Source organism: Actinomadura sp. KC216 (genome assembly GCF_004348535.1).
In the GTDB taxonomy this organism is placed as follows: Bacteria; Actinomycetota; Actinomycetes; order Streptosporangiales; family Streptosporangiaceae; genus Spirillospora.
Map to the genome: position 1 here is coordinate 1 of NZ_SMJX01000026.1, position 46,764 is coordinate 46,764.

The window sequence follows — 46,764 nt, forward strand, 5'->3', positions numbered from 1 at the left end:
CCCCCGGCCTCGGCCACTACGAGGCCACCAAGGCGGCCGTGGACGCCCTCACCCGCACCGCCGCTCTGGAGCTCGCGGGGCACGGCATCCGCGTCAACGGCGTCGCTCCTGGACCGGTCCACACGCCGATGACGGCCGGGCTCATGGAGAACGCCGAGGCCCGCGCGGCCTGGGAGTCCCGCATCCCGCTGAACAGGATCGCCACCACGGACGACATCGCCCCCCTGGTCCTGTTCCTGGCCTCGGACCAGGCGAACCACATCACGGGCACCGTCATCCAGGTCGACGGCGGCCAACTCCTCACGTAGTTGGCCCAGGGGGCGACCCCCTGGAACCCCCGTCACGGCGCAGGCGATCCTCACGCCGCTGTTGCGGTCCGTCGTGCCCGTACAACGTGCGGCGCGCGTCGCTCCGGTCGCCTGCGCCGCCGGGTCGTGCGACCTCCGGCGCTGGGCGCCTACGGCCGCACGACCCGTGGCCCCGGCTGAGCTTGAAACGCCGAAGGCGCCTTCCTCCAACCCGGGGGAAGGCGCCTTCGATGTTCTCGTTACTTATGCGGGACGGCGCTGTGGAGGGCGTCGGCCGTGGCGTTCTTGTGGGCGCAGGCGACGCGTTCGATCTCGCCCGGGTCGGCGCCCTTGGAGATGAGTTCCAGGATGCGCTCGTGCTCGACGACGGAGCGGCGGGCGCGGCCGGGGACGTAGGTGAAGGTGGAGCGGCGCATGTGGTCAAGGCGCGTCCACTCGGCCTCCAGCAGGGCCTTCAGGTGCGCGTCGGGGCAGTGCTCGTAGATGGAGAAGTGGAACTCCCGGTTGAGCGCGGTGAACGCGGTGGGGTCGAACTCCTCCAGCGCCTCGACCATGCGGTCGTTGATCTTGCGCGAGCGGCCGATCTCGCCGGCCTTCATGTACGGCGCGGAGATGGCGGTGGCGTAGCCCTCCAGGCGGGCCAGGATCTGCAGCGTGTGCTCCACCTGCTCGGCCTCGAAGACCGCGACGCGGGCGCCGACGTTGCGCACCACCTCGACGAGCCCGTCGGACTGGAGGCGGCGCAGCGCCTCGCGCAGCGGGATGGTGCTAACCCCGGTCTCCTGGGCGAGCTGGTTGATGACCAACCGGTAGCCGGGCACGTAGGTGCCCTCCAGAATGCGCGACCGCAGCAGTTCGTAGCAGAACTCGGCCTTGCTCTCCTTGGTCTGGTCCTGCTTCTTCGCGGCAGTCACCCGGTTCTCCTCATCTTCGGCCCCACACCCCCCGGAACGACCCTGTCACCGCGACAGCGCGTCCAGCACGGCGGCGCGGAAGGCCGAGCCGCCCAGCACCTCGTGGTGGGCGCCCGGCACCGTGACCAGTCGCGCCTCGCCGAGCTCTTCGGCGAGGTCTCCGATTCCTCGTGTCAGCTCATCATTGTCGCCGACGACGAACACCGGAAGGACTTTGGCGTTCCAGGCACCGCCCGCGAACGGCGTCGAGCGCAGGCCCTCGACGCACAGCGCGAGCCCGGCCGCGCGGTCGCCGTGGGAGGTGATCATGCCGGCGATCATTCCGGTGAACGGGTCGGCGGGCTCGGCGCCCTCGCGGACGGCGCGGTGCAGCGCCTCGACGTCCACGGCGGTGAACGGCTCGGCGGGGCTGAGCCCGCCCAGCACGGTGCGTTCCACGCGGTCGGGGGCCGTCGCGGCGAGCTCCCATGCGATCCTGGCACCGAGCGAGTAACCGGCCGCGTCGACGGTGGAGTACCCGGCGCGGTCCAGGACGGCGACGAGGTCGGCGGCGATGGCCGGAGCGGTGGCCTCCGCGGAGGCGGAAGGCGGGGCGCTCTCCCCGTGGCCGGGCAGGTCCGGGACGACGACCGTCCGCCCGGCGGCGGTGAGCGCCTCGGCGATGCCGGTGTCGACCCAGTCGGCCTTCCCGTCCGAGCAGAGGCCGTGCACGAGGAGCACGGGCGGCGCGTCCACCGGATCGGCGGACGTGAACGTGCGAACGGCGAGGTCGCCCATCCGTCAAGCACCTCCTAGAGGATTTCGCATACGATTTGCGATCATACTGCACGGGAACATCGGGTTCCGCTCCCGGTCGTCTCGCATCTTGGAACGGTTGAAGCGAGATGTATTGCACTCTCGTCATCGTGCATGACTTCATATACGATTTGCTCAGACCTGATGCCAGGTTCGTTCCCGTCCCGTCACAGGAGAGCTCGCAGTGCCGCACCCGCTGGGCGACCGGCCCTCGAAGATCATTGCCGTCCACCTCAACTTCCCGTCCCGCGCGAGGGAGCGCGGGCGCATCCCCTCCGAGCCCTCGTACTTCCTCAAGCCGCCCTCCTCCCTCGCCGGGACCGGCGACCCCCTGGCCCGCCCGGCCGGCTGCGAGCTCATGACGTTCGAGGGCGAGATCGCCCTGGTCATCGGGCGGCGCGCGCACCGGGTGGCGCCCGGCGAGGCGTGGGAGCACGTCGGGTGGGTGACGGCCGCCAACGACGCGGGCGTGCACGACATGAAGTGGGCCGACCGCGGCTCCAACCTGCGCTCCAAGGGCGCGGACGGGTTCACCCCGATCGGGCCGCGGCTGCTCGACGCCCGCGCCCTCGACCCGGCGGCGCTGCGGATCCGCACCTGGGTGAACGGCGAGATCGTCCAGGACGACACCAGCGACACGCTCCTGTTCCCGTTCGCGGCGCTCGTCGCCGACCTGTCCCGGCTGGTCACCCTTGAGGCGGGCGACGTGATCCTCACCGGGACCCCGGCGGGCGCGTCGGTGGCCGGGCCGGGCGACACCGTCGAGGTCGAGGTCACCGCCGGCCCGCAATCTACCGGACGGCTGTCCAACACGGTGGTGCAGGCGGGCCCGCTCGACGGCTGGGGCGCGATGCCGCGCGCCGACGACGCCGCCCGCGCCGACGCCTGGGGCTCGGCCTATGTGGCGAAGGCCACGCTCGACGAGGCCGTCGCGGAGGCGCTGCGCGGCCTGTCGACCGCCACGCTCAGCTCCCAGATGCGCAAGCGGGGCCTGCAGCACATGTCGATCGACGGCGTCCACCCGGCGGGCGGCGACGGCGTGAAGATGGTCGGGACGGCCCACACGCTCCGCTACCTGCCGCTCCGCGAGGACCTGTTCGAGCGCCACGGCGGCGGCATGAACGCGCAGAAGCGCGCCATCGAGGAGCTGCGCCCCGGCCAGGTCCTCGTGATGGACGCGCGCCGCGACGCCTCGTCCGGGACGATCGGCGACATCCTCGCGCTGCGGGCCGCGAAGCGCGGCGCCGCGGGCGTCGTCACCGACGGCGGACTCCGCGACAGCGCGACCGTCGCCGCCATGGACCTGCCCGTCTTCCACGCGGGCGCGCACCCGGCCGTGCTCGGCCGCCGCCACGTCCCCTGGGACACCGGGCTGCCGATCTCCTGCGGCGGCGCGCTCGTCCAGCCCGGGGACGTCCTGGTCGGCGACGCCGACGGCGTCGTCGTCATCCCCCCGGACATCGTCGAGGGCCTCGCCGCCGACGCCGCCGAGCAGGAGGCGCAGGAGCGCTTCATCACCGAGCGCGTCGCCGAGGGCGAGCCCGTCGACGGCCTCTACCCGCTCGGGCCGCGCTGGCGCGAGCATTACGAGACCTGGCGCCGCGACCACAGCTGAGACCGCAGCTCAGAGCCTTCGAGGAGCAACGTTGAAGTTCCGCACCGACCCGGCCACGATCCGCGGGTCCATCGCGCCCGTCGTCACGCCGTTCACCGCCGAGGGCGCCGTCGACCACGACGCGCTGCGCGGCCTGATCCGCTGGCAGCTGGAGTCCGGCTCGCACGGGGTGTCCCTCGGCGGCTCGACCGGCGAGCCGAGCGCGCAGACCGCGGCCGAGCGCATCGCCGCGATCCGCACGGCCGCCGACGAGGTCGCCGACCGCGTCCCGTTCCTGCCCGGCACCGGATCGGCGAAGCTGGACGAGACCCTGGAGATCACCGCGGCGGCCCGCGAGGCCGGAGCCGACGCGGCCCTGATCATCACCCCCTACTACGCGCGGCCCACCCAGAACGCCCTGTACGACTGGTACGCGACCGTCGCGCGCGAGTTCCCCGACCTGCCGCTCGTGATCTACAACGTCCCGTCCCGGACGGCCGTGGACATCGCGCCGGAGACCGTCCGGCGGCTGTTCGCCGACTTCGACAACGTCGTCGGGATCAAGGAGACGACCAAGGACTTCGAGCACTTCTCCCGCGTGCTGCACGCCTGCGGGCCCGAGCTGCTCGTCTGGTCCGGGATCGAGCTGCTGTGCCTGCCGCTGCTCGCCCTCGGCGGCGCCGGGTTCATCAGCGCCGTGACCAACCTCGCGCCCGCCGCCGTCGCGCGGATGTACGAGCTGTGGACGGCCGGCGACCACGCCGCCGCCCGCGACCTGCACTACCGCCTGCACCCCCTGGTGGACCTGCTGTTCGTCGAGACCAACCCGGCGCCCGCCAAGTGGGTGCTTGAGCGGCAGGGCCGGATCCCGTCCGGGCACGTCCGGCCGCCGCTCGCGGCGCCGTCCGGCGACGCCCAGGCGCGCATCCGCGCCCTGCTCGACCAGGGCGGCGACCTCACCGCGGGGATCTGACGCACGATCCCCGCGCAGCGCCGTCCCACAACGAACCGGAAGAGAGCACGATGTCCCTCCCCTCCTCCCCCGACCGTCCCGACGGACTCCCGGAGCGCATCCGGCACTGGATCGGCGGCGAGCCCGCCGACAGCGCCGACGGCGCGGTCTTCGACGTCGTGGACCCCGTCTCCAACGCCCCCTACGCCACCTGCGCCGCGGGCGGGCCCGCCGACATCGGCCGCGCCGTCGCGGCGGCCCGCGCGGCGTTCCCCGCCTGGTCCGCCGTCGGCAACCGCGAGCGCGCCACGATCCTGAACCGGATCGCCGACGCCGTCGAGGCGCGCGAGGACCGGCTCTCCGCGTTCGAGTCGTTCGACTCCGGGCTTCCGATCACGCAGGCGCGCGGCCAGGCCCGCCGCGCCGCCGAGAACTTCCGCTACTTCGCCGACGTGATCGTCGCGCTCGGCGAGGAGGCGTACCGGGTCGGCGACCAGCAGCTCAACTACGTGGTCCGGACGCCCGCCGGCGTCGCCGGGCTGATCACCCCGTGGAACACGCCGTTCATGCTGGAGAGCTGGAAGCTCGCCCCGGCGCTCGCGGCCGGCTGCACGCTGGTGCTGAAGCCCGCCGAGTGGACGCCGCTGTCGGCGACCCTGTGGGCCGAGATCTTCACCGAGGCGGGGGTGCCCGCCGGGGTGGTCAACATCGTGCACGGCATCGGCGAGGTCGCGGGCCAGGCCCTGGTCGACCACCCGGACGTGCCGCTGCTGTCGTTCACCGGCTCCACCGATACCGGCCGGCACATCATGCGCTGCTCCGCGGACGGCCTGAAGGCGCTGTCGATGGAGCTCGGCGGCAAGTCCCCGGTCGTGGTGTTCGCCGACGCCGACCTCGACGCGGCCCTCGACTCGGTCGTCTTCGGGGTGTTCTCGCTGAACGGCGAGCGCTGCACGGCCGGGTCCCGGGTGCTGGTGGAGCGGCCGATCTACGAGGAGTTCTCCCGGCGGATCGCCGAGCGGGCCGAGCGGGTCAGGGTCGGGCTGCCGTCCGACCCCGCCACCGAGGTCGGCGCCCTCGTGCACACCGAGCACTACGCGCGCGTCCTGGAGTACGTGGAGATCGGGCAGCGGGAGGCCAAGCTGATCGCGGGCGGCACGCGCCCCGCGCACCTGCCCGAGGGCAACTACCTGCAGCCCGCCGTGTTCACCGACGTCCCCCGCGACGCCCGGATCTTCCAGGAGGAGATCTTCGGCCCGGTGGTGGCGCTCGCGCCGTTCGACGACGAGGACGAGGCGGTCGAGCTCGCCAACGCCACCCGCTACGGCCTCGCCGCCTACGTCTGGACGAGCGACCTGCGCCGCGGCCACCGCATCGCCCACGGCGTCGCCTCGGGTATGGTCTGGATCAACTCGCACAACGTCCGTGACCTGCGCACTCCCTTCGGCGGCGTGAAGGACTCGGGGGTCGGCAGGGAGGGCGGCGCGCACAGCATCGACTTCTTCTCCGAGTCCAAGATCGTCCACGTGATGCTCGGCGAGGTGCACACGCCTCGCTTCGGCGTTCAGGAGAAATGATGAGCACTCCTCCCCCCGACGTCGTCCGCTCCGCCTACGCGCAGCTGGCCGTCACCGACCTGGCCGCGGCCCGGTGGTTCTGGGTCGACATGCTCGGCCTGCACGTCCAGCACGAGGAGACCGATGCCCTCTACCTGCGCGGCACCGACGAGCTGACCCACCATTCGCTGGTGCTGCGCAAGGGCCCGGTCGCGGCCCTCGACCACCTCGCCTACCGGGTCCGGACGCCCGAGGACGTCGACCGCGCCGAGAAGTTCTTCACCGAGCTCGGCCGCCCCGTCCGGCGGATCCGCCCGGACGAGGGCACCCACGGTGTCGGCGACGCGGTCCGCGCCGTCGACCCGCTCGGCTTCACCGTCGAGTTCTTCCACGACATCGCCCGCGGCGAGCGCCTCATCCAGCGCTACGACCTGCACCGCGGCGCGCAGATCGCGCGGCTCGACCACTTCAACATCTGCACGCCCGACATCCCCGCCGCCTACGACCACTACAAGTCGCTCGGGTTCGGCTGCTCGGAGACGATCGAGGGCGACGAGCACGAGCTGTACGCGGCGTGGATGTACCGGAAGCAGACCGTCCACGACGTCGCGTTCACCGGCGGCGCCGGGCCGCGCCTGCACCACCTCGGGGTGGCGACGCACGAGTCCCACCAGGTCCTGCACACCGCCGACATCTTCGGGTCGCTGCGCAAGGAGCACCACATCGAGCGGGGCCCCGGGCGGCACGGCGTGTCCAACGCCTTCTACGTCTACCTCCGCGACCCCGACGGGCACCGGGTGGAGGTCTACACCTCCGACTACTACACCGGCGACCCCGACCACGAGACGTACCGGTGGAACGTCCACGACGACCGCCGCCGCGACTTCTGGGGCAACGCGGTGATCGAGTCCTGGTACAAGGAGGCCAGCCCCGTCCTCGACCTCGACGGGAACATCCAGCCGGTCTCGGAGTCGGCGCTGGACGAGTCGGCGGTGAAGGTCGGCGCCGACGGCCTCGGGATCATCGAGCCGTCCTGACGTTCAGTCCGGCAGCATCGGGACGGACATCCCCTGGTCGCGGCCCAGCAGGACCGCGCGGGTGATCGCGGACGACCCGAACCGCTCCCGGACGCCGTCGACGGCGCCGTCCACGGCCATGGCCTGGTCGAACGGCAGCGCGAGCTGGACGGCGCGGTTGTCGTGGAGGTTGCCGAGCGAGACGCCGATCAGGGTCAGCCCGCGGGTCTCGATCATCGGCGCGGCGGCGGCGAGGAGGTCCCTGGCGGTCTCCAGGATGCGCGGGGTGTCGGCGGTGGCCTGCGGCAGCGTGCGCGAGCGGGTGGCGCGGGCGAAGTCCTCGAAGCGGAGGCGGAGCGTGACCGTCCGGCACACCCGCCGGGCTTTGCGGAGCCGCCCGCCGAGCCGGTCGACGATCCCGACGAGCAGGGCGTCCAGCTCCTCGGGCGAGCGGCGTCGGCGGCCCAGCGCGCGCTGCGAGCCGATCGACCGGCGCCGCACCCCGGTCCGCACCGGGCGCGGGTCGCGGTTGCGGGCCAGCGCGTGCAGGTGCCGTCCGGCGCCGGGGCCGAGCAGCGTCACCAGCGTCGACTCCGGCATGTCGGCGACGTCCCCGACGGTCGTGACGCCGAAGCGCGCGAGCTTCTCGGCGGTGGCCCGCCCGACGCCCCACAGCCGCCGCACCGGCAGCGGCCGCAGGAACTCCAGCTCGCCGTCCGGCGGCACGACGAGGAGCCCGTCGGGCTTGGCGACGCCGCTGGCGACCTTGGCGAGGAACTTGGTGCGCGCCACCCCGACGGTGATCGGCAGCCCGATCTCCTCGGCGACCTCCCGCCGGAGCCGGACGGCGATGTCCACTGGGGAGCGGCGCAGCCCGTAGACGTCGAGGAACGCCTCGTCGATCGACAGGCCCTCCACCAGCGGCGTCGTGGCCCGGAACAGCGCGAACACGGCCTTGCTCGCCGCGCTGTAGGCGCTCATGCGCGGCGGGACGACGACCGCGCGCGGGCAGAGCCGCCGCGCCTGCCCGCCGCCCATCGCCGTCCGCACCCCGTACGCCTTGGCCTCGTAGCTGGCCGCCAGCACCACCCCGCCGCCGACGATCACCGGCCGCCCCCGCAGCCCGGGATCGTCGCGCTGCTCGACCGACGCGTAGAACGCGTCCAGGTCGGCATGCAGGATCGTGGCACCTCCGGACACGAACATATGTTCGCATACAGGGGCCGTCCGTGGCGATGGCGCCCGGCCGCCGACGACGGCGATGAATTAGTCTCGGGTTTCGACGGAAGGTGAAGGCGGATGGCCGAATCCCCCCTGGTCGCGGGCGTCGACTCCTCGACGCAGTCGACGAAGGCGGTCCTGTGCCGGGCCGCGGACGGCGCCGTGGTGGCCGAGGCGTCCGCGCCGCATCCGGACGGCACCGAATGCCACCCCGACCACTGGTGGAGCGCGCTGGCGGAGGTCCGGGACCTGCTCGAACAGGCCGACGCGGTCGCCGTCGCCGCCCAGCAGCACGGGATGGTCGCGCTCGACGGCGCCGGACGCGTCGTCCGGCCCGCCCTGCTGTGGAACGACACGCGCTCGGCGCCGCAGGCCCGCACGCTCGTCGAGGAGTTCGGCGGTCCGAGGCGGTGCGCGGAACTCGCCGGAAGCGTGCCGCTGGCGTCGTTCACCGTGACCAAGCTGCGCTGGATGGCCGAGCAGGAGCCGGAGAACGCGCGGCGCACCGAGCGCGTGATGCTGCCGCACGACTGGCTGACGCTGCGGCTCGGCGCCCGGGAGCCGGTCACCGACCGGGGCGACGCGTCCGGGACGGGCTACTGGTCCCCCGCGACCGGCGCCTACCTCCCCGAACTGCTCCGGGCCGCGCTCGGCCGCGACGCCGAGCCGCCCCGGGTCGCCGCGCCCGGCGAACGCGCCGGCGAGACCGCCTGGGGCGCGGCGCTCGGGTCCGGCACCGGCGACAACATGGGCGCGGCGCTCGGGCTCGGGCTGGAGCCCGGCGACGTCGCGGTGTCGATCGGCACGTCCGGGACGGTGTTCGCGGTGGCGGACGGGCCCGCCGCCGACCCGTCCGGCCAGGTCGCCGGGTTCGCCGACGCCACCGGCCGTTTCCTCCCGCTGGTCTGCACGCTGAACGCGGCGCGCGTCCTGTCCTCCGCCGCCGCGATGACCGGGGCGGCGCTGGACGAGCTGTCCGCCCTCGCGCTCGCCGCCGAGCCGGGGGCGGGCGGCGTGACGCTGCTCCCCTACCTGGACGGGGAACGCACGCCCGACCGTCCGGACGCGACCGGGGTCCTCGCCGGGCTGACCACGTCCAACGCGACGCGGGAGAACGTGGCGCGGGCGGCGGTGGAGGCGCTGCTGTGCTCGCTCGCCGACGCCGTCGACCACCTGGCGGCGCGGAGCGGGGTCAGGCCGCGCCGGACGCTGCTGATCGGCGGCGGCGCCCGCTCGGCCGCCGTCCGGGCGCTGGCCCCGGCGATCCTCGGGACGCCGGTGACCGTCCCCGAACCCGCCGAGTACGTCGCGCTCGGCGCCGCCCGCCAGGCCGCGTGGGCGCTCGCCGGGACGCCCGGGCCGCCCGCCTGGGCCGCCCCGCCCGCCACCGAGCACACCGCCGACGCCGCCGACGCGGCGGACGCCACGGAGATCCGTGAACGGTACGCCGCGCTGCGCGACTCCGCCCCGCGGCTCCGAGGGAGGACCCCATGACCGACTACACGCCCGTACCCGAGGACCGGTTCTCGTTCGGCGTCTGGACGGTCGGCTGGCAGGGCGCCGACGTGTTCGGCCCCGGCACCCGCCCGCCGATGCCCGCCGACCGCGCCGTCCGCAAACTCGCCGAGATCGGCGCCTACGGCGTGAACTTCCACGACAACGACGTGTTCGCGTTCGACGCCGCCCCCGCCGAGCGGCGGGCGAAGATCGGCGCGTTCTGCAAGGCGCTGGAGGAGACCGGCCTCGTCGTCACCACCGCGACCACGAACCTGTTCTCCCACCCGGTCTTCAAGGACGGCGCGTTCACCGCCAACGACCGCGACGTCCGCCGGTTCGCGCTGCGCAAGGTCATGGACAACCTGGACCTGGCCGCCGAGCTCGGCGCCCGCACGTACGTGTGCTGGGGCGGGCGCGAGGGCGCCGAGTCCGGCGCCGCCAAGGACGTCCGCGCCGCGCTCGACCGCTACAAGGAGGCGTTCGACGTCCTCGGCGCCTACGTCGCCGACCAGGGCTACGACCTGCGGTTCGCGATCGAGCCGAAGCCGAACGAGCCGCGCGGCGACATCCTGCTGCCCACCATCGGGCACGCCCTCGCCTTCATCCAGACCCTGGAGCGTCCCGGCGACGTCGGGCTGAACCCCGAGGTCGGGCACGAGGAGATGGCCGGGCTGAACTACGCGCACGGGCTGGCGCAGGCGCTGTGGCAGGGCAAGCTGTTCCACATCGACCTGAACGGGCAGCACGGCCCCCGCTACGACCAGGACCTCCGGTTCGGCGCCGGGAACGCGCGCGGCGCGTTCTGGGTCGTCGACCTGATCGAGCACAGCGACTACGACGGCCCGATCCACTTCGACTTCAAGCCGCCGCGCACCGAGGACGACGAGGGCGTGTGGGAGTCGGCGGCGGCGTGCATGCGCAACTGGCTGATCCTGCGCGAGAAGGTCCGCGCGTTCCGCGCCGACCCCGCCGTCCGGGACGCGCTGGCCGAGGCCAAGCTGGACGAGCTGGCCCGCCCCACCCTCGCCGAGGGCGAGGACTGGCGCGACGTCCGCGACGCCTCCCCCGACATCGAGGCGCTCTCCGCCCGCCGCACCGCCTTCGAGCACCTCGACCAGCTCGCCCTCGAACACCTCTACGGCGTCAGGTAGCCGCGAGGGCCTCGGTCGGCGGGAGCCGGGCGGCCCTGATCGCCGGGTAGAGGCCCGCGACGCCGCCGATGAGCAGGGTCGCGAGGATCCCGCCCGCCATCGCCCAGGCGGGGACGACGGTCGGCCAGTCCTGCGTCACGGCGAAGACCGCGGTGACGGCGATGCCGAGCGCGACGCCGCCCACCCCGCCGAGCGCGGCGAGGACCTGCGACTCGGTGAGGAACTGCAGCCTGATCTGGCCGCGGGTCGCGCCGAGCGAGCGGCGCAGCCCGATCTCGGCGCGCCGCTCCAGGACCGAGATCACCATGGTGTTCGCGACGCCGACGCCGCCGACCAGCAGCGCGACGCCGCCGAGGCCGAGGAGCAGGCCGGTGAACGCCCGGTCGGTGGCCTCCTGCGCGGCGAGCGCGTCCGACGGGCGGCTGACCTCCACCTCGTTCGGGGCCTGCGGGTTGGCGGTCGCGGCGAGCAGGCCCTGCACCTTCTCGACCGCGTCCTCGCGGGCCCGGGTGTAGAGGGTGGTCGGGTGGCCGTCGAAGCCGAGGCGGGCCACGGCGGCGTCCCAGCCGACGAGGGCGGCGGAGTCCAGCTCCGGCGCGAGCCGGTTCGGGTTCATGATCCCGACGACGGTGAACCACTGCGAGCCGAGCCATACCTGGACGTTCGGCGCCGCGACGCCGAGCCGCTCCGCCGTCTCCGACCCGAGGACCACGGCCGGGTACCTGGCCGTGGCGGCGTTGAGCCAGGTGCCGGAGGCCATGGTGAGGCCTGCGGTCCGGGGCAGGTCGAGGCGGGCCGCGCGGACGCCGATGCCGCCGCTCTCCCCCTCCGGGATGTGGTCGTTGCGGTAGGCGTGGACGTCGTCGAGCTCGGCCGTGGCGGACGCGGACTCGACGTCCGCCATCCGCCCCACCATGCCGACCGACTCCTCCGGCAGCTTGGCGGCCTCGCCGAAGAAGTCCTTGCCGGGCTTGACGGTGAGCAGGTTGGTGCCGAGCCGGTCGAGGGTGGCCTGGAGCTCGGCGCGGCTGGACGTGGAGATCCCGACCACGCCGATCATCGCGGCGATGCCGATCGCGATGCCCAGCGCGGACAGGAACACCCGGAGGGGGCGGGTGCGCAGCCCGGCGGCGCCGACGCGCAGCACGTCCGCCGGGCCGAGCCGCGCGGGGGTGTCGGCGTGGTTCATCGGGCGGCCTCCGCCATCGCGTCGTCGTGGACGATCCGGCCGTCGCGCATCCGCACCTGGCGGGGCAGCAGCGCGGCGATGTCCCGGTCGTGGGTGATCAGGACGACGGTCGTCCCGCCGCCCGACAGCTCCCGCAGCAGGTCAAGCACGCCCGCGCCCGAGGCGGAGTCGAGCGCGCCGGTCGGCTCGTCGGCCAGCAGCAGCGCGGGCTCCCCCACGACCGCGCGGGCGATCGCGACCCGCTGCCGCTCCCCGCCGGACAGCTGGTGCGGGCGGTGCCCGAGCCGGTGCCCGAGCCCGACGCGCTCCAGCGCGCGGCGGGCCCGGCGGCGCCGCTCCCCCGCGGGCGCGCCGCCGTACAGGAGCCCGTCCGCGACGTTGTCCAGCGCGCTGACCCCGGCGGCGAGATGGAACTGCTGGAACACGAACCCGATCCGGCGGGCGCGCAGCGCCGACAGCCGCCGGTCGGTCAGCCGGGACGCCTCCGTGCCCTGGACCAGGACGGTGCCCGCGCTCGGCCGGTCCAGGGTGCCGAGCAGGTGCAGCATCGTCGACTTGCCCGACCCGGACGGCCCGACGATCGCGACGAGCTCGCCCGCCCCGACCGCCAGCGACACGCCGTCCAGCGCGGTCACCCCGCCCGGGTAGGTCTTGGTGACGTGCCGCAGCTCCACCACCGCGCTCATTTGGGTATCCCCACCTTCATGCCCTCGGCCAGGCCGGCCCCCGAGATCTCGACCCGGCCCTCGGTGAACACGCCCGTCTCCACCGGCACGGTGCGGACGCGCCCGTCCTGGACGACCTGGACGGCGTACCCGCCGTCCCCCTGCGCGAGCAGCGCGCCGACGGGCACGGCGAGGACGCCGTCGTGCCGGTTCGCGGTGAGCCGCACCTCGACGGGCGCCTTGTCGTAGGAGCCGAGCTCCTTCTGCCCGCCGACCGCGATCGTGACCTCGATCGTCGTCGGCTGATCGTCCCCGCCCTCCGTGGCCACCTTCCCGACCGAGGTGATCCTCCCCTTCGTGGTGTCGCCGGACGGCAGCTCGATCTCGACGCCGGCGCCCTTCCTGGCGAGGCGCTGGTACCGCACGTCCAGGTCGACGCTCACGACGCGGGTGGTCCCGGTGTAGGTGAGGACGGCCCCGCCGATCCGGTCGCCCACATCGGCCTTGCGCTCCGCGACCCGGATCCGGCCGGGCGCGATGACGGCCGCCCCCGGCTCCACCCGCCCGGTCTCCGCGACACCGAGGTCGTCCTGCCAGCGCCGCACGGCGGCGGCGGTGGCGGCGCCGTAGGTCTCGTCGACGGTGAAGCCGGTGTACCCGAGGGCCCGCAGGTTCGTCTCCAGCTGCCGGACGTCGTCGCCCACGGTCCCGGTGGAGAGCGTCCGGTACAGCGGGAGCCTGCCGTACAGCAGCGGCACGGGCCTGTCGTCCACCCGGTACACCGGGCGTCCGCGCGGGATCACCGTCCCGGCGGCGGCCACCCAGGTGAGCGTGCCGCCTCCCGCGCCGGCCGCCGTGCGGGTGCCGCCGTAGCCGAGCGTGCCGTCCACGTCCTGCGTCTCGACCAGCGTCGTCCGCTCGATCGGCGCGGTCGCGGGCGGCAGCGAGCCGTGCGCGGCGGCGGGCTCGCCGGAACCGCCGCCCAGGCCGGCGGTCGCGAGGCCCGCGCCGCCGGCCACCACGACCCCCGCCGCGCCGAGGGCGACGGCGCGCCTGCGCGCCATCAGTCCTTGCCCTCGATGGGAGGCGGGGCCTTCCGGCCGCGTTCCGGCTGGAACTTGGCACACGCCTTCTGCGCGTCCTTGAACTCCGGGCTCTGCGGGTCGATCCCGGTGCCCTTGCCCGCCTTCAGCAGCATGCTGCCGTCGGGCTTGGGGTCGGGGAACTTGCTGACGCCGTTGTCGCGCATGCATTTCGCGTACGCGCGCAGCTTGGCGATCTCCTCCGGCTTGGGCTTCTCCGGCTTGCCGCCGTTCGGCATCAGGTGCCGGCACTTCTTCTGCGCCGCGTCGACCTCGTTGTCCACCTTCGGGCCGGCGCCCTTGGCCTTCCCCGGCGGCTCGCTGTGCCGGATCGTGATCTCGCCGTCCCCACCCGGGTCGTCCATGTCGACCCCGTTGTCGCGCATGCACTTGGCGAAGTCGCGCATCTTCTGCTGGTCGCTCACGGCCTTGGCGGTGCCGCCGGATCCCGCGCCCGTGCCCTCGCTGCCGCAGCCCAGCGGGCCGAGGGCGAGCACCGGGAGGAGGGCCAGCGCCGCGTACGCGCGTCGTCGTCGCATCGGTCGGTCTCCTCATCGTCCCCGCCGGGCGGAGCGCCCGGCGGCGACCGCAAGTCCAGCCGGACGCCGGTAACCCCGGCGTAACCGGTTCGCGTTATGCCGGCGTTACGCCCGCTGCCCGATGCTGGGGCGGCGGCGCGCGCGGGGCGCGGCGCCCAGGACGCGAGGGGGCGGCAGGGTGCGGGTTCTGATCGCCGAGGACGAGCGGATGCTCGCGGATTCGATCGCCGACGGGCTCAGGTCCGAGGCCCTGGCCGTGGACGTCGTCTACGACGGCGACGCCGCGCTGGAACGGCTCGGCGTGAACGACTACGACGTGCTGGTCCTCGACCGCGACCTGCCCGTCGTGCACGGCGACGACGTGTGCCGCGCGGTGGTCGAGTCGGGGGCGCTGGTGCGGGTGCTGATGCTCACCGCCGCCGTCACCGTCCCGGCGCGGGTCGACGGGCTGCGGCTCGGCGCCGACGACTACCTGACCAAGCCGTTCGCGTTCGAGGAGCTGGTGGCGCGGGTGCAGGCGCTCGGCCGCCGGGCCCGCCCGGCGGCGCCGCCGACCCTGGAGCGCGCCGGGATCCGGCTCGACCCGTCCCGCCGGGAGGTGGTCCGCGACGGCCGGTACGTGCACCTGGCCCGCAAGGAGTTCGGGCTGCTCGCCGAGCTGCTCCGCGCGGACGGCGCGATCGTGTCGGCGGAGCTGCTGCTGGAGAAGGTGTGGGACGAGCACACCGACCCGTTCACCAACACCGTCCGGGTGACGCTGATGAAGCTGCGCCGCAAGCTCGGCGATCCCCCGGTCATCGAGACCGTCCCGGGAGCGGGGTACCGGATCCCATGACGGCGTTCACCGAGCGGCTGCGGCCGACGATCAGGCTGCGGCTCACGCTGCTGTACACGGGCCTGTTCATCGGCGCCGGCGTCCTCCTGCTGGGCCTGACCTACTTCCTGGTGAAGAACAACCTCGACAACCAGGCCGTCCCGAAGGCGGCCCGGATGCTCGACGGCACCTCGAAGGCCCCGATGCCGCCGCCGGAGCAGGGCGTGGAGGCCACCGACCGGAGCGTCGAGGTGGCGATGGTCAGGGTCCGCGACGACTACCAGCGCAAGACGCTCAACGCGCTGCTGACCCAGGGCGGCATCGCCCTCGGGCTGGTCGGCGCGGCCGGGCTCGGGTTCGGCTGGCTGCTCGCCGACCGGGCGCTGCGGCCCGTCCACACGATCACCGAGACGGCGGGACGGGTGGCGCGCAGCCACGACCTCACCGAGCGGATCGGGTACGAGGGGCCGCGCGACGACGTCAAGGAGCTGGCCGACACCTTCGACACGATGCTCGGCCGGCTGGCGCGGGCGTTCGACGGCCAGCGGCGGTTCGTCGCGAACGCCTCGCACGAGCTGCGCACCCCGCTCGCGATCAACCGGACGCTCATCGACGTGGCCGTGCGCCGCCCCGACGCGACCGCCGACGTCAAGCGGCTCGGCGAGGCGCTGCTGGTGGTGAACGGACGGCACGAGCGGCTCATCGACGGGCTGCTCACGCTCGCGGGCACCGAGGGCGTCGCGGTCGACGCGGGCCCTCTCGACCTGGCCGACGTCGCGGGCCACGTCCTGGACCAGGCGGCCCCGGAGGCGCGCGAGCGCGGGCTGACGTCCCGCCGCGACCTCGGCCCGGCCGTCACGTCCGGGGATCCCGTGCTCGTCGAGCGGCTGGTGCAGAACCTGGTGGAGAACGCGGTCCGGCACAACCGCGACGGCGGCGGGCTGTCGGTCACGACGCGGAGCCGGGACGGCTGGGCGGAGGTCGTGGTGTCCAACACCGGGCCGGTGGTGCCCGGCTACGAGGTCGAGACGATCTTCGAGCCGTTCCGGCGGCTCGGCAACGACCGGCTGCGCTCGGACCGCGGGTCCGGGCTGGGCCTGTCGATCGTCCGCGCCACGGCCAGCGCCCACGGCGGGACGGTGACGGCCGTGCCGCGCCCCGGCGGCGGCCTCGACGTCACCGTCCGCCTCCCGTCCCGCACCCCGGTCCCCGTCCTCGACGCCGCCCCGCGACTCGACGCGCCGCGCGTGAATTCGGTGCCGGGAGCGGGGTAGCGTCTGATCAATGACCAGTGCGCTCCTCCTCACCGACGCGTTCGACCGCATCCGGCAGCAGGTCGCCGAGACGGCCGCCGGGCTCACCGCCGACCAGCTCGCCTACCGCGTCGACGCCGACGCCAACTCGATCGCGTGGCTGATCTGGCACCTCACCCGCGTCCAGGACGACCACGTCTCCGCCGTCGCGGGCACCGCCCAGGCGTGGACGGACGGCGGCTGGGCCGAACGGTTCGGCCTGCCGCTCGACCCGTCCGACACCGGCTACGGCCACACCTCCGACCAGGTCGCGTCGGTGCGGGTGGACTCGCCGGACCTGCTGATCGGCTACCACGAGGCGGTGCACGCCGCCACCGCCGAGTACGTGGCCTCGGTGACCGACCCCGACCTGGAACGCGTCGTCGACCGCGCGTGGGACCCGCCCGTCACCCTGGGCGTGCGGCTCGTCAGCGTGATCTCCGACTCCCTGCAGCACGTGGGCCAGGCGGCGTTCATCCGCGGCGTCCTGCAGCGCGCCTGACGCGGCGGACCGTCAGCGGTCGCTGCCGGAGACGCTCAGATCGGGCCCGTCCGCGACCGGCCCGGTGTCCCGCGGCGCCCCGGCGGACGGATGGAAGCCGGACAGGAGCCGCGACCACTGCGGCCCGATGTGCTCCAGGTCGTGGGCGCGCGCGGACACGGCCGCCCGCTCGCCGAGCCGGTCGCGGAGGCCGCGGTCGGCGATCAGTTCGCGGAGCGCGGCGGTGAGCGCGGCCGCGTCCCCGTTGGGCACGAGCAGCCCGTCGCGGCCGTGGTCGATCAGCTCGGCGGGGCCGTGCGGGCAGTCGAACGACACGACCGCGAGGCCCATCCCCATCGCCTCGATGATCACCATGGGCATGCCCTCGCGGCGCGACGTCAGCGCGTAGATCGACGCGCGCGCCATCTCGGCGTGCAGGTCGCGGGTGACGGGACGCAGCTCCACCCGCCCGGCGAGGCCCAGCTCGGTGATCAGCGCGTCGAGCCGGTCGCGGCGCACGCCCCGCCCGAAGATCCGCAGCGTCCAGTCGGGGTGCTCGGCGGCGATCGGCGCGAACGCGCGGATGAGCGTGTCGAAGCCCTTGTTGGCGACGAGCCGCCCGGCGGCCAGCACGACCTTGTCCTCGCGCCGGGACGGGCGCCCGGGCAGCGGCGGGGCGGCGTTCGGGATCCGCACGACGCGGACACCGGACCCGGCGAGGGCCTTCGCGTATCCGGCGCGGGCGGCCTCGGTCAGGGCGGTGACGACGGTCAGCCGCCGGTACCCGCGGACGACCTGCCGGTGGAGGGCGGGCCGGTAGGAGTCCAGGCTCATGTGGTCCTGCCCGATCGTCACGGCGCCGCGGGGCGCGAGCTCGGCCGCGAGCAGGTTCAGGGACGGGCGGGTGCCGATGACGACGTCGGCCGGCGAGCGGTACAGGGCGCGCAGCAGGCAGACGTCCGTCCACATGCTCATGAGGCGGAAGGACGCCTCGTCCACCGGCGTCAGGACGCTCGGCAGCCGTGCCAGGAGCCGCGCCGTCCTGCCCTTGGGCGCGAAGCGGTCGTCGGCGTACGTCAGCGTCGCGCCGAGGGGGACCGGGAAGAACGGGCGTCTGCTCCGCCGCAGCGCGCTGACGATCTCGATGTCGTGGTCGCGGGTCAGGTACCCGCACAGGTTCAGCACGGTGCGGATCGTCCCGCCCGTCCCGTGCGCGTTCTGGAGCAGGACGCGGACGCGGAGCCGCTCGCCGGGAGCCGGGACACGCCCGCGGCGCCGCCAGCGCAGCGGGCGCAGGGACCAGAGCGCCGCGCGGCGCATCACGCGATGCGCCGCGCGGCGGAGGCGGCGCCGCAGCCTCGGCGGACGGCGCTCTCCATCGTTCACCGGAGCGTTCACCGGGTCCCCCATCGCGGACGACGGCTTTGCCCGGCTTGTTCCCCTAGACGGGGGCCGTCAACATCATCCGGTGGTCACGGGACGGTCGAGGGCGCCTCCCTTGACCCACTTGCTCCACGACATCTCGTAGTAGCTCCAGCCGTTCATCGGGTCGAGACCGCGCTTGCTGCCGGTGATGATCACCGGGTCGCCGCGATAGGACCAGTTGTAGAACCACTGGGCGTCCTTGGGCGGGGAGTTGACGCAGCCGTGGCTGACGTTCTGCCGGCCCTGCGCCCAGACGGTGGAGGCCATCGAATGGATGTACTCGCCGCTGTTGGAGATCCGCACCGCGTGCGGGATGACCTCGCGGTAGCCGCCGTTCTTCTTGTCCTTCGGGTCGACGCCCATCCACTCCGACGTCATGATCGCCGGATTCTCCTTGCCCATGGTGAGGTGGATGCCGCTGGTGGTGAGGTAGGTGTCGACGCCGTTGACGACGCGGCCGCCCTTGCCGGCGCTGATGGGCCAGGTCCGGACGACGCGGCCGTTCTTCTTGACGACCGCCTTCTTCTTCTTGGTGCTGATGTTGATGATGTGCGAGTCGCCGATGCGGAACTTGCGGGCGAAGTCGTCCACGCCGTAGGTCTTCTTGCCCGACTTCACGCCGGCCAGCTTCGCCGAGAACGTGACGTTCTGGTTGGGCTGCCAGTACTCGCCGTTCTTCGTCCGGAAGATCACCGTGGTGTCGTTCGCCCAGAACCAGGCGCCGGTGGCGGGCTTGGTCGACTTGACGTCCAGGACCCGCTCCACGGCCTTCTTGTCCTCGACCGCCCGGTTGAAGACAACCTGGATCGGCATGCCGACGCCGACCTTCTCGCCCTTGCTCGGGGTGACGTCGACGATGTCGAGCTCCTTCGGCGCCTTGAGCGTGGCGAAGGCGGCGTTGACCGTGGCGGTCTTGCCCTGCGGGCTCCTGGCGATGGCCGTGACCTGGTACTTGGAGCCGGGACGCAGCGTGCGCGACTTCCAGCTGGCCTTGTCGGCGGCCATCTCGCCGTCGACCGGCTTGCCCTTGAGCGTGACCGTGACCTGTTCGAGGGTGCCGCCCGCGGCGGTGACCTTCACGCCGTCCTCCGGCTCGGCCTTCTGATTGCCGTCGCCGGGGCTGATCGTGACCTGGGGAACGCCCGCGTCGGCCTTCTCGCCGACGGTGACGCCGCCCTCCTTCTCTCCCCCGCTGCACGCCGCCGTCGTGAGCAGCAGCACGATCCCCGCCATACCCGCACCAGCCCGAACCCCTGCGGAAATCCTCCGCTGCACTGCGACCTCCCGAACCCGCCGTCTACCAGGGAGACAATAACGACAAAAACCGAGGATCATGTCATGACCCGGGGTTTTGGCGGGCGTCCGAGATCAAAGCGTTGCATGGGGCGAGAGTGACTCACCGCAGCGCGCTGCCCTGCGCCCACTTGTCGAAGGACAGCTGCCAGAAGCCCCAGCCGTTCAGCGGCTCGACCTCGCGGTCGGTGCCGGTCAGGTCGATGACGTCGCCGCGCTGCATGGTGTCGTAGTACCACTTGGCGTTGGCGGGGCTGACGTTCAGGCAGCCGTGGCTGACGTTCGCCGACCCCTGCGAGCCGACCGACCACGGCGCCGAGTGGACGTACTCGCCGCTGTTGGAGAAGCGGACCGCGTGGTTGACGACCGTCTTGTAGTAGCCGGGGTCGCCGGGCTTGCGGCCCGGGGACGTCATCGTGACGGGGTTGCCCTTCTCCATCAGCAGGTGGACGCCGCTGGTGGTGGTGAACTCCCGTGTCTGCCCGTTGCCGGCGCTGAACGGGATGGTCCGCAGCTTCTTGCCGTCGCGGGTGACCGTCATGTGGTGGTCGCCGATGTCGCCCTTGGTGATCTGCGCGGGACCGATGGTGATGGTGGCCTGCTCGTCCTCGGCCCCGTAGACGCCGCCGCCCGCGTTCACCCCGGCGAGGCCGGCGTGGAACCGGACGGTCTGGTGCGGCTGCCAGTACGTCTTCGTCCGGTAGATGACCTGGTCGGCGGAGACCCAGTTCCACGCGCCCTCGACGGGCTTGTCCGGGGTGACGCGCAGCACCCGCTCCACGGCGGCCTTGTCGGTGACCGGGCGGTCGAACCGGACCATGATCGGCATCCCGACGCCGACCTTCTCGCCCTTGAGGTTCGGGGTGACGTCGGCGATCGAGAGCGTCTTGTCCGCCTTGAGGGTGGTGAACGAGCTGGTCGCGGTGCGGGTCTTGCCGTCGTCGCTCGCCTGCGCGGTGACGGTGTAGGACGTGCCGGGCGTCATCGTCCGGCTGGAGCGCCAGGTCTTGTGGCCGCGGCCGAACGTCCCGGTGATGGTGGCGCCCTCGCCCTGGACGGTGACCTTCTGCAGCTTGCCGTCGGCGGCCTTGACCTCGATCGTGCCGTCCGGCCTGACCTGGGCGGTCCCGTTGGCCGGGGTGATCGTCACGGCGTCGGCCGAGCTCCCCGAGGCCAGCTTCCCCTCCTCGCCGGCCATGCAGCCGGCCGCGAGCAGCGCCACCGCGCCCGCGCCGCCCGTCAGCGCCACCCGCATGCTCCGCCCACCGTGGATCACGACAAACTCCCCCAAAGCCTGTGAATTCACCCCAAGTGGTGAATGTACCTGTGAAGGGAGACGCCGCGAACGGGCCGGAAGTTCGGAGGTCAGGCGGCGGTTCGGCGGTCAGGCGGCCGAGGGCTCGCGGTTGACGTTGCGGACGACGCGCCTGAAGCCCCACACCGAGACGGCGACGCCGATCGCGCCCAGCCCGGCGACGATGCCGGTGCGGAACCACAGGTACATGCCGATCGACTCGTTGAACAGCATCCACAGGCTGACGGCCACGTTCGCGAACAGGACCATCGACCACAGCAGCGAGATGCGCAGGAAGAACTGGTGCACCCTGGCGTGCTTGAGGAACGCCTCGGGGATCGGCGCCATGTCCCTGGCCAGCTTCATGGCCAGGGGCCGCCCGAGCGGGACGGAGGCGAGGAACGACAGGCTGACGATCAGCGTGCCGAGCGTCGGCTGGAGGAAGTAGATGACCGCGCTGTGCGTCGCGGCGGCCGTGGCCGCGCGGACGGTCACGCCGACCGCGGCCAGCAGCAGCATTCCCGACACCGGGTGGCCGCGCAGGAACCGGTAGGCGATGCCGCCGTACACCCACGCGACGGCGGCGACGAGCGCGCCGTTCAGCCCGAGCAGGGTCAGCGCGGCGTAGAAGACCGCGACGGGCGCGATCACCCCTTCGACGAAGCGCGGGAGCGCGTGCATCAGCAGCGCCGTCACCCGCGGCAGCTCGAAGGCGTGGTGCCCTTCGGGGGCGGCGTCCTTCTCGCAGGCGGCATGCGCGCCGCCTTCGCGGGGACCCCCGGGCGCCTCGGCGGCCTGGGCCGCCGGGGCGGGGGTCTCCGCCGCGGTGGAGGGCGCGGCGGGAGGTGTCGCCGGTCGATCCATCGAGCGCTGTGCTCCCCGATCGGTGTCCATGGACTCGGTTGTGGTCACGATTCGCACCACCGTACGTGATGTTCGGCACGCGTCTGTCCGTTTTCGAGTGATCCGGTCCGCGTGCTCGCGTTCCCTCATTGGTTCGTATCCGCCGCGCGTCCGGTGCGGGCGGCGGCCGGATGCGGCCGGTTTTGAACCTGCGTGACCCAGGTCTCACTTTCGACGGTAGCGGGTGGCCCGCTCACCCCTCAGGCGGGGCCGGCTGAACGTCGCGAGCCGCCGCGTGGACGGCCCTGAGCGTCTCCGCCACCGACGGCCGGCGGACGCTCGCGGCCCTGGTCACGGCGTAGACCTCGCGGGCGAGCGTGCATTCGGGGATGCGCCGGACGGCCACGCCCTGGTCACCGGCGGCGAGCGCCAGCGCGGGCACCGCGGTGATCCCGATGCCGCGCGCCACCAGGCTGAGGATCGTGTGCAGGCCCTCGAACTCCCACGGGACGGGACGGGCCCCGCCCACGGTGTCCATGAGCCGCTCCAGGGCCTGCCGGGACGGCTCCCCGGGCGGCGCGGCCATCCACGGCTCGTCCCTGAGCTGCTGCAGGTCGACCCGGCGCGCGGGGTCCGACATGGGGTGCGTGGCCGGGACGACCAGCACCAGCGGGTCGCGGAGCAGGGGGAAGAACGTCAGCGCGGCGGGCGACTGCTCGGGGACCTTGCCCGTCCAGTCGTCGATGAGCGCGATGTCGACCTCGCCGTTCTGCACCTGCCGGATGCCGTCGCCGGGCCGGGTCTGCCGTAGCACGAACGTCAGGCGGGGGTGCTCGCCGAGGCTCTGCGCCAGCGCGGGCGCGAACGCGACGGCGGCGGTGGGGAACGCGGTGACCACGACCCGGCCCATGGGCGTGTCGGAGACCGCCGACAGCTCCGCCTCGGCGGTCTCCACGAGGCCGAGGATCTCCTCGGCGCGCTCGGCGAGGCGGCGCCCGGCGTCGGTCAGCTCGGCGCTGCGGGCGGTGCGGTCCAGCAGCGGCACGCCGCCGGCCTCGCGTTCGAGCGCGGCCAGCTGCTGGGAGACGGCGGAGGCCGTGTAACCGAGGGCGGCGGCGGTCGCGGCAATGCTGCCGCGGCGGCCGAATTCGGCGAGAAGCCGAAGGCGGCGAAGTTCGAGCATAAGCTGATCTTACGCTAACCATCGGTGAGACTCGCTTGTGATGATGCTAGTCGGGGGTAAGGATGAGATCGAACCCGGCCGGGTCGTACAGGGGGATTCCGCTCACACCCACCGCTGATCTCGCATGCCCTTGGAGCGTTCATGCCTGCCCAGAAAGAGTCCGAACCCGTCCGGCCGCTACCGTTCTCGCCGCGTCCCGTCGCCCTGTCGGCGACGCTCGCGGTGAACGAGGCGATCGCCCGCAAGCGCCGGGAGGGCGTCCGCGTCCTGCCGCTCGGCTTCGGGGAGGCCGGGATCCCCATCCACCCGGCCCTGACCCGCGAGCTCGGCGCCGCCGCGGGACGGGGCGGCTACGGGCCGGTCGCCGGGTCGGCCGCGCTCCGCGGCGCCGCCGCCGGGTACTGGACCCGGCGCGGGCTGCCCACCGAACCGTCCATGATCGTCGCCGGGCCCGGCAGCAAACCGCTGCTGTACGCGTTGCTGACCGCGATCGGCGGGGACGCCGTGGTGGCGTCGCCGAGCTGGGTGAGCTATGCGGCGCAGGCGTCGCTGGTGGGCGCCGAGCCGATCCGCGTCGCCACGCCGCGCGGCGAGGGCGGCGTCCCGAGCCCGGCGCTCCTGGCCGATGCCGTGGTGCGGGCCCGCGCGCGGGGACGCGAGGTGCGGGCGGTCGTGGTGACGCTTCCGGACAACCCGACGGGGACGATCGCCTCCGAGGAGACCGTCCGGCGGCTGTGCGCGGTGGCGCGCGAGCACGGCCTGCTGATCATCTCGGACGAGATATACCGCGACCTGGTGCACGACCCCGGACGTCCGATCCCGAGCCCGGCCCTGTACGCCCCGGAGCGGACGGTCGTGACGACCGCCCTGAGCAAGAACCTGGCGGCGGGCGGCTGGCGGCTCGGCGTCGCGCGGCTGCCGGACGGCCCGTTCGGCCGCGCGCTGCGCGACAGCCTGCTGGGCGTGGCGAGCGAGATGTGGTCCAGCGCGCCCGCGCCGATGCAGCACGCCGCCGCGTACGCGTTCGCCGAGCCGCCCGAGCTGGTGGAGCACATCGACCGCAGCAGGCGGCTGCACGCCGCGATCACGGGGGCGGTCGCGGACCGGTTCGCCGCGGCGGGGGCCCGCGTCACGCGTCCGGAGGCGGCGTTCTACGTCTACCCGGACTTCGCCCCGAGGCGGGACGCGCTGGGCGAGAACCACGGCGTCCGGACGGCCGCCGACCTCACCGACCTGCTGTTGGAACGTTACGGAGTCGGCGTCCTGCCCGGCAGCTCGTTCGGGGACGCCCCGTCCGCGCTGCGGATGCGGGTGGCGCCGAGCCAGCTCTACGGCGACGACGACGAGCAGCGCCTCGCGGCCCTGGCCTCCCCCGCCCCGGCGGGCCTGCCGTGGATCGCGGACGCCCTGGACCGCCTGAGCGACGTCCTCGCCGACCTGTCCGAGACGATCACCGCCGGAGAGCCGGTGCCGGCCTGAGCGAAGCGAACCGGGGGGTGTGGGGGGTCGTCCCCCCACAGGGACACGCTTGAGCCTGAATTCCTCTACTAATTGCGGAGGGTAAGGGAGTCGAACCCCTTCGAGTGTCACCTCGACGTCAGTTTTCGAAACTGCTGCCTTACCGTTCGGCCAACCCTCCAGGGACACGCCGCGGGCCGTCTTCCGCGAGGCGGCCCGCGGCGCCCGGCGTCAGTGGACCAGCAGGGAGTCGAACCCTGATCGCCTCCTTGCAAGGGAGGTGTGCTTCCGTTACACCACAAGCCCATCGTCCGTGCTCAGCAGGGGTGGTAGGAGTCGAACCCACTTTCCGCCGGTTTTGGAGACCGGCCGCCTAACCGGTGGCTCGCCCCTTCGTGCTTTCCGCATTCGTTCGATGTGTTCAATGATGCGGAGGTTCCCCGGCGGACACAAAGTGTTTTCTCCGTAAAGGCTCGGATGCGCACCGTCATCACCCCGTGATCGTGCGCGGATGGGCGCCACCCCCGGGACGGCCGGCGCGTATAAGCGTGGTGTAAGGTCCAACGACGCGCGGGGCGAACGTCGCGAATCGACCGGGGGCAGGTCAATGGGACGCCCAGTCCGCCCTGCCCGTGGTAAACCCGAGGACAGGCACGAAAGTCACGCGAGTGATGAAGAAGGCGAGGGGGCCCGCCATGAGGCATGCACGGGATGGCGCTGCCGCGGCGATGAGCGCCGCCTCCAGGATTCTCGTCGCGCGGGGCAAGAACGAGCCGCAGGAGATGGAGAACCCGGACGTCGCCTGGGGCCAGCGCGCCCGCGACGGCGTGTGGGTGCCGACCAAGGACGGGCAGCGCATCCACCTCGGCATCGACGTGGCCGCGGCCGACACCGTCGCGCAGGTGCTGCGGCCCAGCCTGCGGGTGTTCGTGGGCGTAAACGTCGACACCGACATCGTCGCGCAGACCACCGCGGGCGGGGTGCGGCTGCTGACGGTGATCCACGGCCCGGACGCCCCCTCGGAGTTCCGGTTCTCGGTGTCCCTCGCCGACGGCCTGGCGCTGGAGTCGATGCCGTCGGGCGGGTACGACGTCGTCCACCTGCGTTACGGCGCGACCGTGGGACGGCTCTACAACCCGTGGGCGAGCGACTCGATGTTCCGGCAGGTGAAGGCCGACTACACCCTGGAGGGGACGGCCGTCACGATGCGCGTCCAGCACACCGACGCCTACTACCCGGTCGTCGCCGACCCGAACTACGAGCGCTGACCGCCCCGGCTCCACGCCTTTCCCAGGCCTCAAGGCCTGTCCATATTCCCGGTTGTGCTCCCGTCCGGAATGCGGAACCGTACGCGCCGCATCACGGGGTGCGCATGGACGTGCCGGATTCTCGTCATATGGTTGTGCACCACGGGCCGCGTCCCCGGCCCCGGCGGCACGGTCTCCTGCGGTGCGGCCGGGCACACGACCGCCCCGGGTCCCCGAGACTGGAGCCATCGTGATCTTCACTCATGACACCGAGCACGCGCTCGCCGTCGTCGTCGACCTGATCAACACCGGCCCGGCGGCGTCCGGGGCCGAGGACCTGGCCGGGCTGCCCGGCCTGCGCGCCTTCGTGGACCGCAACGACTTCAGCGACATCGGCGACCTGGACGGCGCCGACCTCGCCCGCGCGCTGGACCTGCGCGAGCGGTTCCACGCCGTGTTCCGCGCCGAGGACGTCCCGGCCGCCGTCCGGCAGATCAACGCGATCGTCGGCGAGGTCCGCACCACCCCGCACCTGACCGACCACGACGGCTACAGCTGGCACGTGCACTACTTCGCGCCGGGCGCGCCGCTCGGCGAGCACCTCGCCGCCGACTGCGGGATGGCGCTGGCGCACGTGGTCGCGGCCGACGAGCTGGACCGGCTGCGCACCTGCGAGGCGCCGGACTGCTCACGCGTCCTGGTCGACCTGTCCCGCAACCGCTGCCGCCGCTACTGCGACAGCCGCACCTGCGGCAACCGCATGCACGTCGCCGCCTACCGTGCCCGCCGCCGCGAGATGGCGCACTAGCGCGGCCGGTCCCCCAGCGCGGTCACGGCGGCGAGGGCCTGGCGGGCGCCCCTGACGTCGTGGACGCGGAAGACGCGGGCGCCGAGCAGGGCGGAGACGCCGAGGACGGCCATGGTGCCGACGCCGCGCTTGTCGACGGGGCGGCCGAGGGTCTCGCCGATGAAGTCCTTGTTGGACACCGCGACCAGGACCGGCCAGCCGGTGGCGGTCAGCTCGCCGAGCCGGCGGGTGATCTCCAGTGACTGGCGGGTGTTCTTGCCGAAGTCGTGGGCGGGGTCGATGAGGATCGCGTCCCGGCGGACGCCGAGGGCCGCCGCGCGCTTCGCCTCGGTGGTGACGTGCGCGATGACGTCGCTCACGACGTCGTCGTAGGCGATGCGGTGCGGGCGGGTGCGGGGCGCGAGGGCCCCGGCGTGCGCGCAGACGAGGCCGATGCCGTGGTCGGCGGCGACCTCGGCCAGCCGCGGGTCCGGGCCGCCCCAGGTGTCGTTCAGCAGGTCGGCGCCCGCGCGCGCGACGGCCTCGCCGACCTCGGCCCGCCAGGTGTCGACGCTGATCACGACGCCGGGATGCCGTTCGCGTACCGCGGCGACGAGCCCGACGACGCGGCGCAGCTCCTCGGCGACGCCGACGTCCTCGCCGGGGCCCGCCTTCACGCCGCCGATGTCGACGATGTCGGCGCCCTCCGCGACCGCGCGATCCACGGCGGCGAGCGCGGCGTCGAAGCCGTAGGTGGCGCCCTTGTCGAAGAACGAGTCGGGCGTGCGGTTCACCACGGCCATGATCGCATGCGGGCCGAGGTCGCGCCCGTTCAGCCGCAGCGGCGTCTCTGGAGGGCTCATGATGGTCTCACCGTGGCACATCGCAGCCGGACGGTCGAGCCGACAGAAGCGAATTCGGTTCAAAGGGCGCCCTCCCTCGTCAGCGTCGCGGCGGGGTCGCTAACCTCATATGTCACGCTCGCCGCGGGTCCACCCCGTGGTGGGCGGCATCGGACCTAATCCATGGAGGATCCGCTGTCCAGGCGAGCACTCATCACCGGGATCACCGGACAGGACGGCTCGTATCTGGCCGAGCATCTGCTCGCGCAGGGGTACGAGGTCTGGGGCCTGGTGCGGGGGCAGGCGAACCCCCATGTGTCGCGGCTGCGCAAGCACATCGGCGACGTGCGGATCACCACCGGCGACCTGCTCGACCAGGGCAGCCTGATCTCGGCGGTGGAGCACGTCCAGCCGGACGAGGTGTACAACCTGGGCGCGATCTCCTACGTGCCGATGTCGTGGCAGCAGGCCGAGCTGACCGCCGAGGTCACCGGGATGGGCGTGCTGCGGATGCTGGAGGCGATCCGGGTGGTGTCGGGGATCAGCACGTCCCGGACGCCGGGCCGCGAGCAGATCCGCTTCTACCAGGCGTCGTCGTCGGAGATGTTCGGGATGGTCCGGGAGACGCCGCAGAACGAGGCGACGCCGTTCCATCCGCGCAGCCCGTACGGGGTGGCGAAGAGCTACGGGCACTACATCACCCAGAACTATCGCGAGTCGTACGGGATGTTCGCGGTCAGCGGGATCCTGTTCAACCACGAGTCGCCGCGCCGGGGCGCCGAGTTCGTCACCCGGAAGGTCTCGCTCGGCGCGGCCCGCATCAAGCTGGGCCTGGCCTCCGAGCTGCGGCTCGGGAACCTGGACGCGCGCCGCGACTGGGGCTTCGCGGGCGACTACGCCCGCGCGATGCGGCTGATGCTGGCCCAGGACGCCCCGGAGGACTTCGTCATCGGGACGGGCCACACCCAGTCGGTGCGGGAGCTGGTGGAGTTCGCGTTCCGCACGGCGGGCCTGAACTGGGAGGACCACGTCGTCCTGGACGAGAGGTACACCCGCCCGGCCGAGGTCGACCTGCTGTGCGCCGACCCGAAGCGGGCCCGCGAGCAGCTCGGCTGGGAGCCCGCGGTGACGTTCGAGGAGCTCGTCACGATGATGGTCGAGTCGGACCTGCGGCTGCTGTCGGAGTCCGCGCGCCCCGAGGACGAGCCGTTCAGCCCCGACCATTGGTGATCGCGGCCCATTGGTGATCCCGTGACCGGGGCCGTGGCACGATTCAGGTATGGCCACTTGCGAACATGTGCAGAGCCTTCCCGCGGAGGACCCGTCGCCGAACACCCCGCAGGGGTGCGAGGAGTGCCTGGCTGAGGGCACCCGGTGGGTCCATCTGCGCCTCTGCCTGGGCTGCGGGCACGTGGGCTGCTGCGACTCCTCACCGATGAGGCACGCCACGGCGCATTTCGGGAAGGAGGGGCACCCGATCGTCCGGTCGTTCGAGCCGGGCGAGGACTGGCGCTGGTGCTTCGTCGATGAACTGATCGTCTGATGCCCGACGTGCGGCTGGGCACCGGGCCGGGCCGCTGGATCCTGCTGGCGACGGTGCTCGGGTCGAGCGTGGCGATGCTCGACTCCACGGTCGTGAACGTCGCGCTGCCGAGGCTCGCCCGCGACCTGGACGCCGACATGGCGGGGCTGCAGTGGACGGTGAACGCCTACACGCTGACGCTCGCCGGGTTCATCCTGCTCGGCGGCTCGCTCGGCGACCGGTACGGGCGGCGGCGGATCTTCCTGGTCGGCGTCGTGTGGTTCGCGGTCGCGTCGGTGCTGTGCGGGCTGGCGATGAACATCGAGATGCTGGTCGTGTCGCGGGCGCTGCAGGGCGTGGGCGGGGCGCTGCTCACCCCGGGCTCGCTGGCGATCATCCAGGCGTCGTTCACCGCCGACGACCGGCCGCGCGCGGTCGGGGCCTGGTCGGGGCTCGGCGGCGTGGCGGGCGCGATCGGGCCGTTCGCGGGCGGCTGGCTGGTCGAGGCGGCCGGGTGGCGTTGGGTGTTCCTGCTGAACGTGCCGCTGACCGCCGTGGTGGTGCTGGTCGCGGTCCGGCACGTCCCGGAGAGCGTCGACCCGGAGGCGCACGGGCGCTTCGACGTGCTCGGCGCGGCGCTGGCGGCGCTCGCGCTGGCCGGGACGACGTACGCGCTGACCGAGGCGCCGGGCGGCAACGCGCCGACGACGGTCATCGTGGCCACGGCGGTGGCAGGCGCCGCCGCGGCGGTCGCGTTCGTGCTGGTCGAGAAGCTCCGCGGCAGGGGACGCGCCGGGCGCGGCGGCCGGGAGGCGCCGCGCCCGATGCTGCCGCTGGACGTGTTCGCCTCCCGGCAGTTCACCGCCATCAACGTCATCACGTTCATCATGTACGGCGGGATGGGCGTGATGTTCTTCCTGTTCGTGCTGAACCTCCAGGTCGTCGGCGGGTTCTCGCCGATCGCGGCGGGCACGGCGCTGCTGCCGGTCACGGTGCTGATGCTGCTGCTGTCGGCGCGGGCGGGCGCGCTCGCGCAGAAGATCGGCCCGCGGCTGCCGATGACGGTGGGGCTGGTCGTGGCGGCCGCGGGAATGCTGCTCGTCGGCCGGATCGACGCGGACTCGTCCTATGTGCGCGACGTCCTGCCCGCCGTGGTCGTGTTCGGGCTGGGCCTGGCGGCGGTGGTCGCGCCGCTCACCGCGACCGTCCTGGCCACGGCGGACGTCAACCACGCGGGCGTGGCCAGCGGCGTCAACAACGCGGTGGCGCGCGCGGCGGGGCTGCTGACGGTGGCGGCGATCCCGCCGCTGGCGGGGCTGACCGGCGCCGCCTACGACGACCCGGCCGAGTTCTCGCACGGGTTCCGGATCGCGATGACGGTGTGCGCCGCGATGCTCGCCGCCGGGGCGGTGCTGAGCTTCCTGACGGTCGACGACGGCGCGCTCCGCACCCCGTCCGGGGAGGCGCTGGAGCCGGAGTGCACCAGCCACTGCGGGGTTGGCGCGCCGCAGCTGCAGCCCGAGCCGGAGCCCGCCCCCGCCAAGGCGACCGGTCACCGACCGCCTTGATCACCAGGTCGGGCGGGGTCAATCTCGGTCCGATTCCGGCTATGTCCAAGACCGAATGGGTTGGTTGGCATACGGTCGGTGCATGAATCTGCGGCAGCTGCGCTATGTCGTGGCGACCGCCGACCACGGCACGATGACGTCGGCGGCCCAGGCTCTTTACGTGGCCCAGCCCGCGCTCTCGCGGGCCGTCCGCGAGCTGGAGCGCGAGCTCGGCGTCGAGCTGTTCCAGCGTTCCGGCCGCGGCGTGGCCCTCACCGAGGTCGGCGAGCAGGTGGTCCGCAAGGCCAGGGTCGCGCTGGAGGCCGTCGACGCGATCGAGGGCCTGGCGGTGACCCGGTCCAACGGGCGCGGCGCCGACCTGCGCATCGCCGTCACCGCGACGCTGGAGCCGGAGCTGACCGGGCGGCTCCTCCCGCGCTTCGCCCGCGACCAGCCCGCCGTCCGGGTCCGGGTGATCCGCTGCGAGGACCGCGACCGCGTCGCGGCGGCGCTGCGCGCGGGCCGCGCCGACCTCGCGCTCACCGACCTGCCCGTGCCCGGCGATATGACCGCGCACCCGTTCGAGCAGCGGGAGGTCGTGCTGATCTCGCCGCCCGCGCTGAAGATGCGCGAGCCGGTGCCGGTGCACGCGCTGGACGGGATGCGGCTCGTGCTGCCCGCCCGCGGCAGTCCCCGCCGCGCCGAGATCGACACCGTGCTGCGGCGGGTCGGCGCCACCCCCGTCGCGGCGGTCGAGTCCGACGAGCGCGGCGCGTGGCTCGGCTGGGTCCGCGCCGGGATGGGCTCGCTGCTGTGGTACCGCAACCAGATCGACGACACCGAGGGCGTGACCGTCCGGTCGTTCATGCCGCCGATCACCCGGATGACGGGGATCGTCCACGCGCACCGCAAGCTGCCGCCCGCCGCCCGCGACTTCCTCACCTTCGCCAAGGACACGGCCCGCGACGCCCACTGACCGTACTTCCGGGGGTCTGGGGGTCGTCCCCCAGAGGGGATGCGGGCCCGGAAAGCGGCCCGTGCGATCATCTGGCGGGTGGAGACGACGCACGCACTCTGGCTGCTGGCCGTTCCGGTCACCGCCCTGGTCGTGGCCGCGGGAGCGCGGCGCGCGGGGGTCTCGGCGCCGCTGGTCCTGGTGATCGCGGGCCTCGCCGTCTCGTTCGTGCCGGGGGTACCGGAGTTCGAGCTCGACCCGGAGATCGCGCTGTACGTTTTCCTGCCGCCGCTGCTGTTCGCCGCGGCCTGGAAGAGCTCCTACGCGGGCCTGCGCGAGAACGCCTGGTCGATCGGGTTCCTGTCGGTCGGGCTGGTGCTGTTCACCACGTTCGCCGTGGGGTACGCGGCGTACCTGCTGGTCCCCGATCTGCCGCTGGCGGCGGCGTTCGTGCTCGGCGCGATCGTGGCGCCGCCGGACGCGGTCGCGGCGGTGAGCGTCGCGCAGCGCCTCGGCCTGCCGCGCCGGACGGTGACGATCCTGGTCGGCGAGAGCCTGTTCAACGACGCGACGGCGCTGACGGCGTTCCGCGTCGCGCTGATCGCGGCGACCGGCGCGGGCTTCACGCTGCTGGACGGCGTGTGGCGCTTCCTGTTCGCCGCCGCGGTCGGCACGGCCGTCGGGCTGCTGCTCGGGCCCCCGCTGCACTGGCTGCGGACGCGGCTGAACGATCCGCTGGTGGAGAACGGCGTCGCGGTCGTGACGCCGTTCGCCGCCTACCTGATCGCCGAGAGCGTGCACGCGTCCGGGGTCATCGCGGTGGTGGTCAGCGGGCTGTACCTGGGGCACCGGGCGACCGAGTCGACGGCCGTGACCAGGCTGATCGGGCAGTCGTTCTGGAAGGTCATGGTCTTCATCCTGGAGTCGGTGGTCTTCCTGCTGATCGGCCTGCAGCTGCCGCCGGTGATCGACGGGCTGTCGCACCGGAGCGTGCCGGAGCTGGCCTGGTGGGCGCTGGCGATCTTCGCGGTGACGGTCGTCGCGCGGTTCGTGTGGGTGTTCCCCGCCTCCTACGTCCCGCGGCTGCTGTCGAAGCGGCAGCGCGAGCGCGAGGACCCGGGGTGGCGCGGCCGGACGATCGCGTCGTGGGCGGGCATGCGCGGGGTGGTGTCCCTCGCCGCCGCGTTCGCGATCCCGTTCGCCACCGCGGCGGACGAGCCGTTCCCCGGCCGCGACCTGATCCTGTTCCTGACGTTCACGACCGTCCTCGGGACGCTGCTCGTGCAGGGGGTGACGTTCCCGGCGCTGATCCGCGCGCTCGGCGTCGGCGGTGACCGCGAGCGCTACGCCGACACCGTCGCGGAGGCGGGCGCGCAGCACGCCGCCGCGCGGGCGGCGCTGGAGCGGCTGGACGAGCTGACCGCCGGGCAGGACCTGGACGCCGACGTCGTGGAGCGGCTCCGGCAGCTCGCCGAGCACCGGCAGCTGCGCGCCTGGGAACGGCTCGGCGGCGGGACGGGCCCGGAGGGCGAGGAGGTGCCGACGGCGATGTACCGGCGGCTGCGGCGGGAGATGCTGGCGGCGGAGCGGCGGGTGTTCGTCCAGATGCGGGACGAGCGCCGCATCGACGACGAGGTCCTCACCCGCGTCATGCACGAGCTGGACCTGGAGGAGGCCGCGCTCAACCGCGAGTAGACCCCGCGGGGTGGGCCCGCCAGGCGGGGCCCGTCAGACGAGCCCGGCAGGTGGGCGCGGCGGTCGTACCCGGGTCCCCGGCCACGACTGGGCGCCGTAGCCGGGGCGGCAAGGTGGAGCGGAGGTGTCAGGTCGCCCCGTTGAGGGGCTGCTCGGGCAGTTCGACCGTGTAGGACTCCTTCACCACGTCCAGGTGGTGCCAGGACTCCCGGACCGTCACGCCGGGCACGGACCGGATGGCGTCCAGCACGGCGACCAGCTCGCTGCGCGAGGCCGCCTCGGCCTGCCCGACGATGTCGTAGCGGCCGAAGCCCGTCGCCAGGTAGCGGATGCCGTCCTGCGCGGCGACCGCGTCGGCCGCCTTCCGCAGCCCGCCGGTGACCACCAGCCCGAACCCGCCGAGCTCGGCGGCGCCGAGGGCCAGCGGGTCGGCCAGGCCGGTGACCTGGATGACGCCCGAGCGCATCAGCCTGACCACCCGGGCGCGGGTGGCGGCCTGCGACAGGCCGATGATGTGCGCGAGACGGGTGTAAGGGGCGCGCCCGTCGCGCTGCAGCTCCTGCAGGAGCCGCCAGTCGATGCCGTCGAGGGTGACCTCGCCGAGCTCGCGCACCACCGCGTGCGTGTCGCGCACGGTGGCCACCGACCGGAACACCTCCGCCGCGCGGACGCCGGGGACGGACCTGAGCTGGTCCACCTCGGCGGCGAGCGCGGCGTCGTCACGGGTGCGCACCTGCGCGACCAGGTCGTACGGGCCGGCGGTCAGGGCGGCGAAGCTGACGGCGGGCCGCTCGGCGACGGCAGCGGCCACCTCCCGCGCGGAGCCGTCCACGGTGACCGAGAGGTGTCCGACCGCCTCGGCGCCGACGACGGCGGCGTGCACGATGCCGACGACGCGGACGACCTGCGTCTCGAGAAGGTGCTGCACCCGTGCCCGCACGGCCGTGCGGGAAAGCCCGACGCGGTCGGCGAGCGCCTGGAACGTCGCCCTGCCATCCCGCTGGAGCTCGCGGACGAGCACGGCGTCGACCGCATCCAGCACGGCTGTCCTCCTCGACATGTGATGGAGATGAATCGGTTTGTCGACAACTGCAAGATCATTCCATTTCAGGACGGTATGACGTCAGATATTGATCTTGCTCGTGTTCACCGCGCCCGGCGGCCGTCGAAGCGTCTGCGGCGGGTTGCGCGCGGCGCCGTTTCCAGCGCCGGATAATCCCGTCCGAAAGCACAACGCGGCCGGCTCACAACGCGCACCGGGCGCGGCGGGAAGCGGCGGCGGGCGCGCACGGTGGCAAGGATCGCTCCGTTGATCGCGCCGTTGACCACTGCGTGGCTCGCTGCGCCGATCGCCGCGCGGCCAGGACGGCGGCCCGCGGCGCGGGCGAGCGCGGCTGACCGGGTCCACGTGCGTGACCTGCATGCGCTCTCCCGGTGTTCTGCTGTCACGCCCCTACGGCGGTTCGGCCGTCCGCGTGAGGCACATGTAAGAAAAGTGCATCGAGGGCGCAGTTACGTCAAGAGGTAACTTTACAGAGAGCCAAGCCTCACGTTGCACCGTTTTCACCACGTCGCGCAGTTCGCTTCGATCAGCTTGCCGGAAGGGGGCGGTGCGCGGCGTGTCCGGAGCACGGCCGGGTATGGCCGACAATGTACGGTGGCCCAGCCACCCTGACCCGCGATTGGTGTGTAGTACAGCCGTGCGCCTGCTGAACGGTGAGCATTCCGCTCACGACCTCACCTATAACGACGTCTTCATGGTCCCGCGCCGCTCGTCGGTCGGGTCCCGCCTGGAGGTCGACCTGTCCACCGTGGACGGGAGCGGGACGACGATCCCGCTCGTGGTGGCCAACATGACGGCGGTCTCGGGCCGCCGGATGGCCGAGACCGTCGCGCGGCGCGGCGCCGTCGCGGTCCTCCCGCAGGACATCCCGGTGGAGGTCGTCGCGGAGGTGATCGGCTGGGTCAAGGCGCGCGACCTGGTCGTCGACACCGCGATCAGGCTCGGCCCCTCCAGCACGGCCGGGGACGCGCTCGCGCTGCTGCCCAAGCGCGCCCACAACGCCGTGATCGTCGTCGAGGACGACCGTCCCGTCGGCGTCGTCACCGAGGCCGACTGCCAGGGCGTCGACCGGTTCGCGCAGCTGCGCGACATCATGTCCCGCGACCTGGTCACGGTGCCGGACGGCGTCGACCCGCGCGAGGCGTTCGACCGGCTGCACGAGCGCGGGCACCGCCTCGCGCCGGTCGTGGACGCCTCCGGGCGGCTCGCGGGCGTCCTCACCCGCACCGGCGCGCTGCGCGCCACGCTCTACAAGCCCGCCGTCGACGGCGCCGGGCGCCTGCGCATCGGCGCGGCCGTGGGCGTGAACGGCGACGTCGCGGGCAAGGCGAAGGCGCTGCTGGAGGCCGGCGCCGACCTGATCGTCGTCGACACCGCGCACGGCCACCAGGACAAGATGATCAATGCGCTCGCCGCCGTCCGGGCGCTCGACCCCGCCGTCCCGGTGGTGGCCGGGAACGTGGTGACGGCCGAGGGCACCCGCGACCTGATCGAGGCCGGCGCCGACATCGTCAAGGTCGGCGTGGGGCCCGGCGCGATGTGCACGACCCGGATGATGACCGGGGTCGGGCGACCGCAGTTCTCCGCCGTCCTGGAGTGCGCCGCCGAGGCGCGGCGGCTCGGGCGGCACGTGTGGGCGGACGGCGGCGTCCGCCACCCCCGCGACGTGGCGCTGGCGCTCGCGGCCGGGGCGGCGAACGTGATGGTCGGGTCCTGGTTCGCCGGCACCTACGAGTCGCCGGGCGACCTGCAGCGGACCGCGGACGGGCGGCCGTACAAGGAGAGCTTCGGGATGGCGTCCGCGCGGGCGGTGCGGCTGCGCACCGCCGAGGACTCGCCGTTCGACCGGGCCCGCAAGGCGCTGTTCGAGGAGGGCATCTCCACGTCGCGGATGTTCCTCGACCCGCAGCGCCCCGGCGTGGAGGACCTCATCGACTCGATCGTGGCGGGCCTGCGCAGCTCGTGCACCTACGCGGGCGCCCGGACGCTGGAGGAGTTCCACGAGCGGGCGACCGTCGGGGTCCAGGGGTCGTCGGGCTTCGTCGAAGGCATGCCGCTGTCCAGCAGTTGGTGAAGGCTTCCCCATGATCAGCGTGGCTTTCGCGACACGCCGCCCTCGCCGCTGATCTTTCTCCGCTCTGACCTGCACGCTTTTAGCAGTGGGGCGGAGAAGGGGGTCTTCGTCCCCGAAGGGGGCGGAGCATGGTCGATGGGCCGATCGGCGACGGGACGCGGCTGCTGCCGGACCAGGACGCAGGGCACGAGCAGGACACACAGGTCGCAGAGGACGCTCAGAACGTACGGCACGGACCCGACGAACAGCACGGACGGCACGAGCGGGACGCGGCACTGCGGGGACTGGTCCAGGCGCTGCTGATCGCCGCGGTGTCCCCGGCGCTGCCGGGCGTCGCGCACCTGCGCGCCGGGCGGGTCCGGCTCGGCGTGGCGCTGGTGTTCGCCCAGGCGCTGCTGATCACGGGCGCCGCGGCCGCCGCGGGCGAGGGCAGGTCCCTGTTCCTGGAACTGTCGGTGCGGCCCGGCTGGCTGCTGGCGGTGGCGGTCGGCGCGGTCGTGCTGGCGGGGCTGTGGACGGCGCTGATCGTCCACTCCTACGCGGTCCTGGTCCCGGACGGCCTGTCACCGCTGTGGCGGCTGGCGGGGGGCACCTCCGTGTCGGTTCTGTGCCTGCTGGTCGTCGTCCCGCCGCTGACCGTCGCGCACTACGGCTACCTGCAGCGCGACCTGGTCGACAGCCTGTTCGCCGAAGGAGCGGGCCCGGCCGCGCGGGCAGGTGCCCCGGCGGCGGGCGCCCCCGGCCCGTGGGCGGGCACGCCGCGCTTCAACGTGCTGTTCATCGGCGGCGACGCCGACGTGGGCCGTCCCGGCGTCCGCACCGACAGCATGACGCTGGCCAGCATCGACACCAGGACGGGCGACACGCTGCTGATGAGCCTGCCCCGCAACCTGCAGCACGTGCCGCTGTGGTCGGGCGAGAAGCGGATCCCGTTCGCGCCCGAGCGGCTGCTGAACGAGGTGTACGAGAACGGCATCCGGAACCCCGGGCTGCTGGCGGGCGGCGGGCACGTCCGCAATCCGGGCGCCGAGCTGCTGAAACGGACGGTCACCCACATCCTCGGCCTGCCCGTTCCGTACTACGCGATGGTGGACATGCGGAGCTTCCGGCAGATCGTGGACGCGGTCGGCGGCGTCCGGGTCTGCGTGTCCGGCGCCGTGCCCGTCCCCAGGCAGCAGGTGCCGTCGGGGGTGCTGAAGCCCGGCTGCCGCAAGCTCAGCGGGCGGGAGGCCCTCTGGTACGGGCGGTCCCGGACGGGCAGCAGCGACTACGCCCGCATGAGCCGCCAGAAATGCCTGATGTGGGCGCTGGCCCGGCAGGCGGGGCCGCTGACCGTGCTGCGCAGCTTCCAGCGCCTCACCGAGGTCTTCAAATACTCCGTCAACACCGACCTGCCGCAGAGCCTGCTCCCCGCGCTGGTCGGCCTCGCCGCCAAGATCAGGACCGCGGAGATCACCAGCCTGCAGTTCGTCCCGCCGGTCATCTCGACCGGGCGGCCGGACTATCCGCAGATCAGGAGGATGGCGGCGCGGGCCGTCCGGGACGCGGGCTCGGGCGCCCAGAGCGCGGAGGGGCTGCACATCCTGAGCAACGACTGCACCTGACGCCCCGCCCGCAAGGCCCGAGGCCGTCTCCTACGCAACCTTTGCCCGGTTCCGAGCGTCCTTAAAGTGAGCCGGGGCTTAATCCGGCGTGGGCGGGAATCGGAGCGTACATGGGATCGGCGAGGCGGCGCGCCCGGACGGGGGACGCGGATCGTTCGTCCGGCGGCGAGGGGCTGGCCCGCGCGCTGGCGCTGACGCTCACGTCCGCCCTGGTCTGGGGGGTGGCCCACTTCGTCGTCGGCCGCCGCGCCGCCGGCGGGGTGCTGCTGGCCCTGTACCTCGCGATCGTCGTCGCGTTCGCGGGCGCCGCCACCGTCTACCGCTCGGACCTGCCGACGCTCGCCGTCCAGCCGGACATGCTGCAGCGGCTGACCGCCGCGCTCGTCGCGCTCGGCCTGCTGTGGATGGTCGTCGTGGTGTGGTCCTACCTGGTGCTGCGGCCCGTCCGGATGACGAACGCCGCCCGCTCGCTGGGCGCGGCCTCGGTGGCCGTGATGTGCCTCGCCGTCGCCGTCCCCGCGGCCTGGTCGGCGCACAAGAGCTATGTCGCCAGGGACGCGCTGACCAGCATCTTCCGCACCGGCACCGAGAACGGCAGGCACGTCGACACCGACGACCCGTTCGACGGGCAGCCGCGCGTGAACATCCTGCTCATCGGCGGCGACGCCGCCGAGAACCGCACCGGCGTGCGCACCGACAGCATGACGGTGGCCAGCGTCGACACCAAGACCGGCGACACGGTGCTGCTGAGCCTGCCCCGCAACCTGGAGAACGTCCCGTTCCCGCCGGGCCCGGCCCGCGACCGCTTCCCGTACGGCTTCACCGGTGACGGCGCGGGAACGCCGGGCCTGCTGAACGAGGTGTACCAGTACGCCGAGGACCACCCGGACGTGGTGCCCGGCGTCCCGAAGAACCACCGCGGCCCCGAGCTGCTGAAGGCGACCATCGCCGGTGTGCTCGGCCTGCGCGTCGACTACTACATCCTCGTCGACATGTTCGGGTTCGCCGACATCGTCGACGCGATGGGCGGCGTCACGATGAAGGTCGACCAGCCGATCCCGTACGGGCTGGAGGGCGCCGTGCTGGAGCCCGGCTACCGGAAGCTGTCGGGCAAGGAGGCCCTCTGGTACGGGCGGTCGCGCACCAACAGCAGCGACTACGTCCGGATGGGCCGGCAGAAGTGCCTGATGCGGGCGATCGCAGAGCAGGCCAACCCGCAGACCGTCCTGAGCAGCTTCGACAAGCTCGCCGCCGCCGCCAAGCGGACCCTGTCGACCGACATCCCGCAGGAGCTGCTGCCCGCGCTGGTGAAGCTGTCCAACAAGGTCAAGGACGGCGCGAAGATCAACAGCCTGCAGTTCGTGCCGCCGCTGATCTACACGGGAAGCCCCGACTTCGACCTGATCCGCAAGCTGACGTCCGAGGCGATCAGCAGCGATCCGCGGCAGGTGAGCAGCCATCCGGGCGCGTCCGCGAGCGCGTCGCCGGGGGCGACGCCGGCCCAGACGGAGGATCCGGACGACGGCGGGACGCCGAAGGTCCCCAGCAAGCCGGTCTCCCTCGATTCCAGCTGCCCCAAGTGATCCCCCCGCCGGACCGCGGCGGGCGACACTGTGAGGTGAAGAGGGCGTATCGGGTCCGCCAGGCCGTCAACGCGGTCAACCTCTCGACGGGGCTCGGGCTCCTGCTGGCCGCGACCGGCACGCCCGGTCTTCGCCGGATCCGCCGGATCCCGGACGGGCTGCTGCTCGCCGGCGGGTACCGGCTGCCGTTCCCGATCGCGCCCGCGTTCACGGTCGGCAACGTCGTGCTCGTGCGCGGCGACGCGTCCCGCCTGGAAAGCACGTCCCGCTCGCCGGGCGGGTCGCGGCTGCTGCGGCACGAGGGACGCCATGCGACGCAGTACGCCTGGTGCCTGGGCCCCGCCATGATCCCGCTGTACGGGGTGTGCGCGGGCGTTTCGATGCTGCTGTGCGGGGACTGGGCGTCCTACAACCCCTTCGAGCGCCGCGCGGGCCTGGAGGACGGCGGCTACGAGCGGCACCCGCTGCGCCCGTACCTGCGCGCTCGGCGACGGGGGGAGAATTGAGGAGGACGACTTCCTCGAAAGGCGGGTGCGGGTGCCCCAGATCCATGGCTGCGACGCCTACCACGTGGTGATGCCGCGCGGACGGCGGCCGGAGAGCGTCCTCGTCCGCCTGACCGGCGGCGACGCGGTCGGGTGGGGCGAGATGGCCGTCCCCGCCGGCCCTCGGGCGCCCGCCGGGCCGGGCGACGGCGGCGGCGCCTGGGCCGACATCGAGGAGCGCATGGGCCCCGCCCTCATCGGGCTCGACTGGGAGCGGCCGGAGGACGTGTCCGCCGCGGCCGACCTCGGCGCCCGCGAGGCGGCCGCCGCCATCAACACCGCCTGCTGGGACCTGTGGTGCCGGACGCGGGGCCTGCCGCTCGCGCACGCGCTCAGCGGCACCCGCACGTCCATCGTGACCGGCGCGCGGATCTCGCCGGAGGCGAACCTGGACACGATCGCGGGCCGCGTCAACCAGGCCGTGGGAGCGGGCCACACCCGCGTCACGCTGGACATCCGTCCCGGCTGGGACATCGAGCCCGTCCGGGCGATCCGGCAGGCGTACCCGACGCTCGCGCTCGTCGCCGACGCGGGCCACGCCTACACCGAGTCGCCCGAGCACCTGGCCGTCCTGGAGGCGCTCGACTCCTACGGCGTCGTGGTGATCGAGCGCCCGTTCCCCGGCGGCGACCTCGCCGCGCACGCCCGGCTCCAGCTGCGCGTCGGCAGCGCCGTCGCGCCCGCCGTCGGCGATCTGGAGACCCTCGACGCGGCGCTGTCGCTGGACGCGGGCCGCGCGCTGCACCTGCGCCTCGACCGGCTCGGCGGGCTGACCGCGGCCCGCAGCGCCCACGACCTGGCGTACGCGGCCGGGTGGGACGTGTGGTGCAGCGGCTCGGGCGCGTTCGGCATCGGCCAGGCCGCGGCGGTCGCGCTGGCGTCGCTGCCGGGCTGCACGCTGCCGAGCGACGTGTCCGACCCGGCGGGCGGGCCGGTGTTCGTGACGCCGCCGGTGCGCTCGTCCGGCGGCGTCGTCGGCGTGCCGCTCACCCAGCCGGGCCTCGGCCACGAGATCGACGAGGAGCGCATCGAGCGGCTGGCGACCCGCCGGATGCGCCTGTCGGCGTGACGCCCGGCGCGGCCGCGGACGTGCCGCCCGCCCCGGTGTGGGTGGTGGCGGGGCCGCCTGGCTGCGGGAAGACGACCGTGGCGGGGCTGCTGCTGGCGCGGCTGCGTCCCGTCCCCGCGCTGCTGGACAAGGACACCCTCTACGGGCCGTTCGTCGAGGCGGTCCTCGCGGCGGCCGGGCGTGATCCGGGCGAGCGCGAGGGCCCCTGGTACGACGAGCACGTCAAGCGGCAGGAGTACGCGGGGATGACGGCGGCGGCCCGGGAGATCCGCGCGCACGGGTGCCCGGTGCTGCTGAGCGGCCCGTTCACCGGCCAGATCCGCTCGCCGTCCCGTTGGGCGGAGTGGACCCGCGCCCTCGGCGGCCCGCCCGTGCGCCTCGTGTGGATCAGGACGGACGCCGCGACGCTCCGCCACCGGCTGGAGCGGCGCGGCTCGCCCCGCGACACGGGCAAGCTGGCCGCGTTCGGCGCGTTCACGGAGCGGATGCGCCCGGACGAGCCGCCGCCCGTCCCGCACACCGCCGTCGACAACCGCCTGGCCGCCGCCCGGCCACTGGCCGCCCAGCTGGACGACCTGCTCCCCTGACCCGCTAGTACGACTTGGGAAGCCCCAGGGAGTGCTGCGCGACGAAGTTGAGGATCATCTCGCGGCTGACCGGCGCGATCCGCATCAGCCGGACGACGCCCGCCAGCATGCCGACGCCGTACTCGGTGGTGAGCCCGTTGCCGCCGTGGGTCTGGATGGCCTGGTCGACGCAGTGGACCGCCGCCTCCGCGGTGGCGTACTTCGCCATGTTCGCGGCCTCGCCCGCGCCCGCGTCGTCGCCCGCGTCGTAGAGCCAGGCGGCCTTCTGCGCCATCAGCCGCGCCAGCTCCAGCTCGATCTTGGCGGCGGCGAGCGGGTGCGCGAGGCCCTGGTGCGCGCCGATCGGCGTCTTGAAGACCTGCCGGTCGTTGGCGTAGGCGACGGCCTTGCCTAGGGCGAGGCGGCCGATCCCGGCGCCCATGGCGGCGGCCATGATCCGCTCGGGGTTGAGTCCGGCGAACAGCTGCAGGAGCCCGCCGTCCTCGTCGCCGACGAGCGCGTCGTAGGGCAGCCGGACGTCGTCGAGGTGGCAGATGAACTGCTTCTCCGGCGACACGATCTCCATGGCGATCGGCGTCCAGGTGAAGCCGGGCGCGTCGGTGGGGACGATGAACAGCGACGGCCTCAGGTTCCCCTTCTGGTCGTGCGAGCGGGCGACGAACAGGACGGCGTCCGCCTCGTCCACCCCGGAGATGAACGTCTTCTGGCCGGTCAGGACCCATCCGTCGCCGTCGCGGCGGGCGGTGGTCGTGATGCGGTGGGAGTTGGATCCGGCGTCGGGCTCGGTGATCGCGAACGCCATGGTGACGGAGCCGTCCGCGAACCGCGGCAGCCATTCCTTCTTCTGGTCGGCGGTGCCGGAGCGCGCGATGATCGTGGCGCAGATCGCCGGGGACACGACCATGAGCAGCAGCGGGCAGCCCGCGGCGGCCAGCTCCTCGCACACGGCGGCGAGGTCGCCGATGCCGCCGCCTCCGCCGCCGTACTCCTCGGGGACGTTCACGCCGAGGTAGCCGAGCCGCCCGGCCTCGGCCCACAGCTCCTTGGTCTTCTCCCCCGCCTTGGCCTTCTCCACGTAGTAGGAGGGGCCGTACTCGGCGCCCAGCTCGGCGACGGCCGCCCGCAGCGCCCGCCGCTCCTCGCTCTCGACGAAGCTCATTCCGCGTTCCCTTCGGTTTCGGCCTGGGCGTCCGCCACGGCGGCGGCCTCGATGACGGCGAGGACGGCGCCGGATTCGACCTGCTGCCCCGCCCGGACGTTGAGTTCCGCGACCGTCCCGGCGGACGGGGCGGCGATGCGGTGCTCCATCTTCATGGCCTCCAGGACGACGAGGGTCTGCCCGTCCGCGACGTCCGCGCCGGGTTCGGTCTCGACGCGGACGACCGTCCCGGGCATGGGGGCGAGGAGGGAGCCGGGGGCGATCCGGCCGCCCGGATCGGCGAAGCGCGGGACGGGCCGGAGCGCCACCGCGCCGAGGCGGGAGTCGACGTGCACCGCGTCCTCGGCGAGGCTCACGGCGAACGTCTCGCGCAGGCCGTCATGCTCCAGAACGACCCGCTCCGGCGCCGCGCTCACCAGCGACGTGCCGGGGCACAGCTCGGAGACGAGCCCGTCCCTGTGCAGGTAGTAGTCGACGACGACCTGCCCTGACGGGCCCTCGAACGTCCTGCGCTGGGGCTGCGACCGGACGTTGCGCCAGCCGGACGGCAGCCCGCCCAGCACCCCGGCCGACGACCGGTTCACCTCGGCCCGCGCGAGCGCGGCGGCCAGCGCGGACAGCCGGACGGCGGCCTCCCCGGCGAGCGGCGCGGCGAGCCGATCCAGCCCGACGCGGTCGAGGTAGCCGGTGTCGGTGTCGCCGTCCAGGAAGCCGGGTTCCTCCAGGATCCGGACGAGCAGGTCGCGGTTGGTCGTCAGGCCGTGGACGCGGGCGCCGCGCAGCCCGGCCGCCAGCCGCCGCGCCGCGGCACCCCGGGTCGGCGCCCACGCGATCAGCTTGGCGAGCATCGGGTCGTAGTGGACCCCGACCTCGCCGCCGCTCTCCACACCGCTGTCGAGCCGCAGCCCCGGCCCCGGGGCGGCGGGGACGGCGAACTCGACGTCCACGCCCGGCACCTCGAAGGTGTGCAGGACCCCGCTCGCCGGACGCCAGCCGTGCGCCGGGTCCTCGGCGTACAGGCGGACCTCGATGGCGTGGCCGCGCGGCTCCGGCGCGTCCGCGGCGGGCAGCCGGGCGCCTTCGGCGATCTCGATCTGCAGCCGGACGACGTCCACCCCGTACACGCACTCGGTGACCGGATGCTCGACCTGGAGGCGCGTGTTGACCTCCAGGAAGAAGAACCGGCCGTCGCGCGCGAGCAGGAACTCGACCGTCCCGGCGCCGACGTACCCGATCGCGCGGGCCGCGTTCGCCGCCGCGCCGCACAGCTCGGCGCGCAGGCCCGGCCCGACCGCCGGGGACGGCGCCTCCTCGACGATCTTCTGGTGGCGGCGCTGGATCGAGCATTCGCGCTCGCCGAGCGTCCAGACCGTCCCGTGCGCGTCGGCGAGGATCTGCACCTCGATGTGCCGGGCGCCCTCCAGCAGCGGCTCGCAGAACACGGTCGGGTCGCCGAACGCCGACTCCGCCTCGCGGCGCGCCCCGGCGACGGCCTCGTCCAACTCGCCGGGCGCCCGGACGATCCGCATCCCGCGCCCGCCGCCGCCCGCGGACGCCTTCACCAGCAGCGGGAAGTCGGCGCCGCCCGCCTCGGCCGGGGCGAGCTCCGGCAGCACGGGGACGTCCGCGGCGGCCATCAGCTTCTTCGCCTCGATCTTGGAGCCCATCGCGGCGATCGCCTCCGGCGGCGGGCCGATCCAGGTCAGGCCCGCGTCGGCGACCGCCCGCGCGAAGTCCGCGTTCTCCGACAGGAACCCGTAGCCCGGGTGGACGGCGTCGGCCCCGGCGCTCTTCGCCACGGCCAGGAGCCGCCCGGCCGACAGGTACGTCTCCGCCGGGGACGCGCCGGGGAGCCGCCCGGCCACGTCCGCCTCCCGGACGTGCGGCGCGCCCGCGTCCGGGTCGGAGTGGACGGCGACCGTCCCGATGCCGAGGTCCCGGCAGGCCCGCAGCACGCGGCGCGCGATCTCGCCCCGGTTCGCGACCAGCACTCTTTTGATCATCTATCGCTCACATCCGGAAGACGCCGAAGCCGTCGGCGCCGCGCACGGGCGCGTTGTGGACGACCGACAGGCACAGCCCGAGGACCGTGCGGGTGTCGCGCGGGTCGATGACGCCGTCGTCGTAGAGCCGCCCGGACAGGAAGAACGGCAGCGACTCGGCCTCGATCTGCGTCTCGACCATCTCCCGCATGGCGCGGTCCTGCTCGTCGTCGTAGGCCTGCCCGCGCGCTTCGGCGGCCTGCCGCGCCACGATCGACAGGACGCCCGCGAGCTGCTGCGGCCCCATCACCGCCGACTTCGCGGACGGCCACGTGAACAGGAACCGGGGGTCGTAGGCCCGGCCGCACATGCCGTAGTTGCCCGCCCCGTACGAGGCGCCCATCACGATCGAGAGGTGCGGGACGGTGCTGTTGGCCACCGCGTTGATCATCAGCGCGCCGTGCTTGATGATCCCGGCCTGCTCGTACTCCTTGCCGACCATGTATCCGGTGGTGTTGTGCAGGAACAGCAGCGGCGTGTCGCTCTGGTTGGCGAGCTGGATGAACTGCGCCGCCTTCTGCGCCTCCGCGCTGAACAGGACGCCCTGCGCGTTGGCCAGGACCCCGATCGGGTAGCCGTGGACGCGCGTCCAGCCGGTGACGAGGCTCGTCCCGTAGAGGGGCTTGAACTCCTCGAACCGCGACCCGTCCGCGATCCGGGCGATGACCTCGCGCGGGTCGAACGGCACCTTCAGGTCTTCGGGGACGATCCCGGCGAGCTCCTCGGCGTCGTACAGCGGCTCCTCCACCGGGCCGGGGCCGGGCGGCGGGCCGAGCTTGCGGTGGTTGAGGTTCTTGACGATCTGCCGTCCGAGGCGGAGCGCGTCGGCCTCGTCCTCGGCCATGTAGTCGGCGAGCCCGGACGTCCGCGCGTGCATGTCCGCGCCGCCGAGTTCCTCGTCGCCGGCCTCCTCCCCGGTCGCCATCTTCACCAGCGGCGGCCCGCCGAGGAACACTTTCGCGCGCTCCTTGACCATGACGACGTAGTCGCACATTCCCGGGATGTACGCACCGCCCGCCGTGGAATTGCCGAACACGAGCGCGATCGTCGGGATCCCGGCCGCCGACAGCCGCGTCAGGTCGCGGAACATCCGCCCGCCCGGAATGAATATCTCTTTCTGGGTCGGCAGATCGGCGCCGCCCGACTCCACGAGGTTGAGGACGGGCAACCGGTTCTCCAGCGCGATGTCGGACGCCCGGAAGCTCTTCTTCACCGTCCACGGGTTGCTCGACCCGCCCCGCACGGTCGGATCGTTCGCCACGATCATGCATTCGACGCCCTCGACCACGCCGATCCCGGTGACGACGCTGGCGCCGACGGGAAAGTCGCTGCCCCACGCGGCGAGCGGGCTCAGCTCCAGGAACGGCGAGTCGGGGTCGAGCAGCAGCTCGATCCGCTCGCGCGCCAACATCTTCCCCCGCTTACGATGCCGCGCGACGTATTTCTCGCCTCCTCCATCCAGCGCCTTCGCGTGCTCGGCATCGAGGGCCGCCAGCTTTTCCAGCATGGCGCGGCGCCGTTCCCGGTATTCCGGTCCGCGCGTGTCAAGGGCGCTCTTCAGCGTCAAAGGACGGCCTCCGGAATGTCGACGAGCCGTGACCGCAGCCACTCCCCCAATGCCTTCCCCTGCGGATCGAACCGCGTCGAGGCGGAAACGCCCTCTTGCAGCAGCCCTTCGACGACGAAATTCACCGCACGAAGATTGGGCAGCACGTACCGCCGGACGACATGCCCACGGGTTTCGGGCAGAAGCTCCTTGAGCCGCTCGACGGTGAGGAAGGGTTCCAGCCAGCGCCACTGCTCGCCGGTCCAGGCCCACACGCCGATATTGGCGTCCCCGCCCTTGTCGCCGCTCCGCGCCCCGGCCACGCGCCCTAGCGG

Annotated in this window: 41 protein-coding genes, 3 tRNA genes and 1 pseudogene; 24 read left to right on the forward strand and 21 right to left on the reverse strand. The window is 73.3% G+C overall.

Annotated elements, in window-relative coordinates; translation table 11 throughout:
- Positions 1-308: SDR family oxidoreductase (locus E1264_RS07095; protein WP_132170819.1), on the forward strand; the 308-nt coding region annotated here is incomplete at its 5' end.
- Between the two features lie 239 nt (positions 309-547).
- Here E1264_RS07095 and E1264_RS07100 read toward each other — a convergent pair.
- Together E1264_RS07100 and E1264_RS07105 are read right to left on the reverse strand one after the other, a co-directional pair.
- Positions 548-1,222, reverse strand: coding sequence for a GntR family transcriptional regulator (locus tag E1264_RS07100; protein WP_132170821.1), 675 nt, complete (start codon positions 1,220-1,222; stop codon positions 548-550).
- A gap of 45 nt (positions 1,223-1,267) precedes the next feature.
- A complete protein-coding gene (locus E1264_RS07105; protein WP_132170823.1) occupies positions 1,268-1,999 on the reverse strand; it encodes an alpha/beta fold hydrolase in 732 nt (243 codons plus the stop codon).
- A gap of 202 nt (positions 2,000-2,201) precedes the next feature.
- Here E1264_RS07105 and E1264_RS07110 point away from each other — a divergent pair, with 202 nt between their 5' ends.
- The 4 genes from E1264_RS07110 to hpaD are packed head-to-tail and all read left to right on the forward strand — an operon-like array spanning position 2,202 to position 7,156.
- Positions 2,202-3,632 carry a fumarylacetoacetate hydrolase family protein gene (locus E1264_RS07110; protein ID WP_132170825.1) on the forward strand — a complete coding sequence of 477 codons (1,431 nt, stop codon included), beginning with the start codon at positions 2,202-2,204 and terminating at the stop codon, positions 3,630-3,632.
- A gap of 31 nt (positions 3,633-3,663) precedes the next feature.
- Positions 3,664-4,584, forward strand: a complete 921-nt coding sequence (gene dapA / locus E1264_RS07115) for a 4-hydroxy-tetrahydrodipicolinate synthase (RefSeq protein ID WP_132170827.1) — start codon at positions 3,664-3,666, stop codon at positions 4,582-4,584.
- Positions 4,585-4,634: 50 nt separating this feature from the next.
- Positions 4,635-6,140 carry a 5-carboxymethyl-2-hydroxymuconate semialdehyde dehydrogenase gene (hpaE, locus tag E1264_RS07120; protein ID WP_132170829.1) on the forward strand — a complete coding sequence of 502 codons (1,506 nt, stop codon included), beginning with the start codon at positions 4,635-4,637 and terminating at the stop codon, positions 6,138-6,140.
- On the forward strand, positions 6,140-7,156 hold the full coding sequence (gene hpaD / locus E1264_RS07125) for a 3,4-dihydroxyphenylacetate 2,3-dioxygenase (RefSeq protein WP_132170831.1): 1,017 nt from the start codon (positions 6,140-6,142) through the stop codon (positions 7,154-7,156). Before hpaE ends, hpaD begins: the two co-directional genes overlap by 1 nt.
- A gap of 3 nt (positions 7,157-7,159) precedes the next feature.
- On the opposite strand, the gene dinB is transcribed toward hpaD, so the two are convergent.
- Positions 7,160-8,335: a DNA polymerase IV gene (dinB, locus tag E1264_RS07130; RefSeq protein ID WP_243710802.1), complete on the reverse strand. Its 1,176-nt coding sequence runs from the start codon at positions 8,333-8,335 to the stop codon at positions 7,160-7,162.
- A 99-nt stretch (positions 8,336-8,434) separates the two neighbouring features.
- On the opposite strand from dinB, the gene xylB reads away from it, so the two are divergent.
- Entirely contained in the window at positions 8,435-9,850 is a 1,416-nt protein-coding gene (gene xylB / locus E1264_RS07135; protein WP_132170836.1) for a xylulokinase, read from the forward strand.
- Complete coding sequence (gene xylA, locus E1264_RS07140; RefSeq protein ID WP_132170837.1) at positions 9,847-11,004, forward strand: xylose isomerase; 1,158 nt, start codon at positions 9,847-9,849, stop codon at positions 11,002-11,004. Before xylB ends, xylA begins: the two co-directional genes overlap by 4 nt.
- Here the strand turns inward: xylA and E1264_RS07145 are convergent.
- The 4 genes from E1264_RS07145 to E1264_RS07160 are packed head-to-tail and all read right to left on the reverse strand — an operon-like array spanning position 10,997 to position 14,479.
- Entirely contained in the window at positions 10,997-12,193 is a 1,197-nt protein-coding gene (locus E1264_RS07145; RefSeq protein ID WP_132170839.1) for an ABC transporter permease, read from the reverse strand. The genes xylA and E1264_RS07145 overlap by 8 nt on opposite strands.
- Positions 12,190-12,879, reverse strand: a complete 690-nt coding sequence (locus E1264_RS07150; protein ID WP_132170841.1) for an ABC transporter ATP-binding protein — start codon at positions 12,877-12,879, stop codon at positions 12,190-12,192. Before E1264_RS07150 ends, E1264_RS07145 begins: the two co-directional genes overlap by 4 nt.
- The gene (locus tag E1264_RS07155) at positions 12,876-13,922 is read right to left on the reverse strand and encodes a peptidoglycan-binding protein (protein WP_132170843.1); all 1,047 of its coding nucleotides are present in this window, start codon (positions 13,920-13,922) and stop codon (positions 12,876-12,878) included. Before E1264_RS07155 ends, E1264_RS07150 begins: the two co-directional genes overlap by 4 nt.
- Positions 13,922-14,479 carry a hypothetical protein gene (locus E1264_RS07160; RefSeq protein WP_132170845.1) on the reverse strand — a complete coding sequence of 186 codons (558 nt, stop codon included), beginning with the start codon at positions 14,477-14,479 and terminating at the stop codon, positions 13,922-13,924. The genes E1264_RS07155 and E1264_RS07160 overlap by 1 nt, the downstream gene beginning before the upstream one ends.
- Positions 14,480-14,657: 178 nt before the next feature.
- On the opposite strand from E1264_RS07160, the gene E1264_RS07165 reads away from it, so the two are divergent.
- Genes E1264_RS07165 through E1264_RS07175 form a run of 3 tightly spaced genes read left to right on the forward strand, consistent with a single transcriptional unit; the run spans position 14,658 to position 17,087 of the window.
- On the forward strand, positions 14,658-15,314 hold the full coding sequence (locus tag E1264_RS07165) for a response regulator transcription factor (RefSeq protein WP_165964048.1): 657 nt from the start codon (positions 14,658-14,660) through the stop codon (positions 15,312-15,314).
- Positions 15,311-16,567: a HAMP domain-containing sensor histidine kinase gene (locus tag E1264_RS07170; protein ID WP_132170849.1), complete on the forward strand. Its 1,257-nt coding sequence runs from the start codon at positions 15,311-15,313 to the stop codon at positions 16,565-16,567. The genes E1264_RS07165 and E1264_RS07170 overlap by 4 nt, the downstream gene beginning before the upstream one ends.
- Positions 16,568-16,577: 10 nt before the next feature.
- A complete protein-coding gene (locus E1264_RS07175) occupies positions 16,578-17,087 on the forward strand; it encodes a DUF664 domain-containing protein (protein WP_132170851.1) in 510 nt (169 codons plus the stop codon).
- A gap of 12 nt (positions 17,088-17,099) precedes the next feature.
- On the opposite strand, the gene E1264_RS07180 is transcribed toward E1264_RS07175, so the two are convergent.
- The 5 genes from E1264_RS07180 to E1264_RS07200 all read right to left on the reverse strand — a co-directional run bounded on the left by E1264_RS07180 (position 17,100) and on the right by E1264_RS07200 (position 23,104).
- A complete protein-coding gene (locus tag E1264_RS07180; RefSeq protein ID WP_243710803.1) occupies positions 17,100-18,464 on the reverse strand; it encodes a glycosyltransferase family 4 protein in 1,365 nt (454 codons plus the stop codon).
- Positions 18,465-18,527: 63 nt separating this feature from the next.
- Positions 18,528-19,724, reverse strand: coding sequence for an Ig-like domain-containing protein (locus tag E1264_RS07185; RefSeq protein ID WP_132170855.1), 1,197 nt, complete (start codon positions 19,722-19,724; stop codon positions 18,528-18,530).
- A gap of 163 nt (positions 19,725-19,887) precedes the next feature.
- On the reverse strand, positions 19,888-21,060 hold the full coding sequence (locus E1264_RS07190) for an Ig-like domain-containing protein (RefSeq protein ID WP_243710804.1): 1,173 nt from the start codon (positions 21,058-21,060) through the stop codon (positions 19,888-19,890).
- Positions 21,061-21,168: 108 nt separating this feature from the next.
- Positions 21,169-21,990, reverse strand: coding sequence for a VC0807 family protein (locus tag E1264_RS07195; protein WP_243710805.1), 822 nt, complete (start codon positions 21,988-21,990; stop codon positions 21,169-21,171).
- Between the two features lie 184 nt (positions 21,991-22,174).
- Positions 22,175-23,104 carry a LysR family transcriptional regulator gene (locus E1264_RS07200; protein WP_132170857.1) on the reverse strand — a complete coding sequence of 310 codons (930 nt, stop codon included), beginning with the start codon at positions 23,102-23,104 and terminating at the stop codon, positions 22,175-22,177.
- Positions 23,105-23,245: 141 nt separating this feature from the next.
- Between E1264_RS07200 and E1264_RS07205 the strand changes: the two genes are divergently transcribed.
- Positions 23,246-24,583: a pyridoxal phosphate-dependent aminotransferase gene (locus tag E1264_RS07205; protein WP_132170859.1), complete on the forward strand. Its 1,338-nt coding sequence runs from the start codon at positions 23,246-23,248 to the stop codon at positions 24,581-24,583.
- A 75-nt stretch (positions 24,584-24,658) separates the two neighbouring features.
- Here E1264_RS07205 and E1264_RS07210 read toward each other — a convergent pair.
- From E1264_RS07210 to E1264_RS43185, 3 genes are all read right to left on the reverse strand, one after another.
- A tRNA-Ser gene (locus E1264_RS07210) sits at positions 24,659-24,743 on the reverse strand.
- Positions 24,744-24,797: 54 nt separating this feature from the next.
- A tRNA-Ala gene (locus E1264_RS07215) sits at positions 24,798-24,868 on the reverse strand.
- Between the two features lie 15 nt (positions 24,869-24,883).
- Positions 24,884-24,955, reverse strand: a tRNA-Trp gene (locus E1264_RS43185).
- A gap of 302 nt (positions 24,956-25,257) precedes the next feature.
- On the opposite strand from E1264_RS43185, the gene E1264_RS07220 reads away from it, so the two are divergent.
- Positions 25,258-25,830, forward strand: coding sequence for a hypothetical protein (locus tag E1264_RS07220; RefSeq protein ID WP_132170861.1), 573 nt, complete (start codon positions 25,258-25,260; stop codon positions 25,828-25,830).
- 229 nt (positions 25,831-26,059) lie between these two features.
- Positions 26,060-26,617 (forward strand): CGNR zinc finger domain-containing protein, encoded by a 558-nt coding sequence (locus tag E1264_RS07225; RefSeq protein ID WP_132170863.1) that lies wholly within the window; start codon positions 26,060-26,062, stop codon positions 26,615-26,617.
- Here E1264_RS07225 and folP read toward each other — a convergent pair.
- The gene (gene folP / locus E1264_RS07230; RefSeq protein ID WP_132170865.1) at positions 26,614-27,459 is read right to left on the reverse strand and encodes a dihydropteroate synthase; all 846 of its coding nucleotides are present in this window, start codon (positions 27,457-27,459) and stop codon (positions 26,614-26,616) included. The two genes, E1264_RS07225 and folP, sit on opposite strands and share 4 nt — an antisense overlap.
- Positions 27,460-27,633: 174 nt before the next feature.
- On the opposite strand from folP, the gene E1264_RS07235 reads away from it, so the two are divergent.
- The 5 genes from E1264_RS07235 (at position 27,634) to E1264_RS07255 (ending at position 33,157) form a co-directional block, all read left to right on the forward strand.
- Positions 27,634-28,668 (forward strand): GDP-mannose 4,6-dehydratase, encoded by a 1,035-nt coding sequence (locus tag E1264_RS07235; protein ID WP_132170895.1) that lies wholly within the window; start codon positions 27,634-27,636, stop codon positions 28,666-28,668.
- 49 nt (positions 28,669-28,717) lie between these two features.
- Entirely contained in the window at positions 28,718-28,981 is a 264-nt protein-coding gene (locus E1264_RS07240) for a UBP-type zinc finger domain-containing protein (RefSeq protein WP_132170867.1), read from the forward strand.
- Positions 28,981-30,528 (forward strand): MFS transporter, encoded by a 1,548-nt coding sequence (locus E1264_RS07245; RefSeq protein ID WP_132170869.1) that lies wholly within the window; start codon positions 28,981-28,983, stop codon positions 30,526-30,528. The genes E1264_RS07240 and E1264_RS07245 overlap by 1 nt, the downstream gene beginning before the upstream one ends.
- An 82-nt stretch (positions 30,529-30,610) precedes the next feature.
- Entirely contained in the window at positions 30,611-31,483 is an 873-nt protein-coding gene (locus E1264_RS07250; RefSeq protein ID WP_132170871.1) for a LysR family transcriptional regulator, read from the forward strand.
- Positions 31,484-31,561: 78 nt separating this feature from the next.
- Entirely contained in the window at positions 31,562-33,157 is a 1,596-nt protein-coding gene (locus tag E1264_RS07255; RefSeq protein ID WP_243710806.1) for a Na+/H+ antiporter, read from the forward strand.
- A 127-nt stretch (positions 33,158-33,284) separates the two neighbouring features.
- Here E1264_RS07255 and E1264_RS07260 read toward each other — a convergent pair whose 3' ends face one another.
- Positions 33,285-34,199 carry an Lrp/AsnC family transcriptional regulator gene (locus tag E1264_RS07260; RefSeq protein ID WP_132170875.1) on the reverse strand — a complete coding sequence of 305 codons (915 nt, stop codon included), beginning with the start codon at positions 34,197-34,199 and terminating at the stop codon, positions 33,285-33,287.
- Positions 34,200-34,857: 658 nt separating this feature from the next.
- On the opposite strand from E1264_RS07260, the gene E1264_RS07265 reads away from it, so the two are divergent.
- The 6 genes from E1264_RS07265 (at position 34,858) to E1264_RS07290 (ending at position 41,682) form a co-directional block, all read left to right on the forward strand.
- Positions 34,858-36,294 carry a GuaB1 family IMP dehydrogenase-related protein gene (locus tag E1264_RS07265; RefSeq protein ID WP_205719318.1) on the forward strand — a complete coding sequence of 479 codons (1,437 nt, stop codon included), beginning with the start codon at positions 34,858-34,860 and terminating at the stop codon, positions 36,292-36,294.
- Between the two features lie 128 nt (positions 36,295-36,422).
- Complete coding sequence (locus E1264_RS07270) at positions 36,423-37,898, forward strand: LCP family protein (protein WP_132170879.1); 1,476 nt, start codon at positions 36,423-36,425, stop codon at positions 37,896-37,898.
- 110 nt (positions 37,899-38,008) lie between these two features.
- Entirely contained in the window at positions 38,009-39,481 is a 1,473-nt protein-coding gene (locus E1264_RS07275) for an LCP family protein (RefSeq protein WP_132170881.1), read from the forward strand.
- Positions 39,482-39,516: 35 nt separating this feature from the next.
- Positions 39,517-39,987, forward strand: coding sequence for a hypothetical protein (locus tag E1264_RS07280; protein WP_132170883.1), 471 nt, complete (start codon positions 39,517-39,519; stop codon positions 39,985-39,987).
- Between the two features lie 31 nt (positions 39,988-40,018).
- Entirely contained in the window at positions 40,019-41,095 is a 1,077-nt protein-coding gene (locus E1264_RS07285; RefSeq protein WP_132170885.1) for an enolase C-terminal domain-like protein, read from the forward strand.
- Entirely contained in the window at positions 41,092-41,682 is a 591-nt protein-coding gene (locus E1264_RS07290; protein WP_243710807.1) for an AAA family ATPase, read from the forward strand. The genes E1264_RS07285 and E1264_RS07290 overlap by 4 nt, the downstream gene beginning before the upstream one ends.
- 4 nt (positions 41,683-41,686) lie before the next feature.
- Here E1264_RS07290 and E1264_RS07295 read toward each other — a convergent pair whose 3' ends face one another.
- The 4 genes and pseudogenes from E1264_RS07295 to E1264_RS07310 all read right to left on the reverse strand — a co-directional run.
- The gene (locus E1264_RS07295) at positions 41,687-42,841 is read right to left on the reverse strand and encodes an acyl-CoA dehydrogenase (protein WP_132170887.1); all 1,155 of its coding nucleotides are present in this window, start codon (positions 42,839-42,841) and stop codon (positions 41,687-41,689) included.
- Entirely contained in the window at positions 42,838-44,844 is a 2,007-nt protein-coding gene (locus E1264_RS07300; RefSeq protein ID WP_132170889.1) for a biotin carboxylase N-terminal domain-containing protein, read from the reverse strand. The genes E1264_RS07295 and E1264_RS07300 overlap by 4 nt, the downstream gene beginning before the upstream one ends.
- Positions 44,845-44,851: 7 nt before the next feature.
- On the reverse strand, positions 44,852-46,390 hold the full coding sequence (locus E1264_RS07305) for a carboxyl transferase domain-containing protein (RefSeq protein ID WP_132170899.1): 1,539 nt from the start codon (positions 46,388-46,390) through the stop codon (positions 44,852-44,854).
- Positions 46,391-46,446: 56 nt separating this feature from the next.
- Positions 46,447-46,764 (reverse strand): annotated as a pseudogene (locus tag E1264_RS07310) (exopolyphosphatase); the annotation flags it as partial.

Bases quoted from the DNA above. Each gene is read 5' to 3' on its own strand.
- E1264_RS07145 (WP_132170839.1), bottom strand. From the start codon at position 12,193: ATGAACCACGCCGACACCCCCGCGCGGCTCGGCCCGGCGGACGTGCTG.
- E1264_RS07205 (WP_132170859.1), top strand. From the start codon at position 23,246: ATGCCTGCCCAGAAAGAGTCCGAACCCGTCCGGCCGCTACCGTTCTCG.
- E1264_RS07275 (WP_132170881.1), top strand. From the start codon at position 38,009: ATGGGATCGGCGAGGCGGCGCGCCCGGACGGGGGACGCGGATCGTTCG.
- E1264_RS07300 (WP_132170889.1), bottom strand. From the start codon at position 44,844: ATGATCAAAAGAGTGCTGGTCGCGAACCGGGGCGAGATCGCGCGCCGC.
- E1264_RS07185 (WP_132170855.1), bottom strand. From the start codon at position 19,724: ATGGCGGGGATCGTGCTGCTGCTCACGACGGCGGCGTGCAGCGGGGGA.
- hpaE (WP_132170829.1), top strand. From the start codon at position 4,635: ATGTCCCTCCCCTCCTCCCCCGACCGTCCCGACGGACTCCCGGAGCGC.
- E1264_RS07250 (WP_132170871.1), top strand. From the start codon at position 30,611: ATGAATCTGCGGCAGCTGCGCTATGTCGTGGCGACCGCCGACCACGGC.
- xylA (WP_132170837.1), top strand. From the start codon at position 9,847: ATGACCGACTACACGCCCGTACCCGAGGACCGGTTCTCGTTCGGCGTC.
- folP (WP_132170865.1), bottom strand. From the start codon at position 27,459: ATGAGCCCTCCAGAGACGCCGCTGCGGCTGAACGGGCGCGACCTCGGC.
- hpaD (WP_132170831.1), top strand. From the start codon at position 6,140: ATGAGCACTCCTCCCCCCGACGTCGTCCGCTCCGCCTACGCGCAGCTG.
- E1264_RS07200 (WP_132170857.1), bottom strand. From the start codon at position 23,104: ATGCTCGAACTTCGCCGCCTTCGGCTTCTCGCCGAATTCGGCCGCCGC.
- xylB (WP_132170836.1), top strand. From the start codon at position 8,435: ATGGCCGAATCCCCCCTGGTCGCGGGCGTCGACTCCTCGACGCAGTCG.
- E1264_RS07175 (WP_132170851.1), top strand. From the start codon at position 16,578: ATGACCAGTGCGCTCCTCCTCACCGACGCGTTCGACCGCATCCGGCAG.
- E1264_RS07220 (WP_132170861.1), top strand. From the start codon at position 25,258: ATGAGGCATGCACGGGATGGCGCTGCCGCGGCGATGAGCGCCGCCTCC.
- E1264_RS07305 (WP_132170899.1), bottom strand. From the start codon at position 46,390: ATGCTGGAAAAGCTGGCGGCCCTCGATGCCGAGCACGCGAAGGCGCTG.
- E1264_RS07105 (WP_132170823.1), bottom strand. From the start codon at position 1,999: ATGGGCGACCTCGCCGTTCGCACGTTCACGTCCGCCGATCCGGTGGAC.
- E1264_RS07295 (WP_132170887.1), bottom strand. From the start codon at position 42,841: ATGAGCTTCGTCGAGAGCGAGGAGCGGCGGGCGCTGCGGGCGGCCGTC.
- E1264_RS07270 (WP_132170879.1), top strand. From the start codon at position 36,423: ATGGTCGATGGGCCGATCGGCGACGGGACGCGGCTGCTGCCGGACCAG.
- E1264_RS07240 (WP_132170867.1), top strand. From the start codon at position 28,718: ATGGCCACTTGCGAACATGTGCAGAGCCTTCCCGCGGAGGACCCGTCG.
- E1264_RS07170 (WP_132170849.1), top strand. From the start codon at position 15,311: ATGACGGCGTTCACCGAGCGGCTGCGGCCGACGATCAGGCTGCGGCTC.
- E1264_RS07160 (WP_132170845.1), bottom strand. From the start codon at position 14,479: ATGCGACGACGACGCGCGTACGCGGCGCTGGCCCTCCTCCCGGTGCTC.
- E1264_RS07150 (WP_132170841.1), bottom strand. From the start codon at position 12,879: ATGAGCGCGGTGGTGGAGCTGCGGCACGTCACCAAGACCTACCCGGGC.
- E1264_RS07245 (WP_132170869.1), top strand. From the start codon at position 28,981: ATGCCCGACGTGCGGCTGGGCACCGGGCCGGGCCGCTGGATCCTGCTG.
- E1264_RS07155 (WP_132170843.1), bottom strand. From the start codon at position 13,922: ATGGCGCGCAGGCGCGCCGTCGCCCTCGGCGCGGCGGGGGTCGTGGTG.